The sequence below is a fragment of the Gordonia bronchialis DSM 43247 genome (assembly GCF_000024785.1).
Lineage (GTDB): Bacteria > Actinomycetota > Actinomycetes > Mycobacteriales > Mycobacteriaceae > Gordonia > Gordonia bronchialis.
Map to the genome: position 1 here is coordinate 515993 of NC_013441.1, position 56123 is coordinate 572115.

Here is a 56123-nt window from a genome sequence, read left to right on the forward strand (position 1 = left end):
ACCAATCCGACACCACCCATCCTCACCAAGACGATCGTGAACCACGTCGTGCCGATGCTCGAGACGTTGCTGCCGGGACTGCAGTTCCTGCTTGCCCGGTTCTGATCCGGTGCGGCGCAATGGGTGTCGAACCAAGCCCGAATGTGCTTGGGTGATCGGGTGAAGGTGAGAAGGATGGGTGCGCGGGGCATGCTGGCGCTCCTCGCGAGCGTGGCGGTGGCAATGCCGTCGGGGATGACGCAGGCGTCGGCCGATCCGGTGCCCGCCGCACCGGGTCTGGGCCCCGTCGGTACGTCGCTGATGCACGGGGATCTGTGGTCGAGCGACTCGACACCGTTCGCCGGCCCCGGCCGTGGTGGGCATGTGGTGGCGTCGTCGGTGCCGGGCGGGGCCTGCGCGGCGACCTTCATCGGCTCCGATGGTCTGCCGGTGTCGCTGTGCACCAGGTTCATCGGCACCGATCCGCCGGGATTCGCGGTGCCGTCGGTGACCCTCTTCGACCCGCGGACCGCCGCCCCGCTCGCCCACCTCGAACTCACCAAGGGCGGCCTGCTCGGCGGCGTCTACGGCTACCTCGACAACCGGGATCGGGTGGTGGTGGCCGACGGCTCCAATGCGATTCTGCGCGTGGCACATCGACGGACCAGTCGTGGCTGGACGGTCTTCGTGGACAACCGGATCGACGTGTCCGCGCATATCCCGGCCGGCGACGCGATCACCGGTCTCGCCCCGGATCCGGACGGCCGCATCTGGTTTGCCACCACCAACGGCGTCATCGGAACCGTGAACCGGGCCGGCCGGGTCGCCGCGATGCACTTGCCGCGCGGTGAGCAGCTCGGCAACGGGCTGTCCATCCGCCGCGGCGGTGCCTCGATCCTCACCACCCATGCGCTCTACGAGATGACGGCGGCCGCCGACGGCACGCCGCGGGTGATCTGGCGGCGTGCGTACGACCGCGGAAAGGCGCGGCGCCCAGGGCAACTCACCTGGGGATCGGGTACCACGCCGACCTACTTCGGCCCGGGTGGTGACGGGTGGGTGGCCATCGTCGACAACGCCGAGCGTCCCCGGCTCCTCGTCTACAACAGCGCATCCGGTGGATTGGTGTGCAGCACAACCGCATTCGGACGCTCCGGGCAGGGGACCGAGAACTCGCCGATGGCGTGGGGCAACTCGCTGGTCATCCCCAGCACCTACGGATATCAGTACCCGCCGATGGCCGTGACCGGCCCGAGTGTGCCGCCCGACGCACCCTTCATCGGAGGCGCCACCCGCATCGACGTCGGTCCGAACGGCTGTAATCGGGTGTGGGAGAACAACGATCGCATCGCGACCCTTCCTCGGCTCTCACGTGCCGACGGCCTCATCTACGGACTCGGGTACGGCCCGTACCGGCCTGGTCCGCAGCAACTCGGGCCGGTGTACTTCATCGCCACCGACTTCGCGACGGGACGGCGGGTGGCAACCCGCAAGGTCGGCGACGCTCCCGTCGACGAGCCCCTCGAGCTGACCGGCACCATCTCTCGCGACGGCGCGATGTGGCAGGCGAGCCTGGGACGGATGTTGAAGATTGCCGGGTAGACGGGGGAGGTCGGGGTTGATCCGCGTGGAACAATCGTCCTATGAGTGACGTGCCCGCCTCCGGCGCTCCAGAACCCGATCCCGAGCGTGTACCCAGTCAGGCGGAGCTCGACGCCGAGGATCTCGCCGCGCTGGCCAGGACGTCGAAGGATCGTGATCGCGCCAATCTGTACCCGTCGCGGCAGGATCAGCCCGGCCCGCCGCCGCGTGCGCTGGCCGTCCATGCCCGTGTCGCCTGGTGGGGTGCCGCGGTCTGTGGGCTGATCTGCGTGGTCTACGGCTTTCTCAATCTCGGGATGATCTCCGATCTGCTGCGCCAGCGGCTGCTGGACGGCGTCGCGTCCGACCGCGTCAACGCTGCCCCCGAGAATCAGGTGAACTCGCTCGCCGGCTTCTTTCCGCCGTTCATGCTGGTCATGATCATCGTGTTCCTGGCCATCGAGTATCCGCTACTGGTGGCCGCGGCGAGCCGGCACAGCCGCAACAGTCGCAACTTCTTCCTGACCACGGTGATCGTCCACATGCTGTGCGTCCCGATCGGCGTCGACCTGCTGTTCCGGTATCCGCAGGTGTGGTCGTCGATGGTAGTCATCTCCTGGCTGATGTTCGCGCTGCTGGCCGTCGCGGGTCTGTGCAGTCTGCGCCGCGTCGTCGACCGTTGGCTGCCGGAGTCGTCGCGGATGCGCCCGAGCCGGATGTTCCGCGGCCGCTGAGACCTACTACAACGCTGAGACCTACTACAACGCTGAGACCTACAACAACGCTGAGACCTACGACAACGCTGAGACCTACGACAACTCGGCCGGATGCCGGGCGAGGGTGGACTGAGTTTGGATAGCCTCCAGAAACTGGACATATTCCAGTTTAGGTTCTATAGTGGGGTCATGCTCGATCGTAAGGAACTCCATCGACAACTCCGGGAGGCCGGCCTGCGGGTCACCGCGCCCCGGGTTGCCGTGCTGGAGATCCTGGACGAGCATCCCCATTCGACCGCCGACTTCGTCGCGGCCGGTGTTCGCGAGAACCTCGGCGGCGTGTCCACGCAGACGGTGTACGACGTGCTGCGTTCGTGCACGGAGCGTGGGCTGCTCCGTCGGATCGAACCCGCGGGATCGGCCGTGCGGTACGAGACCCGCACCGACGACAATCATCACCATCTGATCTGTCGGACGTGTGGGGAGATCGTCGATATCGACTGCGTCGACGGCAGGTCGCCCTGCCTGACGCCCGATCGCGATCACGGGTATCGGGTCGACGAGGCCGAGGTGATCTTCTGGGGTGAATGCGCCGCATGTCAGCAGGTCTCGGCCGGCGGCGACCCGCGATGACATCGGATCGTATGACAGCGTTGTGGTTTCAGGTACAGCCCGCCTGGCAGCAGGACCGTGTCGGGTCGAGATGTCGAAAGATGTTTCCCCGCACGGCCTTTGCTGTTCACCCGCATGGCGCACACGGTCCGAATATATTCGGGTTCGGGGGAATTCGACGACCCTGACGGTCGTTGAACCGTAACGGTGTCCGAGCATCTCGACCCATCAGAGAGGAACCCACCACATGGCAATCGAACCGGCATACCGCATCTCATCCAAGGCATCGGGCGGAGGACGCGACGGAGAGGTCGTCTCCGAGACCGGACAGATCGACCTCGACCTGCAGCCGCCGAAGGAACTCGGTGGTAGTGGCGAGGGCAGCAATCCCGAGGAGTTGTTCTCTGCCGGCTATGCGGCGTGCTTCCTCGGTGCGCTGCGGGCGACCTCCAAGCAGGCCGGCTCGCCGGTGCCCGACGAATCGACCGTGAAGGTGACCATCGGTATCGGCAAGGACCCGGCCGACGGCGGGTTCGGATTGACCGCCGACATCGAGGTCTACATTCCCGGCGTCGACGAGGCCAAGGCCCAGGAACTCGCCGACGGGGCACACGCCTTCTGCCCGTACTCGAAGGCGACTCGCGGCAACATCGCGCAGACCGTCAGCGTCAGCGTCTGAGGTCGCCGCACAGCAGAACTCGACGAAAGGAAAGGTGACAACGATGAGCACCGCAACCCCCATCACCAGCACGCTGACCGATGAGCAGAAGACCATCACCGGTGGCGCTCTGCAGGACACGCTGGTCGATCTGATCGACCTGTCCCTGATCGCCAAACAGGCGCACTGGAACGTGGTCGGCCAGCAGTTCCGTTCGGTTCATCTCGAACTGGACGAACTCGTCACCGTCGCACGCGAATTCACCGACGCGGCAGCCGAGCGCGCCACCGCTATCGGCGTCAGCCCGGACGGCCGTGCCGAGACCGTGGCAAAAACGGCGCACACCAAGGGATTCGGTGAGGGATGGACCAAGGACACCGATGTGGTGACCGCCATCGTCGCCAACCTGAAGGCCGTCATCGCCGGCCTGCGTGAGCGTATCGAGGCCACCGAGGACGCCGACCCGGTGACCCAGGACCTGCTGATCAGCTTCGCATCGAAGCTCGAGCAGTTGCACTGGATGTGGCAGGCGCAGGTCGCCTGATCGCCTCTGGCCACAACTGAACAAAGCGGACCCCACCGAGTTGTCGGTGGGGTCCGCTTCGTCTGGCGGAACCAGTCCCGAGGTCAGGACTTGTCGGTCAGGACTTGTCGTGGGGCTTTGTCTCCGGGGCCGGCTCGTCGACGACGGGTTTCTCGACCGCGACCTCGTCGACCGGGCTCTCCTCGGTTGCGTAGGACTCACTGAACGAGACGCGTGGGGTGGTCGCGGTGTGGAACAGGGCGGTGCCCGCACAGGCGAGGGTGGCGAGCCCGAAGACGATCACGAGACCGATCGCCACGATGTAGAGGCAGGTCGCGACGACGCCGTCGAGCGGACCGATGGTGAGGGCGGCGGCACCGGCGAGGGCGGTCCCGAGGAGCGCCCATGCCGAACTGCGCACCCACGGCGCCACCACGGAGGCGTAGAAGAGGCGCTGATAGATGGTCTGCTCGAACTCGTCGACCGCGGCGAGGCGGACCTCGTCGCCGTCGGCGAGGGCGCGCAGCTCACGGGCCAGCGCGGTATTGCGTGTCAATGCCACGCTCTCACGCTCGCGATACCGGACGAAAGCGATGACCGCGATCGCGGCCGACAGGAGTCCCAACCCCACACCCCAAGTACTCATGGGCCACACCGTACCGGCCGCGTCGGCAATGGCGTGAAGCAGGTCACAACCCTTCGGGGTGGCAGGTGGGGTGTCGCAAGCTCGTGGGTGCGGGAAGGGCCGTCGCACCGCTGGTACGTTGACACGCAGTGACCGCAGGCGACGAGTGAAGAGGTGAAACGGGGTCTGATGACGCGTGCCCGGATGGCGTGGATTCTGGTTCTCGGCTTGGTCGTCGCGCTGCTGACCGCCGCCTCCGCGGCAGTGGTGCAGTCCGGGCCGGCGGTGATGCTCACGACTCAGGTTGCCGGGGTGTCGGTAATCGGTGGCTCCGAGCCGGCTGCGGTGCTGCTGAGCCGTCAGCTGTTCGGGTCGTCGGCGAGCGCGATCGTCGTCGGGTCCGACGCCGGCGACGCGGACTGGCAGCGGGCCACCGATGAGGCCATCCGCCGGCACGTACCGGTCTTCGGTGTCGGCGCCGACGGCGCGGACACCGTTTCCGCGGAACTTCGACGTCTCGGCGTCGGATCGCTGCACATCGTGGGGTCGGTCCCCGACGACGTGCGGGCGATCGCACCCAATCGGGATCTGGATTCGGTGAGCGGCAACGAGCCCGCCGACGGACCGGCACCGCTGGTGTACGTCACCACGACGGCCGGCCGGGATGCGGTGGCGACGGCCCGGGCGGCGTCGGCGCGCGTCGTGACGCTGCCGGTGGCCGATCCCCGGGCGACCGGGGAATCGGTTGCGGCGCTGAAGGACTCGGATGCGCCGGTGCTGGCCGTCGGAGATCAGTTCGGCGACGACGCCGAGTTCGCGCGCCGGGTGGCGGCGGCACGCTCCGTTGCCGAACTGCCCGGCGGTGGTCAGCTCATCTTCCCGATGCGCCGCATGGTCGCACTCTACGGGTCGCCGGATGCACCGGCGCTCGGTCCGCTTGGGAGACAAGACATCCCGTCGTCCATCGCCCGAGCGAAGCGGCTGGCCGCCGACTATCAGCGGGTGAGCCGCGTGCCGGTCATCCCGGCGTTCGAGATCATCGCGACCGTGGCGTCGGCCTCCCCCGGTGAGGGCAATACGTACACCAACATGATCGACCCGGCGGTGATCCGACCGTGGATTGCCGCGGCCCGTGCCGCCGGCGTATATGTCACCCTCGATCTGCAACCCGGACGCATGGACTTCCTCAGCCAGGCCAAGCGATACGCGGAGTTCCTGCGGCAACCGCACGTGGGTCTGGCCCTCGATCCGGAGTGGCGGCTCAAGCCCAATCAGGTGCATCTGACCCAGATCGGGTCGGTCGAGGCGGCCGAGGTCAATCGGACCTCCGACTGGCTGGCCACGCTGATCCGTGACAACCAGCTGCCCCAGAAGCTGTTCGTGCTGCACCAGTTCGACTCCGACATGCTGGCCAACCGCAAACAGATCATCACCTCGCATCCCGAACTCCAGGTGTTGCTGCACGCAGACGGTCACGGGGCGCCGCCGGTGAAGATGGACACGTGGCGTCGACTCATCACGGATTTGCCCGCCGGGGTGTGGATGGGATGGAAGAATTTCTACACCGAGGACAAACCCACGTTCACGCCGGCGCAGACGATGGCGGTCACACCGACACCGTGGTTCGTCTCGTATCAATAGCTGCGGCGACGAGTGCGGCGGCGTGATGAGAAGCTGGCCATCATGATGAGCGACTCTGCGGCAATCGATCTCGCGTCGTGTCCCGAACCGACGGAGCGCGCAGATCCGTTGTCGATCCTTTCCGCACAGGCGCGCAACCGCGTGGCCGAACTGGTTCCGGTGCGCAACGCACGAATGGCGGCGACGCCGTTCACCTTCTATCGGGGTGCTGCGGCGGTGATGTCGGCGGACCTGTCGCGCACCCCCGATTCCGGCGTGTACACCCAATTGTGCGGTGACGCCCACCTCAGCAACCTCGGTCTGTTCTTCAGTCCGGAGCGTCGGATGACGTTCGACCTCAACGACTTCGACGAAACCCATCCCGGGCCTTTCGAGTGGGACGTCAAACGCCTGGCGGCGAGCTTTGTGGTCGCCGGCCGGAACAACGTTTTCGACGACAAGACGAATCTCAAATGTGCACGCGCGGTGGCCAAGGCGTACCGCCGCTCCATCGCACACAGCGTCACCAAGTCCACTCTGGACTGCTGGTATGCCCGGATGGACGTCGACGAACTCGTCGCGCTGATCGGCGAGAAACTCGACACCTCCATCAACCAGCGAACACAGAAGGCGCTCAAGAAAGCTCGTCACCGCAACAGTGAGCAGGCGTTGTCCAAACTGTGCGTGATCGATGCCGACGGCAAGGCCCACATCCGCAGCGAACCGCCACTGCTGGTGCCCATCCACGAGCTCTACCCCGACGACGTCGCCGACACCGCCAACGAGCGCATCGACGAGCGGCTGCACGCCTATCGCGGCTGTCTGCAGGGGCATGTCCGCGCGTTGCTCGACCAGTTCACCATGGTCGACGTGGCTCGCAAGGTGGTGGGTGTGGGCAGCGTCGGGACACGAGCGTGGATCGCGCTGCTCGTCGGGCAGAACCTCGACGACCCGCTGTTCCTGCAGATCAAGGAGGCGCAGCGGTCGGTCCTGGCCGATTACGTCCCGGCCGCCGGTTACGCCAACGAGGGCCAGCGGGTGGTGGAGGGGCAGCGGCTGTTGCAGGCGGCCAGCGACATCTTCCTCGGCTGGACCGGTGGCGACGACGAGAACGGTGAGCGGCGCGACTTCTACGTCCGCCAGTTGCGTGACGGGAAGGGATCGATCGTCGTCGAGGCGCTCGAGCCCGAGGCGATGCAGCTCTACGCGCAGCTGTGCGGACGTACCCTCGCGCAGGCACACGCACGCACCGCGGGTCGCCGTGGGATCGCCGAATTCCTGGAGAACAACCGGGGCTTCGTCAAACAGATCGGTGCGTTCTCGATTGCCTACGCCGACCTCAACGACGGCGACCACGCTCGGATGATCGATGCGATCAAGTCCGGCGAACTCGAGGTCCATGATCTCGAAGGCCCTGGTCCCCAGGTCCGGGACGTAGCCGCCGCGCGGTGAATCGAACTGGGTCGAAGCCGGAATCGGCGGTGGTACCGGGGTAATCTCATTCGCGGAGCGGTGCCACAGTTGCCATGTCGGGGGCGAGAGCGGGGTGAGCCGAGTGGGCCCGGATGCGGATGTCTCGTCACCGGGTGCCGTCGCCGAGCGGCCGTCTTTCGATGAGTTCGCCCCGCCCGCACATGGTCGCATTGCCGACCTGCTCGTCGCCGCCACCACCCGCACCGGTGCCGGGCACGGTTCCGTGATCCTGGTCAGTGCGCCGTCGGGAACCGGGAAGACCGCTTACCTCGAGCAGTGGTCACGGGTGCTGGAGCGTCAGGCGTCGGTGGTCACCTGGGACCGAGGCGCCCCCAGTCGTGACTTCTGGACTCGCATGCCCGACGAGTGGTTCGTGTCCGACGATCCCGACGTGCCCGGCCCGTCACCCCGGCGGGTCCTGATCGTCGATGACGCGCACCAGATCTCGGGCCCCGACGATGTGTCGGCCGTCGTCGAGTTGCTCGATCGGATGCCCGCACACACTGCGATCGTCTTCTGCGCCCGGTACGACCCGCCGCTGCCCTGGCATCGGTACGCCCGAGATCACCGGTTCACCCGGATTGGCGAGACAGACCTTGCCCTGCGGGCCGACGAGATCGCCGACTCGCTGGGCGAATCCGCCGTCGTTCTGAATCACGTTCAGGCCGAACGGATTCGCGAGCTCACCAGCGGTTGGCTCATACTGGTGTCCGCAGTCGCCGACAGACTTGCCGGCCGGCGAGACGTCGATGACTGCATCGACGGGCTCGCGTCGTCGCCGCGTCCGCCGACAGATGATCTGATCGGTTCCCTCATCGCTGATCTCCCCGAACACCTACGTGCGCTGGCCTGCCGGACCGCCGTGGTCCAGTCGTTCGACCGCGACCTCGCCATCCACCTCGCCGGCACCGGGCACGACGTCACCGACATCGACACAGCGCTGTGGGACCTGGCCGCACAAAGATTTCCGGTCATCATCGCCGGGTATCGCGAATCCCGCACCTACTACACGTACCCGGGACTGGTCCGGGCGTACCTGCAGGCCGAACTCCGGCGCAGTGGGATCTCGCCGGACAACGTATTGCGTTCTGCGGCAATGTGGTCGATGCATCGGCGCAGAAGTGTGGACGCTCTCTCACTAGCCCTTCAGATGTCAGACCCGGAGGAATTGTCGACCGTACTGGTGACCAGCGGGATACGGATGGTGATCGCCGGCGACGTCGCCGGCTTCGAGGTGCTGCTCAACCGATGGTGCCGGGTGGCCCCGGGGTCGGCCGAGCCCACCATCATGCGAGCGCTGGTGGCGGCCGAACGTGGCGACCTGGCGGCGTCGAGCATGCACCTGAACGAGGTCGACCGGGCGGCGGTGTCCGGCGCCGATCTGACCTGCCTCCTCGGGGCGCTTCGGCTCGTCGCCGACGCCCGACACCGACCGGGCGGGAATGATCGCCCGATCGGATGGCTCGACCCGGTCGGGGTTCAGGACGAGGTGCGGGCGTTTGCACTCATGACCGCAGGCTCGGTGCACATCAGTCGTGGGGACCTGTCCTGGGCCAGAAGAGTCTGGGTCGCGCCGATGCCATCGCCACGGCGGCATCTCTCGACCTGTTGCGCGTCCGGATCGGCGCTCATCGCGCGGCCGCAGCAGGTCGGCGTGGGGACCTGGCGTGCATGCGCAGCCGGGCACGCACGGCCATCGAGAGCGCGCGTGCGTGCGGCCGGCAGGCGGACAACTACGTCGCGCAGTGTGCGGCGATGGAGGCGATGGGGCAGTACCTCGCCGGGGAACCGCCCGCTTCCGAACCGATGATCCGGCCGGCGTCGGAAACCACGGCGGTCACCGGTCCCCGTGCCCCGCTCCTCATGCTGATCGCCGGATTCGCGGGGGCCGAGGACCGATATGACACGGCGGTACATGCCTGTCGAGCACTGACCGAGATGATCCGGACGGAGGCCTATCCGTATCCCGCGGTGGTCCTTCTGCCGCGAGTGGCCTACATGTGCGCCGCGGTCGGCGGGACGGAAGGGATCACGGGACTCGTTGCCGCGACCGAGAGGTCATACGGCCCCGGGCCGGAGACGGCCATCGCGACCGCGGTGGCAATGGTTGCCAACTCGAGGTTCGATGCGGCACGCAAGACTGTCACGCCGATTCTCGACGCTGCCGACGCCGCTCATCCCTCCACCGCGATGTCGGCGTGGGCCATGTACGCCTACACCTCGGCGCAGCTGAGCGACTCATACGCAACCCACCGTGGCCTGCGCCGGGCGTTGGCGGCCGGTGCGCCGTCGGGAATGATCGCACCGCTTCTCGAAGGTGGCGAGGTGATCGCCGACGAACTGGCACGTCATGTGGGGACATTCGGGCACCTCGACGCGCTGGCCGCCAAGGCGATGCGGGCCATCCGCGCGCAAGCCCTTCCTGAGCAGTTCCACCTGACACCATCCGAACGCAGGGTGCTCGACTTCTTGCCGTCGGGGTACACGGCCGACCAGATCGCGGGCATGCTGTCGGTGTCGGTCAACACCGTCAAGACCCACAGCCGGAGTATCTACCGCAAACTCCAGGTGTCGACCCGCCGGGACGCCGTGATGGTGGCGCGTCGAGCCGGATTGCTGTGAGCTTCACGGTAATCGGCGGATCACGGAAATCTGCGGAAGGAGAGCAGGGTCAGGCCCAGCTGATCGAGACGGGCGATCACGCCACGGGCGGCGGCGGTGTCGGGAAGCTCGCCGGTCAGCTTTGTGGCGATCTGTTGCCGGTCGACCTCGGCTCGCAACTCCGGGAACGCGGCCAACGCACGCTCCGAGAGCTCACCGTCGACCGTGAACTCGTACTCGAACGGATCGCGCATGTGTAGCCGCCTCGACACCTCGGAACGTCGTTGCCCTCATGGTGCGTCGTCGGGGGCGTCTGTGGCACCACCCAGGCCGGGTGATTGCTGCGGCCGACGCCGTAGCAGCGCAGGCACTCCCAGCCCGATCACCGCTGCCACCGCCAGGCCGAACAATGTCTCGCCAATCCGTTCGTCGACGCGGCCGGCGGCCGAGTCCGTCGAGTAACTCAGCATCGTGATCACCAGGAACGTGGTGAAGGTCGGCAGGATGTACCAGCGGCTGCCACGGGTACCGGCGGCCGCGACGATGGCCAGGCCGATGGCGACGGCGAAGGCGGCGGGCGGTGCTCCGAGCTCCACCAGCAGTGCGGCGGCCACGGCTCCCACGCTGACCGACACGAAGCGGCCCAGGGTGCGCCACTTCTGCAGCCCGGCATCCGGACGCATGACGAGAAGCGCTGCGGCGCAAGCCCACCCGACATGATCGAAGTGCAGCGCAAAGCCAACCGATGAGGTGATCACCCCGATTACCCCGAGGAGGATTCCGTAGCCGAGGCCCGGCATCGCGGCCGATTGGCCGGTAGCGGGTGTCGTCTCGGCGATCCACGCCGGCGGAATGACGATCGCCACGACAAAGGTCGTCACCGATCCCGCGACGAACAGCAGGGCCAGGACGAGCCCGCTACCGAACCCGTCCTCGCTGAACCCGACGCCCACCAGGGCGGGGGCGATGACGACGAGAAGCATTGCCAGCCGCGGTCTGTCGATGCGACTCGCCAGCCAGGTGGCGCCGACCGGGAGCAGGAAGATCGTGGCGACCGCGGCCACCGGCCACGGTGCGACGGTGGCCCCGACGAGGATCGGCACCCCCAGCACCAGTCCGGCGATCAGGATGATGACCCGTCTGCGACGTTCCCGGGGGACTCCGGCGATCACGGCCGGGATGATCCCCACCGCCAGCGCGGCGCCCTTCTGGACATCGCCACCGGCCGCGACCACCACCGCCGGGATGACCGCGATCGCCGCGGTCAGGGCCGGCAACCAGCGCCAGGCGATCATCGGAGCCGTCGGAGAACTCATACCCCGAACCTTAGTGGTCTGCACCGAATCTCCGGAGCGGACGATGTGATGGCGCCCCTCCGCCGGCGGCAGCCTCTCGGTTCACTCCCTGCGGGTGATGTTCTCCCGCAGGAGCAATGGGACGCTCCGACATGGGTTTGCCCACCTCTCTAGGAGGACGAGTATGGCCACCGAATCTGACGCCGGCGACGAGCAGGCGCGTACGACTGCGATCGGGAAAAGGGCCGTACCGGCGACCAGCTACATCACCTGGACCGCGCTGGCCCTGATGACCGTGTCCTCGGTGGCGAGCCTACGGCCCGCGCCGACGATGGCAGTCTAGGGCCTGGCATGCGTGTTCCTCTACGTGTTACCGGCCATCGTGTTCCTCGTCCCGACCGCCCTGGTCTCCGCCGAGTTGGCATCCGGCTGGTCCGGCGGCGTGTATCGCTGGGTGACAGAAGGAATTTCGCCCAACATGGGCTTTGCCGCGGCCTGGCATCAGTTCGCGATGACCATCTTCTACTATCCGACGCTGCTGTCGTTTGTGGCGAGCACGCCGGCGTATGTGATAAATCCGGGGCTGGCCAGTAGTGTCGTCTTCACCGCGGTCGTGATCATCGTCGTCTATTGGTCCGGGGTGTTGCTCGCTCTGCGGGGTGGTATCGGTGTGATCGCCAAACTGGCGTCGAGTGGTGTTCTAGTGGGCACTCTCATCCCGGGGGCTTTGCTGGTTCTGCTGGGCGTCGTCTATCTGTTGCAGGGCAATCCGTCCGCGGCCCCGATGACCGGCGGTCACCTGCTGCCGGCCTGGACCGGCATCGCCAGCATCGTGCTGATCGTCAGCAACTTCGGCGCGTGCTCCGGTATGGAGATGAACGCGGTGCACGTGAACGAGTTGAAGGAACCAGGCAAGCAGTTCCCGCGCGCGATGTTCCTCGCGGTGATCCTGGTGCTGGTGATCCTGATCCTCCCGCCGCTGGCCATCTCTTGGGTGGTGCCGTCGGATCAGATCAGTCTGACCGCCGGCGTGATGCAGGCATTCGAGGTGGTCTTCGGCCACTTCGGATTGCAGTGGCTCGTGCCGATCGTCGGGCTGGCCATCGTGATCGCCTCGCTGGCCGGATTCATGACCTGGCTGTCGGGGCCGTCGAAGAGCTTGCTCCTGGTGGCTCAGGTCGGTGGGTACCTGCCCCCGTACTTCCAGAAGACCAACAAAGTCGGTGTGCAGCAGAACATCCTGGTGGTCCAGGGCTGGGTGACCACGGCGCTGGCCCTGCTGTTTGCGTTGGTGCCCGCGGTGTCCAACGCCTACTGGATCTTCATGACCATCACCACATCGGTGTACCTGTTGGTCTACCTGTGGCTGTTCGTCGCGGCCTACCGGTTGCGCAAGATCGCGCCCGACCATCCCCGCGGCTTACCGTGCGCCGGCGCTGCCGTTGTTGTGCGGCGTCGGACTCGTCGCCTCGATAGCGGCGATCGCGATCAGCTTTGTGCCGCCGTCACAATTCGGTGGGGGCAGTCCGTGGGTGTTCGTCGGGATCGTCGGCGGCGGGATCCTGTTACTCGGGCTCATCATTCCGGGACTGCTGATCTGGTTGCGAAAGCCGAGTTGGCAAACGGTCGTCGCGACCCCCGAGGAGAAGTCATGAGCCACAAGGCGATTTACTGGACCGTCGGCGCAGTGCTGGTAGTGCTGCTGGTGGTCATGCTGGTCAGCTACGACCACCATCGCGACAACGCCGAGGCCCGCGCCAAGGCCGATCAACTCATCAGCACGTTCCACGATCACGGGCTGGCCACCCCGATTCCGGCCGACCAGATCGCGCAACGTCTCGGCGACGACGGTGGGACGGTGTGTGCGGCGGCGGGCAGCGAGACTCAACTCGGATACCTCAAAACCCAGATCGGCGTCGGCGGCGAGTTCTACGTACGGCCGATCATATTGCCCGAGAACGTATTCGAGGGACTTCGTTTGTTCGTCGAGGTCTATTGTCCGGAGAATCTGCCGACAGTGGAAGACTTCATCGCTGACCAGCACTACGCGAAATGACCGGTACCGACGGGGAGGTGCCGTCGCGGCGACGATGGATATCGCTGGCCGCCACCTGCACCGCCGCCGGCCTCGTGTGGCTCGCCTTTGCCGACTTCGGGGTCGCCGCTTTGGCCCCCGGCGTGGGGGTGTTGATCGCCGGGCGCGGATTGATGGGGATCGGCGCCGCACTCATCCTGCCCGCGACACTTGCGCTGATCCCGGTCCAGTTCTCCGGGGCCGCACAGCTCACCGCCTTCGGGATCTGGCAGGCGGTCGCCTGGGGTGGCCAGGCGCTGGCACCCGCCATCGGCGGGGTGATCACCGACGGTCCGGGCTGGCGATGGCTGTTCTGGATCAATCTGCCGCTGGCAGTCGCCGCGGTGGCCGTGATCCGTTCCGTCACACCGGAAACCAGTGACGACACGGTCGATCGCCGTATCGACTGGCTGGGACTGGCGACCATCGGCCTCGCGATCTTCGCGCTGCTCTACGCACTCACCGATGGACCCACCGCGGGATGGGCAAGCCCATTGGTGCTCGGGTTGCTGGTGGCCGCCGTCGTCCTGGCGCTCGTCTGGGTCGTCGTCGAACGCAGGGTGAGCAGTCCGTTGGTGAATCTGTCGTTGTTCCGGCTGCGGCCCTACGACGGTGCGCTGATTGCGAACCTCACCATGAACCTCGTGTATGCGGGCCTCAGCTACCTGCTCGTGCTGTGGCTGCAGAATGCCCGCGGCTACAGCGCGGTCACGGCCGGACTGCTGATGCTGCCCGCGATCCTCGGCATCTTCGTGCTGATACCGATGGGTGGACGGCTCGAGAGCCGGGTCGGTGGCCGAATACCCGTCATCGTCGGCCTGGTGGTGCTCGGCGCTGGTCTGGCCGTCCTGACGCCCCTACAGTCAGACAGTTCGATGTGGCTGATCGTGGTGTCGCTCATCGTCATCGGCGCCGGACTGGGGCTGCTCTCCACACCGGTGTCCAACACCGCGGTCGGTGAGGTCCCGGCCGCGTTGTCGGGTACCGCGGCGGGCGTGTTCAAGATGTCGAGCATGGTGGGCGGTGCGCTGGGCGTCGCCATCCTCACCGCACTGACGCGTGGTCTCACCCTGGCCGATTCCGGCCACGCCGTGCAGCATTCGGGACTGACCGATGCCGAGGTGGATCAGGCGCACGCGGCCCTGGTCAACTCGTCCTCCTACGACGACGCGCTGTCGCGGTTGCCCGCCGAACTGCAGGACAAGGTGACCGCAGCAGTGGTCGACGCGTTCTCGCGCGGCCTCGGAGTGGCCATGCTCTCCGCGGCCGCGCTCACACTCGTTGCGGGCGCAATAGTGTGGGCGGTATGGCCGCATCGCGATCGGCAGCAGGCGCATGATGAGACGGTCGAATCCAGAACCGACGGCTGAGCCGTCGGACACGAATCCGAGAGATCCGGAGGGTGAGATGAGCGAAGAGACATTGCGGGAACGGGTGCGTGACCTGATGCCGCAGGCCCAGCAGGACTTGACGGAGATGGTCGGGTTCCGGTCGGTGCACGATGCCGAGCAGCAGCCGCCCGAGGAATGCGACAAGATGGTCGCCTGGCTCGAGGAGGCGTTCACCGAGGCCGGCCTCGCCGACGTGGCCGCCCACGAGACCGCCGACGGCAGCAAGGCGGTCACCGGGCACCTCGACGGCCCCGAGGATGCGCCGACGGTCCTGCTCTACTTCCATCACGACGTGCAACCACCCCTGGGCGATGACGAATGGGACTCGCCGGTCTGGCAGCTGACCGAACGTAAGGGACGCTGGTACGGACGCGGTGCGGCCGACTGCAAGGGCAACATTGCCACCCATCTCACCGCGCTGCGGGCGCTCGGCGGGGACGTGCCGGTCAACATCAAGATCATCGGTGAGGGCTCGGAGGAGCAGGGCACCGGTGGGCTTGAGGACTTTGTCCCCAAGAATCCCGAACTGATGCGGGCGGATACCATACTCGTCTGCGACTCAGGCAATTTCGCGGTCGGCAAACCGAGTCTCACCACCACGCTGCGCGGCATCGCCAACGTCGTCGTCACCGTCGAGACCCTGGGTTCGGCCATGCATTCCGGGATGTTCGGCGGTGCGGCGCCCGATGCCCTGGCGGCGCTCATCACCATGCTCGCCACGCTGCGCGACGTCGATGGGAACACCACGATCACCGGGCTGGACAACACCCAGTCGTGGGATGGCGTCGACTATCCGGCTGAGCAGTTCCGCACCGACGCAACGGTTCTCGACGGTGTCGATCTGGTGGGTTCGGGTTCGGTCTCGGAAATGGTCTGGGCGCAACCGGCTCTGACGGTCCTCGGCATCGACGCGCCGTCGGTGGTCGGATCGTCGGCGGCCGTGCAGGCCAAGGCGCGAGCACGGCTCAACCTGCGAGTGCCGCCGGGGATGGATGCGCAGGTCGCACAGGATGCGCTCGTCGACCACCTGACGGCGGCAGCCCCGTGGCACGCCCGGGTGAGTTTCGAACGGGAGGCCGTCGGATCACCGTTCGTCGGCTCCACCGGCGGGGTCGGCTACGACACGCTGGTCGATTCGATGCGCACCGCATATGGCACCGACGTCCTCGTCCAAGGTCAGGGTGGCTCCATCCCGCTGTGCAATGTCTTCGCCGAGACCTTCCCCGACGCCGAGATCATGCTGATGGGCGTCGAGGAACCGCAATGCCTGATCCACGCGCCCAACGAGAGCGTGGCGCCGTCGGAGATCGAGAACATGTCGGTGGTGGAGGCGCTGTTTCTCCGGGACTACGCCGAGCGCTTCCGGCGGGGCGGGTAGCCCACCTGCTGCTGGTCGGCTCGGCTCAGCCGGCAGAAGGAGCGGCCCAACCAGCAGAAGATTGGTTCAGCCGGTCGTCCGAGGATCGCTGAATCGCTGCAGCAGAGCACCTTTCAGCTGTGGTCGGCTTGCCGCGACGAGAATGAAGGCGCATTCTCGGAAGAGGCGTTCGGCGTCGGCTCCCTGCAGCAACGCCTTGCCGCCGTCCGCGGCGACCAGGGCGGCAGCGGCATCGAGTGCGAGTTGCGCAGCATCGGCCCGCGCGACGAGGAGGCCGTCGGCGTCGGCGAGTGACGCGTCGAGTGCATCGCGGACCGTGTCGGCCCGCCCACGGAGGTGTCTGGCCTCCGCGGTGTGTCCGCCTGCATCGAGCAGAGCCGTCGCGCGGCGCAGCAATCCGAACGGCAACGTGCCGTTGAGCCGGACCCCGATGTTCTGATTGGCGAAGAAGTCGTCGAGGGTGACACGGCTCACCACGGCGTCGTCGGCGACCGGCAGGCCGTCCACGGTGAGCGAGACGGTGCGGGTGGCGTCGGCGGCGGCGAGATGCAGTCGTCGGGGCACGACGGCATCCGGCAGGTCCGCGGTGCGCACGATGGCTGCGATGACGTCGTCGGTCTCACAGTCGCGGGCCGAGATCTGCAGGAGATCGATGACGCCCCAGCCGCTGACGAACGGTGCGTATCCGTCGAATCGCCAGCCGCCGTCGGTGCGGGTCGCCGTCATCCGCGGTGGCGTCGGGACCACGCCGGCGTAGGCGACTCCGGCGCGCAGCCGGCCGGCGGTCACGTCGTCGAAGAATTCTGACCGCAGGGTGCTGTTGGTGGTGCCGGCCAGTGACAGCACCACGCCGTGATGCTGGATCCAGGTGAACGCGGTCGACAGACATCCGCTACACAGGACTTCCAGTATCTCGGTGACCTGCCCGAAGTCGAGTCCCGGTCCGCCGACCGGTTCGGGTGCGGCGATGCCATAGAGGCCGGCGTCGGCGAGGGCCTGCCAGTGCGATGCCGGTATCTCGCCGGTCCGGTCGATCTCGGCGGCTGCCGGGAACAGCACCTCGTCGGCGACGCGATAGGCCGCGCTGCGCAGGGACGTGCGGCGAAGGTCTGGTTTGTCGGTGGGTATCGGGGGCTGCGGATGCGTGTCGCCCGGCATGTTGCCAGCCTATCCGGAGGGTGACAATCGGCAAGGATGCGACATCCGAGGCGCACGATTGTGCCAGGAACGTCGCGTTTGTGACGTTGCGTCGTGGTCGGCCGGGTACCGATTTGTGCCATGTCGAGTGAAAGATCGGACCGTGCCCGGCATTGTGTGGCGGTCACCGTGGGACGGGTGCTATGAAGAATGGTTGGCCACATTTCCCTTCCCGGGCGACTCAATCGTCGGCCGATCAGAGTGAAAATCTGCAAAAGTCTTGCAGCACAGTGCATGTGAGTGGCATAAACTGCGAACGTGGAGCGGGTCGCGGTGGGGCGATTGTCATCGTCGACGCCGGCGCAGACGGGCCCTGGCACAAGCTTGGACACCCGCCGTGACGCCTGGATAGCTTTGCGCACATGACACATGGTGGTGCAGGTTCGCGAGTGATCATCCGGAATGCGCGGGTATTCGACGGTCGGGGTGACTCGGCGACGGCGGGACAGGACATTCTGATCGAGGGAACTCGGATCGCTGCGGTGTCGGACTCGCCGATCGGGGATGCACCCGGACAGGACACGGTCGAGATCGACTGTGGCGGCCGCTTCTTGATGCCGGGGATGAGTGACGCGCACGTCCACCTGATGGGCAACGCGAACAGCTACCTCGACTTCGTCATGGGCGCGACCGGGCTCCTGTTCGCGAATACGATCTCCGAAGCACGACGCATGCTGCATCGCGGCTTCACCACCGTCCGCGACATGGGCGGTGACACCGCTCCGGTCAAGACGGTCATCGACCGGGGCGACTTCGAAGGGCCACGGATCTACCCGAGCCAGGCGATGATCTCGCAGACATCGGGGCACGGCGACTTCGCCTTCGTCTACGAGACCCCGCACGCCTTCGGCGGCGGCGAGAGCCGAACCGACTCCATCGGTTTCACGCGCACGGCCGACGGGGTGGAGCGGGTGCTGACCGCGGTGCGCGAGCAGCTCCGAAAAGGTGCCTCGCAGATCAAACTGACGATCGGCGGCGGTGCGGCGTCGATGTACGACCCGTTGTACACCCTCCAGTTCACGCCCGACGAGATGCGTGCGGCCGTCGACGCGGCAGCGGACTACGGAACCTACGTCGCCACCCACGTGTACACGGTGCCCGGCATCAAACGTGCCATCGAGGCGGGCGTGCGGTCCATCGAGCACGGACATCTCGCCGACGAGTCGACGATCGCGTTGATCGGCGAGAAAGAGATCTGGCTGTCCATGCAACCGTTCGCCGAGGACGACCACCACTATCCGGATCCGGATCGGGCCGAGAACAACAAGCAGATCTGTCACGGCACCGAAGACGTGTACAACTGGGCCAAGAAACACGGGGTCAAGGTGGCTTTCGGCACCGACCTGCTTCTCGAACCACAGTCTGCGGCAAGGCAATCGGTGATGGCATCGCGGATGGGTGAGTTCTACAGCAATGCCGAGGCGCTGCGGATGCTGACCTCGGGCAACGCGGAACTGTTCGAGATGTCCGGTGAGCAAAATCCGTACGGAGCGGCGAAACTCGGGGTCATCGCGCCGGATGCGTGGGCCGATCTTCTTGTCGTCGAGGGTGATCCGCTGCAGGACATGTCCGTGATCGCCGACCCGGACCAGAATCTCACCCTGATCATGAAAGACGGAAACGTCGTCAAGAACACGCTCTAGACGATCGCGCAGGCCCCGATGGTGTGCTGCTGATCAAGGCGATACGAGTTCAAGGAGTGCAAGTGGCGGTGTCAGGCGACGAGTCGGCCGACGACGTGACCGCGGAAATCCCACCCGTCGAGGATGAGGTGGCTCTGCTGGTCGCCGACGGGATCGGCGTGCGAGCGACATGGGGCCACATTTACGGTCCCACCGACTTTCGCATCCTGCCGGGTGGGTTGACCGTGCTCGCCGGCTCCGGCGGGCGCGGACGAACCGCCCTGTTGTTGACGTTGGCCGGGCGGATGAAGCCCAGCTCGGGTCACCTGTGGGCATTCGGGCGGGTCAACGACGCCCATCACCTCTTTCGGCAGGCGGCGATCGCCGACATCGACGAGGTCGACGGCATCGTGCAGGCAATCAAGGTACGAGACGTCATCACCGAGCAGATCCGTTGGAGCGCACCCTGGTACAAGTGGGTGCGCCAGGCGCGGCAGGCCGATCTCGAGCGTGTGTGTGCACCCGTGTTCGGTGATCTCGCGCTGCCGTCGATGGATGCCTTCGTGGAGGAACTGCCCGAGTTGACCGCGGCGTTGTTGCGCATCGCGGTGGCCAATGTTCGTCGACCGCCACTACTGGTGGTCGGCGGTGTGGACCGGTTGACGCGGATCGAATCGGCGCGAACCCTCACCAGCCGGCTGGTCGCGCTCGGTCGCGAGCAGACGGTGATCACTGCGGACGTCAACGGGGCATACCCGGGACTTGGTGTGCGCGAGGTGATCTCGGTGGACAACCTCACCGATGACGAGTTCGTGATGCTGGAACAACAAGAACGGATCTCCTGACATGCTTGCTGCGTTCTCGCCGGGCAGCGATTTCAAACGCTACTATCGCGGCCGCATGCCGCGGCTGGCATTGATCGTGATCATCCTGATGCCGCTGATGTACGGCGCCCTGTACCTGTGGGCGTTCTGGAACCCGTTCGACGCGGTCAACAAGATTCCGGTGGCACTGGTCAACGTCGACCGCGGAGCAACGGTACAGGGCACACCTCTCAATGCGGGGAAGCAGGTTGCCGACGGGCTGATCGCATCCGATCAACTCGATCTGCACGTCGTCTCCGAGCAAGAGGCCAAAGACGGTGTGGAGCATGGCAAGTACTACTTCTCGATCACGCTGCCCGAGGACTTCAGTGCCGATATCGCCTCGCCGGCCGGCGGAGACGCGCGCTCGGCACAACTGATCTTCACCTACAACGACGCCAACAACTATCTGTCCACGGTGATGGGGCAGGACGCCGCCCAACAGGTGGTGAACAAGGTGGGCGCCCAGGTCGGTGCCACCACCTTCGACATCGTCATCAACGACGTCACCGGATTGATGCCCAAACTTCAAGAGGCACAACAAGGCGTCAACAAGCTGAACACCGGCATGCAGCAGGCCAACACCGGCGCCGGTGAACTCGCGACGAATCTGGTGACGGCGAAGAACGGTGCGGCGGAGCTGTCCGGCGGACTCGGTCAACTCGACTCGGCAGTGGTGCGAGCGACGGACCCGGTTCTGAACGCATTGAACGGCGCGAACACCGGGGGGCTGTCAGCGGTCGAACTCAACGCGCTCGTCTAACGCCTCGGTTCGGGTACCACGACGGTGTCGGATCAGCTTTCCGCAGTGGCAAATTCGCAGTCGCAGGCCAGTCGGACGGTCGATGGCGTCGTCGCAGCGCTGCGGGCGAGTCCAGACCCCAACATGCGTCGACTGGCGGATCTGCTGGCGCCGGTGCAATCGGTGCTGACCACCCAGGGCCTGGGCCCGGATGCCACCAATCAGCTCGCCCAACTCCGCAGCGATTCACAAGTTCTGTCCACACAACTGGGCAACCCCGGCAGTCCACTTCGAATGGGGTTGGGGCTCTTGCAGAGTGGCACTCTGCGGTCCGATGTCCTGGCTGTACGAGGTGCGGCAGGAGAGCTCAGTTCGGGTGCCTCGCAGTTGAGCAACGGTCTCGTCGAGCTGAGCAACGGGGCCGATCAACTGTCGTCGGGGACCAAGCAACTCGCCGCGGGAACATCGGAACTGGCCGGCCAGGTGGATGCAGGAGTGAAAGCGGTACCGCACTGGTCGCAAGAGCAGCGCACCGCGCTGGCCAACACCCTCTCCCAGCCGGTGGCCCTGCAGGAGAACACCCTCAACGAGGCCAAGACCTTCGGGACGGGATTCACCCCGTTCTTCTTCGGCCTGGCGCTGTTCGTGGGCAGCATCATCGCGTGGATGCTGTTCACCCCGTTGCAATCCCGGCCGATCGCACAAGGCCTCGGGTCACTGCGGGCCGTCCTCGCGTCCTTTGCCCCGACGTTCTTCGTCGGGTTCCTGCAGGCGACGATCCTGTACCTGGTCGTCGTGTTCGCGGTAGGCCTGCGGCCGACGCATCCCATTGGCACCTTTGCGTTCATGCTGCTCATGGTCGCGGTGTTCCTGGCGATGATCCAGATGTTCAACGCGGTGTTCGGGCCGGCCGTCGGCCGGGTGGTCACCCTGGCGTTCCTGATGGTGATGCTGACGTCGGCCGGCGGCATCTATCCGGTGCCGACGACCACCAAACCATTCCAGTACATCCACTGGGTCGACCCGATGACGTACACGGTCAACGGGCTTCGGCAGCTGACCGTGGGCGGTGTCGATCACCGGCTCTGGATAGCGGTCGGTGTCCTGACGGCGCTGACGGCGGTCTTCCTGGCAATCTCGACGTGGGCGGCACACCGCAACCGGCAGTACAACATGGACCGCCTCTATCCGCCGGTCGAGGTCTGAGATGACCATGGACCGGTAGACAATTGAGCTCGACCCGACCCCCCGACGTGAACCAACCGCACTGCCCTCCGAAGGAGACCAACGATCATGGCCAACCACACCAACGCCCGTACCACAACCAATATCGGTGACACGCTGTCGCTCAACCCCGTGTTCGTCCGCCCCGGGGAGGCGAGCTCCCCAAGTTCACCATCCCGGACGGCATGAGCCTGCCTGAGACGGCGTATCAGATCGTGCACGACGAGGCCATGCTCGACGGCAACGCGCGACTCAACCTGGCCACATTCGTCTCCACCTGGATGGACGCGGAGGCGAACAAGCTGTACGCCGAGACCTACGACAAGAACATGATCGACAAGGACGAGTACCCGCAGACCGCGGCGATCGAGGACCGCTGCTGGAAGATCATCGCCGATCTGTGGAACGCGCCGGACGTGGACAACGCCATCGGTACGTCCACCATCGGCTCGTCGGAGGCCGCGATGCTGGGTGGCCTGGCACTGAAGCGTCACTGGCAGGCCCGGCGTCGCGCGGAGGGGAAGTCGACCGAGAAGCCGAACCTCGTCCTGTCGACGGCGGTCCAGGTCTGCTGGGAGAAGTTCCTCAACTACTTCGAGGTCGAGCCACGCTGGGTGCCGGTCTCCGAGGAGCACTTCGTCTTCGACGGTCACGATCTCGAGAATTACGTCGACGAGAACACCATCGGCGTCGTGGCCATCATGGGCGTCACCTACAACGGTCTCTACGAGCCGGTGAAGGAGATCTCCGCCAAGCTCGACGAGATCCAGGAGAAGACCGGACTCGACGTCAAGATCCACGTCGACGGTGCGTCGGGGGCCATGATCGCTCCGTTCTGCCAGCCCGACCTCGAATGGGATTTCCGGGTGCCGCGGGTGGTGTCGATCAACACCTCGGGACACAAGTACGGCCTCGTCTATCCGGGCCTGGGCTGGATCATCTGGCGCGACACCGACGCACTGCCGGAGAGCATGGTGTTCCACTGCAGCTATCTCGGTGGCGACATGCCCACACTCGCACTGAACTTCTCGCGGCCGGGCGCACAGGTTCTGCTCCAGTACTATCAGTTCCTCCGGCTCGGCCGGGAGGGCTATCGACAGGTCCAGCAGGGCTCTCTCGACGTCGCGCAGTACCTGTCCGCCGCGATCGCCGAAATCGGGCCGTTCGAACTCGTCAGCCAGGGTGACACCACCCCGGTCTTCGCGTGGCGGCTCAAGGCGGGCCACACCGACAAGTGGACGCTGTTCGATCTGTCCGACCGGCTTCGCATGAAGGGGTGGCTGGTACCCGCGTACCCGATGGCCGACGGTCTCGCCGACATGACGTTGCAGCGCATCGTCGTCCGGGCGGGTCTGAGCCGCGACCTCGCCGACGCGCTGCTGCGGGATATCGAGGGCGAAGTCGACTTCCTGGACCAGCTGTCGGGACCGCTGCCGCGGGAACTCGAAGGATCGCATTTCCACCACTGATCACGGTGCCGTTGCGATGACGACATTCTCGAGGATGCATTCCTCGTCACCCGGACAGGTGGTACTCGGATGACCGAAGAGGCGCTCCCCGCCGGGGCGGCGTCGGGGCCGTTCTTCGACCTGCCGCCCGGTGTGGACAGGCGGCTGCTGACACCCACCCTGACCAAGCAGTGCGTGGGCTTCATGATCGGTTCGTCCCTGTTCGCGCTGGGTTCCGCGCCCGGGTTCGGGCATGTGGTCGGCGCATCGGTGGTCAACCTGTGCTTCTTCGTGGGCGCGTGGTTCTTCACCGGCGCCGCACTCATCCAGCTCCTGCGCAGCGGCCGGGTCACGGTTCCCGTCTCCTACCCGCCCGGAACGATGGTGCGTGCGGAATGGCTCGCGGCCGCGACCCAGTTCTTCGGAACTCTGCTGTTCAACGTCAGCACGGGCGCCGCGCTGCAGGCCCATACGATCGCGGCGCAGAAGCACCTGGTGTGGACGCCGAATGCGGAGGGCTCAGTCGCCTTCCTCATCAGCGGATTCTTTGCCCTGGTCGCCTATTCCCACACCGGCGGCGGCTGGGCACCCCGACGTGCGGACTGGTGGTCGGGACAGGTGAACATGCTGGGCTGCGTCGCCTTCGGCGTGTCCGCGGTCGGGGCCTACATCACCCCGAACGGGGTGACGGTGGATGCCGTACTTGCCAACGTGGGTACATTCGTCGGCGCTGTGTGCTTCTTCATCTCGTCATTGTTGGTATTGCCGGCATTGTCTCGAAACCCTGGAAACGGGACCGGATTTCAAGCGACAATGGCGTGCGAACCCGACGAATAGGTAAGCAAAGTCCTTTGCGGGTGGCGAAACAGGGTGTGACATGATCACACCAGAATGGGGGCGCCGAAGCAGAGGAGCAGGCGTGAACCAGTCTCGTCCCGGTCTTTCCCCCGACGTCCTCGAGTACTGGCGGCGCGCCATCGGTGTCGACCATCCGCTGGGGTCGAATCCGTCTCGGCAGATCCGGTTTCGCGGGGCAGATGCCCTCGACGGGCACATTGCTTTGCTCCACATCGAGCCCGAGGACCCGGAGGGTTTCGAGCAGATTGCCTATTGGGTGCCGCTGACACACATCCAGGCGTGCTGCATCTTGCAGACCCCCACCCGCACGCGACGAACCCCGGACCTCATCCGGGAGTTTCCGTCGAATGATCTGATCATCGCGGTACATTCCATGGGAAGTGTCACCGGACGCGTCAACGGCTTCGAGTATGCCTGCCGGCCCGGCCAATTGACGGTCACCGACAATCGGTTGCCCTACGACGTGACCGGTCACGGGGTGACCGACCCGACCGGGATCTGGGTTCCCGCGGCACTCTTGGGCGCAGATATCGCGGCGGGTGCCACGGTGCCACCGATACCCCGCGATACGCCCCTCACCCGAGCGTGTGCGGCGCTCGTGGTGGGACTGGCGAAGGACGTGGCCGCGCGTGGCGACGAGATCGACGACGACACCGAGTTGGCCGCGGTCGAGGTAGGCAGCGGGCGGCAGACAGCGGCGAGCCCGCGGCCTCGCTCAACCCATGAACGGCGTCGCCGTGCTCGGCAGCGGTCGTTGCGTCATGACCGGTACGTCACACGGTGCACAGCGGCGAATAGTCGCTGCGCCCACCGGTTGTCGGTGAGATGAGGAAGGTGCAGGAGTTGTAGCCGACGCGTTCGATCTCACCGCGCAGACGGCGCAACTCGGATGTCGGGACCACCTTGTCGCGGGACAGGAGGAAGCCCGACGATCGCGTCGGATCACCGACGATCGCGTAGCGGTAGGGGGCCGTGGGTGTCCTGCCCTCCTGTAGCCAGGCGACGATGTAGTTCGGCCGGCCGCCCGGATCAATACTGTTGGGGGTGAACGGGAATCGGACACTCAGCTGCGCGTTGGTCGTGGTGTCGACGACGGTGGCCTTGCCCTTCACCCCGTCGATCTGGCCGAAGGGTGAGGTGCACTTGTTGTTCACTCCGATCGTCGTCTTGTTGATGAGCGTGTAGGTGGCGTTGGTGTCGCGTGCACAACGAATCCCGAAGAACGACGGTACGGTCGCGAGTTGCCACCAGGTGCCCAGGTAGCGCTGCACATCCAGAGAGGGCACGGGTTTCAGCGGAGCGGCGTTGGCGGCCGAGGTGCCGGCCAGGAGACCGAGTCCGGTCAGGACCGCGACGAACGCGGCGATGATCGATCGGGTGAGGGGCGCTCGCAACATGTGATTCCTTCGCGGTCGGATCGTGCGCTGGATGGGTCCGGTCAGCGATTCGATGCGAGGGGATCAGCGGATGGGTGAGCCGCCACAACAGCGGGCGGGACACGGTCCTGCCGTGCCCCGCCCGCCGTCTGGTTCGTCGGCTCAGCCGTTGTAGACGTCGTTGGGCTTCCAGGTCGCGACCGCCCAGATGACGATCAGATCGAGCACGATGATCAGGATCGCCCACGCCGGGTAGTACGGCAGCCACAGCAACTGCGCGATGATCGACAACGACGCGATGATGATCGCCGAGACCCGTGCCCAGTCGGCGCCGACCGCGAGTCCACCCGCGATGAGGATCGCGATGATGCCGAGGATGAGGTGGACCCAGCCCCAGGTGGTCAGGTCGAACTCGAACACATAGTTGGGGGTCCGCACGAACACCTCGTCATTCGCGAGCGCGGAAATGCCCTGGAACACGGCCACCAGACCTGCGACGAACAGCAGGGCGGCCGCGACGATGGAAATACCGAAGGCGAAACCGCTCTTGGCGGACGAATTCGCTTACTGATCAGTGTTGCTCATGAGATGACGACCTCCAGACTCGGCAACTGCAGGGTTTGACCACATGATCGTGCCGGATGGTCCCCCGCGAATCACCCGAAACGGATGATCCGGGAGCGGTTGCGGTCACCGTGACGGCAAAGCATCCGTCTGGAGCAACGGTCTGACCTGCCGATTTAGTTGTCCGCAGGTCTCGGGGGTAAGCTATCGCAGGTTGCACACGGGGTGTGGCGCAGCTTGGTAGCGCGCTTCGTTCGGGACGAAGAGGTCGTGGGTTCGAATCCCGCCACCCCGACGCTAGGTTGAGATAGCAGAAGAGGCCCTGACCAGTTCCTTTGGTCAGGGCCTCCTCGTTTCTGAGCTCGGCTGCGCGGTTCGTCGTCGGCGAATCCGCCGATCGGACACCATGACTGTGTGACCATGGCCACATGGCAACTCTTCTGACGTCAGACGAGCTCGACATCTCCATCCTCTTCACTGAACCCCTCACCGAGGTCCTGCCGTTCGTTCGGGCGGTAATCATCAAACGCGAACCCCTCGATCTGCTGACCGGTGGCGACAGCATCGCCCACGTCATCAACCTGGCGAACCTCACACAGTTCCAGCTGGCCGAGACCGAGGCCGACGAGCTGGACCCGGAGCGTCGGACCGTGGTCCTGTCGCTCGCGGAGGTGCGGGCCGAGGAGGTCGCCGACGGTGGGGACGAGTAGTCACGACCGTCCCGTCACGGTCCGCACCGACGGGCCGGTCACCATCGTCGGGATCAATCGGCCCGAGGTGCGCAACGCCGTCGACCGCGTCACCGCCGAGGCGCTGGCCGACGCGTTCGGCTCCTTCGACGCCGACCACGCGCAATCGGTCGCCGTCCTCTACGGCGAGGGCGGAACCTTTTGTGCCGGGGCAGATCTGAAGGCGATCGCATCAGGGGGCGGCAATCGGGTTGCCGTCGATGGTGATGCGCCGATGGGGGTCTCGCGGATGCGGATGTCCAAACCGGTGATCGCGGCGATCGCCGGGCATGCGGTGGCCGGGGGGCTCGAACTCGCGTTGTGGGCCGATCTTCGGGTCGCCGAGGAGGACGCGGTGTTCGGCGTGTTCTGCCGACGCTGGGGTGTGCCGCTGATCGACGGCGGCACCGTTCGGCTGCCGCGGCTCATCGGGCGCAGTCGCGCGATGGACCTGATCCTCACCGGACGGCCGGTGTCCGCGGCCGAGGCACTCGACATCGGGCTCGCGAACCGGGTTGTGCCGCACGGTGAATCGTTGGACCGCGCGGTCGAGCTCGCCCGCGAGTTGAGTGAGTTCCCGCAGACGTGTCTGCGGCACGACCGGCTGTCGTTGCTGGAGCAGGGCGGCTTCGACGAGGCCGACGCCATGCGTAACGAGTTCGCGCACGGGATGGAATCGCTTGCCGCGGATGCGGTATCAGGTGCGGCGAGATTCGCCGACGGTGCGGGGCGGCACGGCGATCGGGCGTGAAAATTCAGCCGGTGCGGCGCCGTCGGCCACTGGAAGTGGGGAAGAAACTTCCTCCTCCTGCAATTGGTTCTTCCGCCGACTGCAAACGGAGGAGGAGCAGAATGCAGGAGGATGAATCGTGTTGTGGTGCTGGCCCTTCGTGGCTCGTCGCTAACGCTCCTCGCACCTCAGGGGGCGTGGGGCCTCACACACCCAGTTGCGCAGCCAGATCCAGGAGATCGGTGGCGTGCAGGTCGTTGTCGGCCGAGCCCGCGTCGTCCTTGGGAGCGCCGCCCCATTCGTCGGGACGCTCGACGAAGGCGCTGCGCAGACCGTAGGAGCGGGCGGCGTCGAGGTCGGTCTGGTGGGTGGCCACCATCATCACCTCGTGCGGCTCTGCCTCCATGAGTTCGGCAAGCCCGCAGTAGGTTTCGCGGGCTGGTTTGTAGTGGTGCCAGAGGTCGGAGCCGCCGATGAAGTCCCACGCGAAGTCGTTGTGCTTGGCCATCTCGGTGAGCAGGGCGACGCTGCCGTTGCTCAGCGCGCACACGGTGAATCCGGTTGCGAGGCGGCGTAACCCGGGCGCCGCGTCGGGCCATCCGGGGATGATGCGCCAGGCGCGCACGAGGCGGCGGGCGGTGTCGTCGTCGACGGTGACCCCGAACTCCGACGCCACGTCGGCGAGCGTCTCGGTCTGCAGGTCGTCAAGACCGCGCCACCCGAGATCGCCGGCTTCGACGCGGGCGAGGATGGGGCCGTACCGGCGCCGCCACTCGCGAGTGAACTCGGCCGCGTCGACGGCCGGCAGTTCAGCCCCGACCGCGCCGGAGATGCCGGTGAACCAATCGGTGACGGTGCCGAAGGTGTCGAAGGCGAGGACGCGGACGCCGGTGGTCGCGCTCAACTGGTTTCGGTGGCCAGCTGCGGCAGCGAGTGGTCGGCGTCGAACTCCGCATCCCCGTGCGACACCGGGGTCAGGGTCAGCAGGCTCGCCTCGGGGCGGCAGCAGAACCGGGCCGGGGCATACGGTGAGGTGCCCAGACCGGCGCTGACGTGCAGCTTCATCGTCGACCCCCAGTTCGACGGGCCCTTGACCCGCGACCGGTCGATGTGGCAATTGGTGACGATGGCGCCGAAGAACGGCAGGCACAGCTGGCCGCCGTGAGTGTGCCCGGCCATCACCAGGTCGTAGCCGTCGGCGGCGAATCGGTCGAGGACCCGCGGCTCGGGGGAGTGCGTCAGGCCCAGCCGGAGGTGGGCGAGCGGGTTGGGACGGCCCTCGACGGTCTCGTAGCGGTCGCGTTCGATGTGCGGGTCGTCGACACCGGCGGCCACCACCCGGACACCGCCGACCTCGAGTTCGCGGACGGTGTGCGTGGCGTCGAGCCAACCGCGCTCGGTGAACGCGGCACGCAGATCCTGCCAGGGCAGCGGGTCGCCGTGGCTGCGCTGGTGGTCGGTCTTGAAGTACTTGAAGGGGTTCTTCGGCCGCGGCCCGAAGTAGTCGTTGGAGCCGAAGACGAACAGGCCGGGTCGCGACAGCAGCCCACCGAGCGACTGGATCACCGCCGGCACCGCCTGCGGGTGGGCCAGGTTGTCGCCGGTGTTCACCACGAGGTCGGGTTCGAGTGCCTCGAGCTCGGACACCCACGCCTGCTTGAGCCGCTGGTTGGGCATCATGTGCAGGTCGCTGATGTGCAGCACCCGCAGCGGGGTGGCCCCGGGTTCGAGCACCGAGAGCGTCGTGTGGCGCAGCGCGAAAGCGTTGCGTTCGATGACCGTCGAATAGAGCAGGCCCGCGGTTGCGAGACCGGCGGCGCCGGCCAGCACACGGAGGGGGGCCTCGCGGTTGGCGAGTTGGACCATCCGTTCAGGATACGCGGGCCAGGCTCACCCGGGCAGCTGGATGACCACCGGTCCCACGCCGGGCACCTGCACGGTGGTTTCGGTCGGGCCGTTGCTGTCCCCGGCGGCACGGCGGCCGTTGCTGACGTAGATGGTGATCACGCTGCCGGGCATCGCCGAGTCCGACGGCGCGGTGAACACCACCGTGCCCTGCGGGCGGGCGCTGTCCACGTCGAGCTGGCTGACCTTGAACCCGGCGGCCTGCAGTCGTGCGGTCGCCGCACTCGCGGTCAGCCCGGTGACCCCGGGAATCCGGCCGCGACTGCTGCCACTCAGGTACTCGGGATCATTCGGTGGGAGACGGACCGGACCGAATTTGGTGGCCACCGGCAGCATCCCCTGATACCAGGTGCGCGCCGGCTCCATACCGCCGTAGAGGTTGCCGTCGTAGCAGGACCGCAGCGGGCTGCTGCACACACCCTGCGGGTTGGGGCCGTCGCTGTAGACGTAGGCGGCGCCCGCCAAGCGGTTGGTGAAGCCGACGAAGGCCGAGCTGCGGTGGGCCTCGGTGGTGCCGGTCTTGCCGGAGCTCGGCAGCGTCCAGCCGATGGACCCGGCGGCGCCGGCCGAGGTGCCGCCGCCCTTGTCGTCCTGGCTCATCGCGTTGGCCAGCGTGTTGGCCAGCCCCTCCTCGACGACCTGCTCGCAGGCGGGCCCGTTGAACGGCACGGACGTCAGCGCGGGACGCCCCGACGGATCCATCACCGGGTTGCCGTAGGCGTCGCGCTTGATGCGGCTGATCGACTTGATCGGGTTGGGCGGGCACCAGGTGCCGCCGGAGGCCAGCGTCGCCGCGACGTTGGACAGTTCCAGCGCGTTCAGCGGCAGCGGTCCCAGCGTGAACGACCCGAAGTTCCCGTCCTTGACGTACTGGGCCATGCTCTTCTCGCCGTAGCCCGACGACCCGGGCACCGTGTACGAGCGCAGCCCCAGCCGGACGGCCATGTCCACGGCCGGTTTCACACCCGTCTGCTGCAGGAGCTTGACGAAGGCGGTGTTGGGCGACTGGGCCAGCGCCTGCGTCACCGACATCGACGCCGGATACCGGCCGTCGTTCTTGACGCAGTACGCGTTGGCCGGGCAGCCATTGGCGCCGGCGCTGTTACCCATGCCCTCCACGGCGACGAAACCGGGGACGGGGATGTTGGTGTTGATGCCGAGGCCCTTCTCCATCGCCGCGGCGACGGTGAAGATCTTGAACACCGAGCCGGCGCCGTCGCCGACCATCGAGAAGGGCTGCGGCTGCATCGTCTGGCCGACGCGCAGGTTGAGCCCGTAGTCGCGGCTCGACGCCATCGACACCACGTCGTGGGACTGTTTGCCGGGCCGGATGAAACTCATCACGTCGGCGACGCCGTCGGCGTCGGGGCTGGCCTGGGTCTTGACCGCGCGGACCGTCGAGCGCTGGACCTCGGGATCCAGCGTGGTCTGGATGATGTACCCGCCGCGCAGCACGGAGTCACGCGACATCCCGTTCTCGGCGAGGAACTGCATCGCGTAGTCGCAGAAGAAGCCGTTGTTGCCGGCCGCGATGCACCCCTGTTGCGGCGTGACCGGACGTCGCAGTACACCGAGCGGCGCGGTCTTGGCCGCGGTCAGTTCGGCGCTGCGTTCGGGGAAGTTCTGGATCATCGTGTCCAGCACGGTGTTCCGGCGGGCCGTCGCCGCCTCGGGATTGGTGTAGGGGTTCAGTGCCGAACTCGACTGCACCATGCCGGCGAGCAGTGCGGCCTGCGCGACGTTGAGGTCTTTGGCCGGGATGCCGAAGTAGGTCTGTGCGGCGGCCTCGATGCCGTAGGCGTTGTTGCCGAACGGTACGACGTTGAGGTAGCGGGTGACGATCTGCTTCTTGGCCTCCTGCTTGGCCGCGGCGTCGTCGAGTCCCTTGTCGCGTTTGGCCGCATCGATCAGGGACTGCTCCATCGTCAGGGCCATCCGCACCTCGCGGAGCTTGCGCGCCGGCGTGGTCTCGATCGCGGCCTGACGTTCGGCCTCGGTGCGGGCGAGCACCAGCAGCTGGAAGTTCTTGATGTACTGCTGATCCAGCGTCGACGCACCCTGCTGCACCTCGCCGGACGAGGAGTTCTTGAGTGCGGCGCGGATGGTGCCCTTCCAGTCGACGCCGTCGTGCTCGAGGAAGCGGCGGTCCTCGATGGAGATGATCGCGCGGATCATGTCCGGCGCGATGTCGTTGTACCCGACCTGATAGCGGTACTGATCGAAGAGCAAGGCGATGGGTGTGCCGCTCGCGTCGGTCATCGTCGTCACCTCGGGCAGTGTCCCGTTCAGCAACTCCGACGACACGTTCTCCACTGCGGCCGCGGCGCGGTTGGAGACGACCCCGAGACCGCTGGCCACCGGGTAGAGAAGTCCGGCGACGAGCACACCGGACAGCAGGCACGCCCACGCGAGTGGCCACAGCTTCTTCGAGATCACACACGACAGGATACGTGTGATGCCAGAAACATTGCCGCACCTCGCCCGCGGAGGTTCGCCGGCCCCCCGCCGCCCGGGCTGAACTGCGCAAACAGCGGCGGGTTGCACGCATGTGCCATTTTCTTGGCCCCAGGGCTTGCATCCCCATGCACAGATCCCTAGATTGAGTGCAGAATGTGACTCACCTAACAATCACTTGAGATAGTGGTCTGAACAGCCCAAACGAGTTGGGACTTCAGCTCGCTCGGGCACGAGACATTCACGGTGTTCTGGGACAACGACAGACAGGGGTCGGCGGATGGCGAAAGCGGCAGTTTCCACCGGAGAAGAACGCTTGACCTGGGTGGCGCAAGCCCGGTGCCGAGGGGGAGACCCCGATGAACTCTTCGTTCGAGGAGCCGCGCAACGCAAGGCCGCAACCATCTGCCGGCACTGCCCGGTGCAGCTGGAGTGCGGCGCCGATGCGCTCGACAACCGGGTGGAGTTCGGGGTCTGGGGTGGCATGACGGAACGTCAGCGGCGGGCGCTGCTGCGTCAGCATCCCGAGGTCACGTCGTGGTCGGCGTTCTTCGCCGCGCAGCGACGGCGACAGCAGGCCGACGCGGTCTGACACACGATCACGACAAACATCGCCGGCCGGGTGCAGAACCCGGCCGGCGATGTCTGTTTCTGCCGAAGAAGGTCAGCCGCGGCCGGTGATCTGTTCGGCCACCGCGCGCAACGCCACGGCGTCGGCGACCTCGAACGGCAACGACGGCACTCCGACGATCGGCACCCGCGGGTGCGACGCAGTGAACCGCTGCAGCAGGTGGAGTTCGCGTTTGCCGGTCGCCGCGCGGTCGGCGTGGATGGCCAGCACCCCGCGGGTGAGTTCGTCGGTCGCCGATTCCATCGCCACCCGCGCCGACTCCTCGGACAGTGAGGTCAGATTCGGGTGGGTGCGGTTGAGGATCAGGCCCGCGAGCGGCATCGTCTCCTCGGAGAGCCGGTCGACGAAGAACGCGGCCTCACGCAACGCATCCGCCTCGGCCGCGGCGACCACCGCGAACTGGGTGCCCGGCTGCTTGAGCAGGGCGTAGGTCTTGGCCGCGCGATCCTGAAAGCCGCCGAACATCGAGTCGAGCGACTGCACGAAGGTCGCGACATCACGCAGCATGTCGCCACCGATGATGGTGGACACACCGCGCATCGCCAGGCTCATCGCGCCGGTCACCACGCGGCCCACGCCACGTCCGCCGCCGACGAGCATCTTCATCAGTCGGCCGGACAGGAACGAGGTCATCCGCTGCGGGGCGTCGAGGAAGTCCAGCGCGTTGCGCGACGGCGGGGTGTCGACGACGATCAGGTCCCACCGATCCTGCTCGATCAGTTTCCCGAGCTTCTCCATCGCCATGTACTCCTGCGTGCCGGAGAACGACGACGCCATCGTCTGATAGAAGGAGTTCTCCATGATGGCCGCGGCGCGCTCGGGGGTGGAGTACTCCAGCACCATGTCGTCGAAGGTGCGGCGCATGTCGAGCATCATCGCGTCGAGCGAGCCGGTTCCGGTGACCGGCGTGATCTGGACCGGTTGCGGGTCGTTGGTCAGCTCCGACATGCCCAGCGACTGGGCGAGTCGGCGGGCCGGGTCGATGGTCAGCACGGCGACCGTGCGACCGTGCTCGGCGGCGTACATCGCCATCGCCGCGGCCGTGGTGGTCTTGCCGACTCCACCTGCGCCGCAGCAGATCACGACCCGGGTCTCCGGGTCGGTCAGGATGGAACCCATCTTGAGGTCGAGGGGCATCACGCACCCGCTTTCTGCAGAAGGTTGGCGAGCTCGTAGATGGAGCCGAGGTCGACGCCGCGGTCGCCGAGACTGGGCAGTTCCAGCGTCGGCAACTCCACCTCGTCGAGCTGCGCCTTGGCGATCTGCTGTGCCTGCAGTCGGGTGGCGTGTTCGATGGTCTCGGTCAGCAGACCGGCGAAATCCTGGTCCTCCAGCGAGATCCCGGCGTCGGCCAGACCGGCGCGGATTCGCTCGGCGTCGATCTGTCCCTCGGCGATGGCGTCGACCTCCGAGCTGGGCAGATGCGCCTGGCTGACCCGGTTGATGATCAGGCCGCCGATGTTGAGGTTCTTCGCGCGTAGCTCGGCGACCGCCTCGATGGTCTCCTGGATCGGCATCGCCTCGAGCAGTGTCACGAGGTGGACGATCGTCTCCTCCGAATGCAGCAACCGGACGACGCCGTCGCTCTGATTGCGGATGGGGCCGGTCTTGGCGAGGTCGGCCATCGCCTTGGTGACGTCGAGGAAGTTGCCGATGCGACCGGTCGGCGGGGCGTCGACCACCACGGCGTCGTAGACGCGGTTGCCCTGCTTGTCGGTGTGGATGATCCGCTCTTTGATCTTCCCGGTGAGCAGGACGTCGCGCAGCCCGGGGGCGACGGTGGTGACGAAGTCGATGGCGCCGATGCGCTTCATCGCGCGGCCGGCGAAGCCGAGGTTGTAGAACATGTCGAGGTATTCGAGCAGGGCGTGCTCGATGTCGATCGCGAGCGCCGACACCTCTCCGCCACCCTCGGCGGTCGCGATGCGCGTGTCGGTCGGCGGCAGCGGCGGGATGTCGAAGAGCTGCGCGATGCCCTGACGCCCTTCGCATTCCACGAGCAACACCCGTTTGCCGTCGGCGGCCAGCGCGAGGGCGAGTGCCGCGGCGACCGTCGTCTTGCCGGTACCGCCCTTCCCCGACACGAAATGCAGGCGGGCTCGGGAGGCCGCATCCGGCCACGTATTGCCGGCGAATTCGGCGGGATCGACCGAGATCTCTTCATTGGCCACGGTCAACACCTTAACCACACCTATGGAGCGGTTAGGGTGGGTCCATGAGTGAAGTCACCGCCTGGGAATACGCGACCGTACCGCTGCTCACCCACGCGACCAAGCAGATCCTGGACACCTGGGGCGCCGACGGCTGGGAATTGGTGTCGGTGCTGCCCGGCCCGACCGGCGAGCAGCATGTCGCCTACCTGAAGCGGCCGAAGGGCTGATGAGTCCCATGACCTGGACGGACAAACTCGCCGAACTCGGTATCTCCCTGCCTGCGGTGGTGCCGCCGGTGGCGAGCTACACGCCCGCGGTGCGCACCGGTGATCTCGTCTACACCTCCGGTCAGCTCCCGATGGTCGACGGTGAACTCGTCGCCCGCGGCAAGGTGTGCGACGGCGCGGAGGGGATCGTCGATCCCGAGCAGGCGCGGGCAGCCGCCCGGATCTGCGCGCTCAACGCACTGGCCGCGGTCGACGCACTGGTCGGCATCGACTCGGTCGTCCGAGTGGTGAAGGTCGTCGGGTTCGTGGCGTCGGCAGCCGGTTTCTCCGGGCAGCCGCAGGTGGTCAACGGGGCGTCGGATGTACTCGGTGAGATCTTCGGCGAGGCGGGCGTCCACGCGCGGTCGGCGGTCGGGGTGGCCGAGCTGCCCCTCGGGGCGTCGGTCGAGGTGGAGCTGATCGTCGAGGTCGCGCCTACCCGGACGTGACCCGGAAGCTGCTTCGATAAGCGCTGGGGGACAACGACATTCGGGACCGGAACTGTACCCGCAGACTTTCCGTGCCCAGTCCGACGGCGGCGGCGACCTGCTCCACCGGGAGGTCGGTACGTTCGAGGAGTTGCGCGGCCACCCGGATGCGCTGGCCGGTCAGCCACCGGCCGGGACTCATTCCATAGGTGTCCCGGAAACGACGGTTGAAGGTGCGCAACGACATTCCGGCGTGATCGGCGAGGTCGGCGACGCCGATCGGGTCGGCCAGGTTGGCCACCGCCCATCCGGTGGTGGCGGCCATGCGGTCGTCGGACTCTTGCGCGGAAATCATTGCCTGGTGGTTGATTTCGGCCACCGCCTGATCGTGCAGACTCACCTGGGGTGAGCGCGGTGCGGCGCCCGGCGGCATGAACTGGGCCTGACCACCCGGCCGGTGGAAGGCGACGACGGTGCGCCGCGCGTAGTCCCGGGCGACGTCGGCGCCGTAGTCGCGTTCGACGAGATGTAAGCACAGGTCGATGCCGGCGGCCAGGCCCGCGCTGGTCAGCACGTCGCCGTCGTCGACGTAGAGCACCGACGGGTCGACCTCGACCGCCGGATAGCGCGCCGCGAGCGCCGCGGCGTCGAGCCAGTGGGTGGTGGCCCGGCGGCCGTCGAGCAATCCGGACTCGGCGAGGGTGAAGGCGCCGACACAGATCGAGGCGATCCGAGCGCCCCGGCGATGTGCCTGACGCAGCGCCGCGGTCACCGTGCGCGAGGGTGTGCGGCGTGCCGCGTCGTGGTAGCCGGGGATGACGATGGTGTCGGCGTCGGCGAGGGCTTCGAGGCCGTGCTCGGTGTGTACCGAGACGCCCGCGCAGGTCGGTACCGGTCCGGGATACTCGGTGCATGTGCTCAACGCATACCGGGGCGCGCCGACGTGACCGAACAATTGGACCGGTGCGGCCATGTCCATCAGGACCAGGCCCTCGGTGAGCAGGACGACGACGCGATGCGGGTTGTCCGCGCTCGACGAGGATGGCATACAGTCTGGTGGCACGAATAAAGGGTATACCGACATGAATGCCACTGTTGCGGACCGCATCGACCCCCGATGCTGAGTGGGTGACCGAGAGAGCCGTGACCGAACCCCAAGCCGCCCCCGAGCAGGACCGCGCCGCCGTCGCTCGACGTACCGTCGTATTGCTTTGCGCCGCACAGATACTCGGCGGACTGTCGATGGGTGCCTCGCTGGCGCTTGGGGCGATTCTCGGCGAGCAGCTGTCCGGGTCGGAATCACTGGCCGGGCTGCCGACGACGGTGCTCACGCTCGGTGCGGCCGCGGCGGGGCTCCCGCTGGCCGCCCTGGCGGGACGACGCGGCCGTCGCCCCGCGCTGTCGTTGGGGCTGGTGATCGCGGCCGTCGGTGCGACCGTGGTCGCCCTCGCGGTGGATCTCGGCTGGTTCGGGTTGCTGCTGGTTGGCATGGCCTGCGTCGGCACCGGGACCGCGGTGAGCCTGCAGGCGCGGTTCGCCGCGACGGACCTGTCGTCGGCGGCCACCCGCGGACGCGACCTGTCGCTGGTGGTCTGGATGACGATGGTCGGGGCGGTCGCTGGGCCGGCGCTGGTGCCGGCCGGGGCACGGGTGGCCGGCTGGCTGGGTCTGGCCGATCTCGCCGGACCGTTCGTGCTGGGCGCGGTGGGAAGCGCGGCCGCCGCGGTCGTGCTCTGGGCCGGGTTGCGTCCCGACCCCCTACGTCTCGCCGGCGGCATTCCCGGCGGCACACGTCGGGGATCGCTGGTCGCGGGCTTCGCGGTGATCCGGCGAACCCCGTCGGCGCGGGCCGCGGTGGGAGCCGTGGTGGCGGCGCACGCGGTGATGGTCGCGGTGATGGCGTTGACGCCTGTCCACATGCATCACGGCGGCGCGAGCCTGACCGTCGTCGGACTCTCCATCAGTGCGCATGTGGCGGGGATGTACGTGCTGGCGCCGGTGATGGGTGTGCTGGCCGATCGCGTCGGCCGGGTCCCGACGATCCTGCTGGGACAGGCCCTGCTGCTGACCAGCTGTGTCCTCGGGTTCCTGCTGGCGGACTCGCAGACCGGGCTCGTGGTGGCGCTGGTGATCCTCGGGCTCGGGTGGTCGGCGTCGACGGTGGCGGCGTCGACCCTGCTCACCGAGAGCGTCGACGTCTCGCTGCGACCACCCGCCCAGGGCGTGGCCGACACCTCGATGAGCCTGGCCGGAGCCGTCGCCGGGGCGTTGGCCGGCGTGATCGTCGGCGCCTTCGGATACTCGACGCTGGTGCTCGGCGCCGGGGTGATCGCGGTGATCACCGCGATCTATGTGGTCGCCGACCGATAGGGTCGTCTCAACCGGACGATGCGGAGGGGACGCGACGATGACGTCGGAACTGATCGGCCGCACCGGGGTGGTGACACTGGGTATCGGCGGTGGCGAGTCGCTCGGTGAGGTGGAACTGGCGATGGCTCTCGGTACCGAACGGTTTCTGGCCCGCTGCGCCACGCCGGTGGCCACCGACGAGACGGTACTCGTCGTCGGGGTGTCGCCCGGCCGGATCGTCGACGTCGAGCCGTGGGTCGCGATGCCGACCTGACCTGCGGGAGTGCAGCGACCGAATGAGTGCGGGCCCGCGGTGCAATAGGGTGGCCATAACCGGCCGATCCAGGGCCGTCGAGGCGAGGGGGATGACATGCTCGGCTACAACGTTCCAGAACCCGATGAGGCGATGCTCATCTCGGGCAAGAAGGCGCATGAAGGCGGCGCGCCATTCGATGTGGTTGTGGGACATGGTAAATGGGTGATGCCCTTCTTCCGCAAGGTGCGGTACCTGTCGATGGCCGTGCACGAGGCGCAGATTCGCGAGGTCTGCGTGACCACGCAAGGTATCCAGCTCGACGTGCGTGCGGTGATCGCACACAAGGTCGGCGGCGACGAGGTGTCCATCGTCAACGCCGGGCAGCGCTTCATCTCCGAGCAGTCCAATGAGATGAATCAGCTGACCGGACAGATCTTCTCGGGCCACCTGCGCTCCATCGTCGGGTCGATGACGGTCGAACAGATCATCCGGGAACGGGACACTCTTGCCCGGCAGGTGCTCGAGGCGTCGAAGCGGGAGATGGGTTCCATCGGCCTGGTGGTGGACTCGTTCCAGATCCAGTCCATCGACGACATGGTTTCCGGTTACATCAACGCGCTCGCTGCGCCGAACATCGCCAAGGTGCAGCGGGAGGCGGCTGTCGAACGCGCCCTCGCCGACCAGCAGGCCTCGAAGGCGCAGCAGGAGTCGCTGCGCAATCAGGCCGACTACGAGCGGGAGACCGCCATCAAGCGCGCCTCGATCAAGTCCGAGACCGACAAGGCCAATGCCGAAGCGGCGCAGGCCGGTCCGCTCGCGGAGGCGCGGGTGAGCCAGGAGATCGTTCGGGAGAAGTCGTTGCTGGCGCAGGCGCAAGCGGAACTGCGTGAGCAGGAACTGATCTCCGAGGTCGTCAAACCCGCCGAGGCGGAGGCGCGTCGTACCCAGATCATCGCCGAGGCCGATGCGAAGGCGGTCGAGATCTCGTCGGAGGCGGCCGCCAAGAACAACCGCATCGCCCTCGACCAGCAGCTCATCGAGCAGTTGCCCGCGCTGGTGGGTGAGGTCGCCAAGGGACTCGGGTCGGCCAACCTGACCGTGTTCAACGGTGCCGAGGGCGTCAACGAGATCATGACCGGCGTGATCACCCAGGGTGCGGCACTGTTGAAGTCGCTGCAGAACGATCTGTCGGGAACCGTGGTCGACGGACAGGCCGACACGCGGTAGCCGATAGGCTGCGGACATGACACCGCAACACCCGGCGTACGGCGAACTGCGTGAGATCACCCCGTTCGCGTCGGTGATCCTGTGCGACAACCCCGGGATGATGGAGCTCGACGGGACCAACACCTATGTGCTGCGGGCGCCGGGCAGCGACGAATGCGTCGTCGTCGACCCGGGCCCGCCCAAGCACAAGAAGCACGCCCGGCAGCTGGCCGAGTTGCCCGGGGTGGCGCTGATTCTCATCACGCACCGTCACTTCGATCACACCGGCGGGATCTCGCGGCTGCACAAGCGGACCGGCGCGCCCACGCGGGCCCGGCTGGCGAAGCACTGTCGCGGTGCGGCGCCGCTCCGCGACCGCGAGGTCATCGAGGTCGCCGGCCTGCGGATCACCGTGCTGTTCACCCCCGGCCACAGCGGTGACTCGGTGAGCTTCCTCGTCGAGCACGATGGCGAGCGCGCCATGCTCACCGGCGACACCATTCTGGGCAGCGGCACCACCGTCCTCGATCCCAGCGACGGTGGGCTGCGTGACTACCTGAACTCGCTCAACCGCCTCATCGTCGAAGGCGAGAACACCAAGCTGCTCCCGGCACACGGGCCCGACCATCCCGAGCTCATCCCGGTCGCCCGCTTCTACAAGACGCATCGCGAGGAGCGGATCGACCAGATCGTGGCCGCCCTCGACGAGATGGGCGTCACCGCGCACGAGGCGAAGCCGATGAAGGTGGTCCGCAAGGTCTACCGCGACGTCGACAAGAAGCTGTGGCCGGCTGCGCGGATGTCGGTCAAGGCGCAGCTGGAGTATCTGCGGGAGGCGTGAGGGCGTTGATCGGGCGCGTGAGGACAACGTACGTCGCAAGTGACGTACGTCGTCGGTAACGTAAGTACTGGTGAACGGCGAAAGCAGAGATCCCCGCAGCTGTTGATGCCGCGGGGATCTCTGCTTGATCGGGTGAGCGTCAGCGCGCGCGACGCGCCAGCCGCTCCGAGTCGGCGATCAGCACGCTCTTGCCCTCCAGGCGCAGCCAGCCGCGCTGGGCGAAGTCGGCGAGCGCCTTGTTGACGGTTTCGCGGGAGGCGCCGACGAGCTGGGCGATCTCTTCCTGCGTCAGGTCGTGGGTGACGCGCAGCGCGCCGCCCTCCTGGGTGCCGAACCGCTGAGCGAGCTGCAGCAGCTGCTTGGCGACGCGACCGGGCACGTCGGTGAAGATGAGGTCGGCCAGGTTGTTGTTGGTGCGGCGCAGGCGGCGGGCCAACACGCGCAGCAGCTGCTCGGCGATCTCCGGGCGGTCCTTGATCCAGGCGCGCAGGGCGTCGCGGTCCATCGACACCGCACGCACCTCGGTCACCGTCGTCGCCGACGAGGTCCGGGGCCCGGGGTCGAAGATGGACAGCTCGCCGAACATGTCCGACGGTCCCATGATCGTCAGCAGGTTCTCGCGTCCGTCCGCGGAGCGTCGGCCGACCTTCACCTTGCCGGACAAGATGATGTACAGACGATCGCCGGGCTCGCCCTCATGGAAGATCACGTGTCCGCGAGGAAAATCGACAGGCTGAAGCTGTTTGGTCAGCGCCGCGACGGCAGAAGGCTCAACGCCCTGGAAAATGCCTGCCCGCGCCAATACTTCTTCCACCTAGGGAGCCTTTCTCATCAGTCTGGAGATCTCGTGCGGGGTCATGTACTGAGCACGCACATCGAGCAACGCTACTCGCGTCCCCAGCATAAGTGTTGAATGGGTCACTTGTCGGGGGCCGCGGTGGGTGTGTCCACGCGGGACACTAGCTGGCTCGCTGGGGCGAACGGTGGTGTTCGTCGAATTCCGGTTCGTCCGATTCGGTCCGGCCGGTCGCTGACTCGTGCCGGGTGACGCGGCGGCTGCGCAGTTCGTCGAGGGCGGCGGGCATGCCCTCACGGGCGAGGGTGTCGACGTTCTCGGCGTCGGCGGACTCCAGGAAGTCTTCGACGTGCTCGCGGGAGACGGTCAGACGGTCGAGCCGGGCCTGGACCTTGTCCATCGCCATGGCGAAGAGCATCAGGACGGCCGGGAACAACAGCGCGGCGAGACCTTGCATGGGGACCAGTAAACACAATGAGACCCGCAGGTCCGGCATCGCAGAGGCGGACGTCACTGAGTTGTTACCAAGCGTGCAGCCGCGCGACGCCGCCCGGACGGCGCTGATCGACGCCGTGCCGGACGGGTGTTGTCGCCGGTCGGGCTAACCTGAATCACGTGAGCGCACGCACGAGCAAACCCGAGACCCACCTGGGACTGGTGCGGCGTGCGCGGCGGATGAACCGGACCCTGCAGGTCGCCTTCCCGCACGTCTACTGCGAACTCGACTTCACCACTCCGCTGGAACTGTCGGTGGCGACCATCCTCTCGGCCCAGTGCACCGACGTCCGCGTCAATCAGGTCACCCCGGCCCTGTTCGCCCGATACCGGACCGCGCAGGACTACGCGGGAGCGGATCGCACCGAACTCGAGGAGATGATCCGCACCACCGGCTTCTACCGGAACAAGGCGAACTCCATCATCGGGCTCGGGCAGGCACTGATCGAGCGGTTCGACGGCGAGGTGCCGCACACGCTGAATGAACTCGTGTCGCTGCCGGGCTTCGGTCGCAAGACCGCCAACGTGGTGCTCGGGAACGCCTTCGGGGTGCCGGGCATCACCGTCGACACGCACTTCGGCCGACTCGTCCGGCGCTGGGAGTGGACCACCGAGACCGATCCGGTGAAGGTGGAGCACGCCGTCGGCGAACTCATCGAACGCAAGGAATGGACCGACCTGTCGCATCGCGTGATCTTCCACGGCCGCCGTGTCTGCCACGCGCGCAAACCCGCCTGCGGGGTGTGCATCCTGGCCAAGGACTGCCCGTCGGTGGGCACCGGGCCGATGGACAAGGCGCAGGCCGCCGCGCTGGTGAAGGGCCCGGAGACCGATCATCTCCTCGAGCTGGCGGGGATTTCGGCGTAGTGAAGGACATCTCGACGACGTCGGGTCCAACGCCCCCGAGTCCCGAATCCCAGGTTTCTGACCCGCAACCTCGTACGTCCCGCTTCCCACCCGCGGCGCGCTGGACGCTGGTGTTCGTCGTGGTCATGGTGGCGCTCATCGTGGCGATCTGGCCCCGCGGCGACGACCCGGCACCGTCGCAGTCGGGGTCCCCGGTGGCGTCGGGACCGCGGGCCACCGACGCGCCCGTCAGCGACGACGAACTCGCCGCCGCCCGCCGGGATGCGGCGATCAACCCCTGCCCGGCGACCGGTGGCGTGCCTGGTCCCGACGCCGTGCTGGCCGGGATCACGGTGCCGTGTCTGGCGACCGGCGCCCCGATCGACGTCGGCGCGGCAACCGCCGGCCGGCCGCTGGTCATCAACATCTGGGCGACGTGGTGTCTGCCCTGCCGCAAGGAACTGCCCTACTTCGAGGAGTTCGCGCAGCGCGCGGGAGACCGCGTCACCGTCCTCGGTGTGCATGCCGCCGAAGGCGCGAGCAGCCCGGTCCTCGTCCTGAAGTTCCTCGCCGAGAACGGAATTCACCTGCCCAGCGTGCTCGACACCAAGGGTGCGGTGTCGGCGGCGCTGGGTGCGCCGCCGGTCTTCCCGAGCACGATCCTGGTGCGACCCGACGGCACCGTGGCCAAGGTGCTGCCGATCCTGTTCCACAGCCCGGATCAGATCGCGGCGGCGGTTGCGGAGAACCTCGGGGTGACGGTGTGAGTAGCGAACCGACGGTCGGGCCACTGGTTGACGCGGCGCAGATCCCGCCGTGGCTGCGCGGCCTCACCGGCAACGTCGACGCGGTGGCGCAGAGCGTGCTCAATCGTGGCGGCGACCGCGCCCGCTGGGCCACCATGTTCAACCGCAACCGCCGTGCGGCCGCGGTACTCGTGTTGTTCGCCGGCTCCTGGGACGCCGACCCGCAGCGGCCGGGTGGACTGCCCAGCGACGCCGAGGTGCTGCTGACCGAGCGCGCCCCGACCCTGCGCCAACACAGCGGGCAGGTTGCCTTTCCCGGCGGCGGCGCCGACCCGGGTGACGACTACCCGGTCGGCACGGCACTGCGCGAGGCGACCGAGGAGACCGGACTCGACGCCGCGGGCGTGCACGTCGTCGCGAATCTGCCCAGCTTCCCGGTTCCGGTGTCGAGCTTCGACGTGACGCCCGTGCTGGGCTACTGGCGCGAACCGAGCGAGGTGCGGGTGGTCGACGAAGGCGAGACGGCGCGGGTGGCCCGGGTCAACGTTCGCGAGATGCTCGCACCCGAGAACCGCTTCCAGGTCCGTCGGTCGGTCCTCGGCGGCCGGGTCTATCAGGGACCCGCGTTCTTTGTCGACGGCCTGCTCGTCTGGGGCTTCACCGGCGGGCTGATCGCCGCGATCAGCGAGGTCGCCGGGTGGGACGTGCCGTGGGACACCGACGACGTCCGTCCGCTCGACGAGACGATCGAGCGAGCGGGTAGCCGCCAGCAGTCCGGTTTTTCCGCGGTCCATCCGCCCGGGCCTGCGGTGTCGGACCCCGCGGTGTCGGACCCAGCGGTGCCGGATTCGTTGCCGTCGGATTCGTCGGCCGACGCCGGTGGTGGCCGATGAGTGGGTCGGCCTGGGTCGACCTCATCCTGATCGTCGTCGCACTGCTCGCCGCCGCGAGTGGCTACCGGCACGGGGCGGTCGCGTCGGCGCTGGCGTTCATCGGGGTGGCCCTCGGGGCCGTCGCCGGGCTGCTGCTCGCGCCGCACCTGATGTCGAAGTTCGACGACGTGCAGGCCCGGCTGCTGGTCGGGGTGGCCGTGCTGATCGTGCTGGTGGTCATCGGTGAGATCGCCGGCATGGTGCTCGGCCGGGCCGCGCGCAGCGGTATCCGCTCGCCGGGTCTGCGGGCCGTCGACAGCGGCGTCGGATCGGTTCTGCAGGTGGTCGCGGTGCTCGTCGCGGCCGGTCTGCTGGCCATCCCGCTGCGGGAGTCCGCCGAACCCGCGGTCGCCGACGCCGTCGGTGACTCCAAGGTGCTCGGCGGGGTCGAGGTGCTCTCCCCGCAGTGGGTCAAGGATCTGCCCAGCGACTTCAAGGCGCTCGTGGAGAGCTCTGGGCTGCCCAAGATCCCGTACTTCAACACCACCAACGTCGACCCGCCCGATCCGGCGCTGCTCGCGCTGCCCGCGGTAGCGCAGGCCCGCCAGAGCGTCGTGAAGATCGAGGGTCTCGCGCCGAGTTGCCGGCAGGCGCTCGAGGGCAGCGGCTTTGTGGTGTCCCCGGAGCGGGTCATGACCAACGCGCACGTCGTCGCCGGCACCCAGCGCCTCGAGGTGGAGGTGGAATCCGGCGAGAAGCTGACGGCCAGGGTGGTCCTGTTCGACCCGCTGACCGACATCGCTGTCCTCGACGTCCCCGGATTGAGTGCTCCGGCACTGAAATTCGCCGAACGGCCGGCGAAACCCGGTGACGACGCGGTGGCTCTCGGTTTCCCGGAGGCCGGACCGTTCAACGTGAGCCCGCTACGGGTGCGGACGCTGTTCATGCATACCGGCACCACCATCTATCAGACCGGTGACGTCACCCGCGAGGTCTACGCGGTGCGCGGCCTGATCCGTCAGGGCAATTCCGGTGGGCCGCTGCTGAATTCGGATGGCCAGGTGCTCGGGGTCATCTTCGGTGCCGCCGAGGATCCCGCGGAGGAGACCGGCTTCGCGCTCACCGCGGCCCAAGTTCAGCCCGACTTCACCCGCTCCGAACGCAGCAACCAGCGGGTCAGCACGCAGTCGTGTGTGCACCTCGAGCAGGGTGGGTGAAGCGATGCTCTCGTGAGTCGTCAGTACCACCAGGTCCGAGACTCACACCGTGACATGTAGCAGCTTGCCGAGCTGTTCGGTCACCGCATCGGGCTGTTCCTGATGGGCGAAGTGGGCGCTGCCCTCGATCTGCCTGTACTTGAGATGTGCGGCCCAACGCTCACTGGCGGCCATCACGCCGTCGAGGATGAACGGGTCGTCGGCTCCGCGGAGCGCCAGCACGGGGATGTGCAGCCGCTGATTCATCAGCTCCATGAACCGGAAGCCGTCGGGCCGGAACTGTGATCGGAACGCCCATCGCCGGTACTCCAGGCTGCAGTGGGCGACGTAGGGGATCTGTACCGCCGAGCGGTTGCGGGCCAGCGTCTCGGTGTAGTCGTCGGTGGCCTGCCAGGCCGCCGACGAGCGGGTTGCGAAGTAGTCGGCGATGAAAGCGCCGTCGTTGCGGGTCAATTCGCGTTCGCCGAGCCGCGGGAGCTGATTGCGCAGGAAGCCGCCGAGGAACTCCGATCGCTGCTCGGATTCCCGCACGACGCTGTGCCGCAACGCCCGCGGGTGGGGTGAGGCGATCACCGCGATGCGGTTGACCACCCGCGGATGCAGGGTGGCGGTGGCCCAGCAGACCAGCCCGCCGTCGGCGTGCCCGACGAGCGTCGCGTCGGTGTGTCCGAGCGCGCGGACCAGACCATTGGTGTCACCGGCCAGGGTCCAGCCGTCGTAGCCGCGGGGCGGTTTGTCGGAGTCGCCGTACCCACGCAGATCGACGGCGACGGCCCGGTAGCCGGCGTCGGTCAGTGAGACGAGCTGATGCCGCCAGCTCCACCAGAACTCGCCGAAGCCGTGCAGCAGCAGGATCAGCGGACGGTCGGTGAGACCCCGTCGGTCGAGCTCGACGGCATGGAAGCGCACGCCGTTGGCGCGCACATCGAAGTGGTGCCAGTCACCGGATATCCGCACGCTCGACGGATCGGGAGCCACGGAGGCTCAGCCCTCGCGCGCGGCCGGGATCTGCGGGTGAACCTTGCCGTCGGCGCCGGAGTCACTCGAACCGCGGTGCGGCAGCACCGTCGGCACCTCCTTGACTGTCTCGATCGTCTTGGTGGGCCCGCGCACCTTCTTGAACAGCACGTAGCCGACAACGGCGACGACGATCGTGATCACCAGCAGCAGGATCAGCACGATCAGATAGGCCAGCCATTGCGGCAGCCACACGTCGAGCAGCACCGCGAGGAAGATGAAGAAGAAGAAGCTCATGTAGAGCGCCATCAGGCCGGCGACGGCCAGCGCGGCGGTACCGGCGCCCGCCTTCTTGGCCTCCCCGACCAGCTCCGCCTTGGCCAGCGCCACCTCGGAGCGGAACAGGGTCGACACGCTGGCACTGGCATCCTTCACCAGGTTGCCGATGGTGGGTTCCCCGTTGCGGCCGAGGCTCGCGTCGGAGAGCGGGATCGATGGGACCGAACCGTGGGGGTCACGGGCGGGTTCGGGCAGGCCGGGCTCGTTGCGGCTCACAGCATCCTCCGTTGATCGGGTGATGGCCCATATGTTGCCATGCAGACCATCGTGGGGTCTCGCGCCACCCATGCAACCGCGCGCCGCCGGATGTGGGCATCCGACGGCGCGCGGTTCGGGGGCACTCGCCACGCGGACGCGAGATCAGGCCTTTCGGGCGCGGATGGCCTCGAAGACGGACGGGTCGACCAGTGTCGAGGTGTCGCCGAGTTCGCGGCCCTCGGCGACGTCTTTGAGCAGCCGTCGCATGATCTTGCCCGAGCGGGTCTTGGGCAGCTCGGGGACGACGTTGATCTCGCGGGGTTTGGCGATCGGGGAGATCTCCACCGACACCTGCTGGCGCAGTTCGGCGATGAGCTGGTCGCCGGTGTTCTCCACGCCTTCGCGCAGGATGACGAAGGCGACGATGCCCTGACCGGTGGTCTCGTCGGCGGCACCGATGACCGCGGCCTCGGCGACACCGGAGTGTCCGACGAGGGCGGACTCGACTTCCGCGGTGGAGATGCGGTGCCCGGAGATGTTCATGACGTCGTCGACTCGCCCGAGCACCCAGAGGGCGTGGTCGTCGTCGTAGCGCGCGCCGTCACCGGCGAAGTACCAGCCCTGTTCGGCGAAGCGCGACCAGTAGGTCTCGCGGAAGCGCTCGTCGTCGCCCCAGATGCCGCGCAGCATCGACGGCCACGGCTGATCGAGCACGAGGTAGCCCTGTTCACCGGCGCCGACGGGGTTGCCCTGGTCGTCGACGATGTTGGCCGAGATGCCGGGCAGCGGCTTCATCGCCGATCCCGGCTTGGTCGCGGTCACGCCGGGCAGCGGGGAGATCATGATGGCGCCGGTCTCGGTCTGCCACCAGGTGTCCACGATGGGGGCCTTGTCGCCGCCGATGACCTCGCGGTACCACTTCCACGCCTCGGGGTTGATCGGCTCGCCCACCGAGCCGAGCAGCCGCACGCTGGACAGGTCGTGGGCGTCGGGGATCTCCCGGCCCCACTTCATGAAGGTGCGGATCAGCGTCGGCGCGATGTAATAGATTGTGACACCGTACTTTTCGATGATCTCGAAGTGGCGGTGCTCGTTGGGGGAGTTGGGCGTGCCCTCGTAGACCACCTCGGTGGCGCCGTTGGAGAGCGGGCCGTAGACGAGGTAGGAGTGTCCGGTCACCCAGCCGATGTCGGCGCCGCACCAGAAGACGTCACGGCCTTCCTTGTGGTCGAACACGTTGTGGAAGGTGTACGACGTCTGGGTGAGATAGCCGCCCGAGGAATGCACGATGCCCTTGGGCTTGCCGGTCGTGCCGGAGGTGTAGAGCAGGAACAGGGGGTGCTCGGAGTCGAAGGCCTCCGGGGTGTGCTCGGTGGACTGCTCGTCGACGGTGTCGGCCCACCACACGTCGCGGCCCTCGACCCAGTTCATCTCGGGATCGTGGTTGGTGCGGCGCACCACGAGGACCTTCTCGACGGATTTCGCCGCGTCGTCGCCGGTGCCCAGCGCCTCGTCGACCTGAGTCTTCAGCGGCGCCGGCTTACCGCGCCGGTACTGGCCGTCGGTGGTGATGACGAGTTTGGCCTCGGCGTCGTCGACGCGGGAGCGCAGGGCACCCGAGGAGAACCCGGCGAAAACCACCGAGTGAGTCAGGCCGAGGCGGGCGCAGGCGAGCATCGAGATGAGGGCTTCGGGGACCATCGGCATGTAGATGGCCACCCGGTCGCCGGCTTCGAGGCCGATCGAGGAGAAGTAGTTGGCCGCCTTGGACACCTCGTCCTTGAGCTGGGCGTAGGTCAGGTCGCGGTGATCGCCGGGCTCGCCGACCCAGTGGATCGCGACCCGGTCACCCTTGCCCGCATCGACATGGCGATCCACACAGTTGTAGGCGACGTTGAGTTTGCCGCCGACGAACCACTTGGCGAACGGGGCATCCGACCAGTCGAGAACCTGATCGAAATCGGTGTCCCAGTCGAGGCGGCGGGCCTGCTCGGCCCAGAACTCGAGCCGGTCGGCGTCGGCGCGATCGTAGAGTTCGGCGGGCGCGTTGGCTTGCGCGGCGAACTCGTCGGACGGCGGGTAGGCCTTGGTGGGGGTTGGCTGTGTGGCGGAAGACATGGGACTGGCGTGTGCCTTTCACTCTCGACGACAGTGGGAGATTCCTGTGACGGGGACCCATTGTGAGGGTAGTCACGTTGGGAAGTCGTTGCAGGTGCCGGTCCGTTCGGCAGCCCGGTATTCGCGGTGAGCGGTGTCGGCACGACGACGAACGGCAACTATCGTCGAGAGTCGTGACTACTGATCCGCTCGCGCCGCTGTTGGATCTGCCCGGCGTGCGCGATGCCGCCGACCGCGCGCGCGACGCACTGTCCGCGGTCCATCGTCACCCCGCCAACCTGCGCGGATGGGACAAAACGGCCACCGAGGCGTCGTGGCGTGCCGGTCGTTCGTCGGCGGCCATCGACGGCGGCAGTGTCGAACTCCGGCGGGACGGCGACTTCGACGACCCGATCCTGGCGGGGGCGATCCGGGTGGCGCAGGCTCTCGACGGTGATTCGCTGGACGGTTTGACGACCGTGTTCCGCCGGGCCCCGGCGCAGGCATTCGCGCGGCTGCACATGCTGGCCGCCGCGGGCCTGGTCGACGACGCCGACGATCTCGGTCGCCCCCGGGCGGGTGATGACGTCCCCGGTCGCCTCGACCTGCTCGGTCAACTGATCACGGGCGCGACGTCGGCGCCGGCGCCTGTGCTGGCTGCCGTTGTGCACGGCGAGTTACTCGGGCTGGCGGCCTTCCCCACCGCGAACGGGATCGTCGCGCGCGCCGCGTCGAGGCTGGTCAGTACGGCCACCGGCCTGGATCCGCACAATCTGGGCGTCCCGGAGGTGACCTGGCTCAAACGGGTGGCCGAGTACCGGACGTTGTCGCGGGCCTTCGCCTCCGGCACGCCGGCCGGGGTGGGGGAGTGGATCGTGTTCTGCTGCGAGGCGCTCGAAGCCGGTGCGGGCGAGGCGCGTTCGATCGCCGAAGCCGCGCGGGCGGGATAGGTCGGCCCGGGGCGAAATCTGTACGTGGGGGGTCGGCGGGGTGCACTATCCGATTGGGGCACCGCACAGGTTCAGATCTCGTCCTACCCCGGACAGCACCGCGGGCGGCCTCCCTGCCGGTTGTACCGGCCAGGTTGCCGCCCGCGTAAGCACGGACCCAAGTTACCAAGCGTGCAAGGTGGGTTGTGTTTGTCGCCTCGGCGAGGGATTACGAGCCAGGTCCCGGTGTCGGTCACCGATGCTGCCGTGTCGAATGGCCTCGAAGGGCCTCTGGGGTTTCTCCGCTGGGCTGGTTCCGGGGAACTCGCTCCGCCAGTGGATATCCCATGGGCGCTACCTGGTGATCGACTGTTCTCTGACCGCAATGTCGCAGGCGCACAACGCTTTTGCCTCTATGCGGCGCGCTCCGCGTGGGTACTTGCCGCCCGTGCTGGGAAGTGCTCGGCGTGGGGGTTCGATCCTTCTCTTCCGGGTCGAACTTTGCCTTCCGAGATTCCGTAACCCCCTTTCTACACCGTGACCACGGTCACATCAAGGGTCTGATGGGCCAATGTTGGGTGGCGTCGTCGCAGGGTCGGCTCTCTTACCGGACTAGGTTCCAGATTGCAAGCGGCGCAAGGTAACTGACCCGATCGCCGCGGCTGAGGCGACGACGAGCGCACCCGCGACGAGCGCCGGCCCACGTCCGGTGAACCGTGCGTGGGCGGGTTCGGGATGGGCAAAGCTCAGCACGCCCCAGCCGTGCTCGAGGGCGTGGCGTCGAAGTCGTTTGTCGGGATTGACGGCCACCGGATGGCCCACCGCGGCCAGCATCGGGAGGTCGGTGACCGAGTCGGAGTAGGCATAGCAATCGGCCAGACAGTATCCGTGGGTGGCCGCCATCGCGGTGACCGCGACCGCCTTTTCCTCTCCGTAGCAATAGAACTCGAGCTCACCCGAGTAGTGACCGTCGACGACGCGCATCTCGCTCGCGCGGATGTGGTCGGCGCCCAGCAGCTTCCCGATCGGCTCCACCAGTTCGCGGCCCGACGCCGAGACCAGGACGACGTCGTGTCCGCGCCGATGATGGTCGGCGATCAGTTCGGCCGCTTCGGCGAAGACGAGCGGGGCCACCACGTCCTGGAGGGTCTCGCGGACGATCGTCGCGACCTGATCGACGTCCCAGCCGCGGCACATGTCGGTGATGTGTTTGCGCAGTTGCTCCACCTGGTCGTGGTCGGCAGAGGACAGCAGGAATACCAATTGCGCGTACCCGGACTTGAGGACGGCACGGCGATTGAGCAGTCCGCCGGCGTAGAAGGGGCGGGAGAAGGCCAGCACGCTGGACTTGGCGATGACCGTCTTGTCGAGGTCGAAGAAGGCGGCGATCCGACGGCCGGGCGGCGGGCCGTTCGACGTGGTGTCGGTCACGTTCGCAAGCGTACGGCCCACGGCCGACAGCGTCGGACACTTCGGTCCCACCAGCCCTTACCTTAACTTACGGTACGGTAATAAAACTGCAGGTCCGATATGAAATCGTGACCTGGCAAAGTTCCTTTGTTGTAGTTGCAATGAATCGAACGGCGTGTGTATAGTCGGGGCTACCCGATCGATTCACTTCGATCGGCGCCTTTCAGCCCGACCCCCCGGGGCTGAAACGCGACGACCCCGGCCTCCTCCCCCCCTGGCCGGGGTTGTCCTCTTTCTGGGGGCCGTTTCTTCGGCCCCGACAGTTGCGGCGTAAGCCTCGGTTGTGCGGCCCCGATGTGTCAGTCCACGGCGTCCGGGTCGACATCACGTTCGCGGCGTCGTCGTTCCTGTTCCCGCGCGGTTCGTCGCTGCTCCTCGGCGCGGTCACGAAGCTGCTGGAGGAACTCGCGGTCGGCGTCGGGGTCGGTGGGCACGTAGCGACCCGGACTGTCGTATTCGGGAAACTCCGACGCCGCGCCCCGCGGACGCCGAGGCAGATCGTCGGCGGTGGGCCGGCCCACCGCCAGCCAGACCAGTGCACCCACCAACGGGAGGATGACCACCAGGATCACCCAGGCCATCTTCGGCAGGCCGCGCACCCGCGACTCGTCGGTGTTGATGATGTCGATCAATGCGATCACCAAGATGACGAGATAGATCAACCCCAGATATGGCAACGCGCCTCCCCTGCGTGATGTGAATTCCGGGTTGACTATAGACAATCTGGTGTCATTCGGTCGATCGTCCAGCTCGATAGTCACGGGCCGGGTCGGCGTCTTCCACAGGTCGTGCACCGACGGGCGGGTTGTCCCCAGAAGACGTTCCCCGGTGCGGCACCGGCGATTCGAGCCGGTTGGAGGTACGACGATTGGCTTCATGACCGATGACCTGCTCGCCCTGGTGGGCCCGGACCTGCTCGACGATGCGGCACGGTGCGCGGCCGCCGCGGGCTACCGGATGATCGTCGCCGATGCCGCCGACTGCCGGCGCGCGTGGCTCACATCGCGTGCGGTGCTGGTGGATCCGGCCGCCCTCGATCTGCTCACCGCGGCCCGCCCGCCCCGCCGCGACGGCGTCATCCTGGTCACCGGCGGTGAACCACCACCCCGGAGCTGGCGGCTCGCCCTCGACCTCGGGGCCGCGGATGTACTCACCCTGCCGGGCGACGACGGCCGACTCGTGCGGCTACTCAGCGAACTGCGCGCGCCGCGTCGCAGCCCGGCCGGCGCAGTCGCGTTGATGTCTGCGCACGGTGGAGCTGGGGCTTCCGTGCTCGCCGTGGCCGTGGGACTCACCGCGGCACGCGCGGCGACGCGGACCCTGCTGCTCGACCTCGACGATCTCGGCCCGGGCGCCGACCTTCTGCTCGGCATCGAGGACCGATCCGGTCTGCGATGGGGAGACCTGTCTCTCGAGGGTGGCGTCGTCGTCGGCGGGGCACTGCACCACGCGCTGCCGAAGGCCGAGGAGATGTTGTCGGTGCTGGCCTCGCGCGGCGACGATCCCCGCCCGCCGCGCGCCGACGCGGTGACCGCGGTGATCGATGCCGGCCGCGGCAACGGGGACCTCGTGGTCATCGATCTGCCCCGCACCGAGGGGGCGGTGACGCGGGCGGCGATCGAATCGGTCGACCTCGTCGTCCTGGTCACCACCCCGACGGTGCTGGGCTGCGCGGCCGCACGTCGCACCGTCGGGCGGCTGCTCGACGGTGTCCGCGTCGAACTGTGCATTCGCGGTCCGTCGCCCGGCGGGTTGCGCGCCGGTCAGGTCGCCGACGCGGTGGGACTGCCGCTGCTGGCGTCCTACCGGCCCGATCCCCGGATGGCCGCCCGGCTGGAATCCGGTCGGCCGCGGGTGACCCCGCGTAATCCGCTGGGTCGCGCGGCCGAGGTGATCTACCGGCGGGCCGCGCCCACCGAACGGGCCGTCGCATGAGCGCACACACCGACGAGGAACTCCTCGACCGGGTACGCGCGCGGCTGGCCTCCGACGCCGCCGAGCCGACCGCCGAGGTGATCGCCGCCGCAATCCGCGCCGAATCCGGCGGGGTGCTCGGTGACACCGATCTGCTTGCCGCACTCCGGTTTCTGCAGACCGAGCTGACCGGGGCCGGCAAACTCGAGCAGCTCCTCGCCGAACCCGACATCGCCGACATCCTGGTCGCCGGGCCCGACGACGTCTGGGTGGATCGCGGACAGGGACTACGACGCGCGCCGATCACCTTCGCCGACGAATCATCGGTCCGCCGACTGGCCGGACGGCTCGCGCTCGGTGCCGGCCGTCGCCTCGACGACGCGCAGCCCTGGGTCGACGGACAACTCGCCAACATCGGCCGTCGCGGCTACACGGTGCGCCTGCACGCGATCATCCCGCCGCTCGCCGCCGACGGTACCTGCATCTCCCTGCGGGTTCTGCGCTCGGCCACCAAGAATTTCGACAACCTCATCTCGTCCGGCGCCATCCCCGACGAGGTGGTCGGCGTGCTGCGCGAGATGCTGCGGGCGCGACTCGCCTTCCTGATCGTCGGCGGCACCGGGTCCGGAAAGACGACGCTGCTCAATGCCCTTGTGGGCGAGATGAATCCGGCGCAGCGCGTGCTGTGCGTGGAGGATGCGTCGGAGCTCGCGCCGCAACATCCGCAGGTGGTGCGGCTGGTGGCGCGCGCACCGAATGTGGAGGGTGTCGGCGAGGTTCCCGTCCGCGCGCTGGTCCGGCAGGCGCTGCGCATGCGGCCCGACCGCATCATCGTCGGCGAGGTCCGCGGCGCCGAGGTCATCGACCTGCTCACCGCACTCAACACCGGACACGACGGCAGTGCGGGCACCGTCCACGCCAACTCCACCGCTGAGGTGCCGGCCCGCATGGAGGCTCTCGCCGCGCTCGGCGGGATGAACCGCGACGCCCTGCACAGTCAGCTGGCGGCGGCGTTGCAGGTGGTGCTCGGCGTGGCGCGCACCGCAGACGGCGACCGCGGTCTCGTCGAGATCGGTCTGGTGTCCCGAGGCGACGACGGACTGGTCCGGGTAGCCCCGATGTGGTTGCGTCACAGCGGTTTCACCTCGGCCAAAGCCGTCTTCGACGAGCTGGTGGCCACCCGATGACGGGAGGGTCGGGGTGGGTGCCGTTGCTCATCGCCGGCGCGCTGACCTGCCTGTGGTGGCCGGCAACGCACGGCGAACATCGGTTGCGTGTCCACCGGAGGATGCGGCGCCCCACCGACCTGCGGCCGATGCTGCTGGGTGTGGTTCCGTTGGCTGCCGTGCTCTTCGGCGGGGTCGCGGCCGCGGTGGCTGCCGCGGTGGTGGTGGCCGTCGTCGCCTGGCGGCAGCGGCGTCGACGTTCCGAACGAGACGCCGACCGTCGGATCGACGACATGACGCGTGCGTTGTCGATGATGATCTCGGAACTGTCGGTGGGTACCCCACCGAATCGTGCGGCGCAGGTCGCCGTCGTCGAATTGCGCAGACGCGGAGGCGATTGCCAGGTCGCCGATGGGCTGGAGGGAATGGCGTGCCGGGCCGAACTCGGTGGGGCGGTCATCGACGCCGCCGAGAAGTGGGACGCGACGTGGGGGCCCGTGTCGTGGCAGCGGATCGGGGTGGCGTGGCAGACCGCGGAACGGCACGGCCTGCCGATGGCGGACCTGCTCGGTGCACTGCGCTCGGATCTGTTGGCACGCAGGGCATTCGTCGATCGGACCCGCGCCGGATTGGCCGGCCCACGGGCGACCGCGCTGGTACTCGCCGGGCTACCGGTGCTCGGTATCGCACTCGGCCAGGCCACCGGCGCTCGACCGTTGGGTGTCTTGCTCGGCGGTGGGATCGGTGGACTGCTGCTCGTGATCGGGACCTCGCTCGCGGCGACCGGACTCGTCTGGACCGAACGTCTCACCGCGCGGGTGCTGACCCCGTGACGGTGTCGATCGCGCTGATGGTGGCGGGCGCGGCGGCCGTGCTCTGGCCGGCACCACGATGGCTGCTGTACCGGGTCGTCGACCCGCCGCCGGCACCCACGCGGGAGCCGCGATGGCTCGGCGTCCGGTCGGACTCCGACGACCCCTTCGCGGTGGCGGCCGCCTTCGACCTGTTCGCGGTCTGTCTACGCGCCGGACTCCCGGTGGGGACCGCCGCGGCCACCGTCGCCGCCTCGGCGCCGGCCTCGCTGGCCGGCCCGCTCACCGAGGTGGCCGATCTACTCGGCCTCGGTGCCGACCCGGACACCGCGTGGTCGGTGCTCACCGCGTCGGACACGCCCGTCGTCGGTGCGCAGCCGCACCTCGACGCGCTGGCATCGATGGCCCGACGCAGTGCCCGGGCCGGGTCGTCGTTGGCGGCCGGTCTCGCCGAACTCGCCGACGAGACCCGACGTCAGGCGCACGACACCGCCACCGCCGCCGCGGAACGCGCCGGTGTGGCCATCAGCGGGCCGCTCGGGCTGTGCTTCTTGCCGGCCTTCGTCTGCCTGGGCATCGTGCCGGTCGTCATCGGGTTGGCGTCGACGGTGCTGGGCGGGATGTGAGCCGGCAGCGTCGTCGCGCCGGCCTGTGCCGGCGAAACCGGTACCAGGTGAGCCCACGAGATGGATAGTCCACACCGTCTCGTCGGTGAGTACAGATAACATCCCCGCGAAACGCAGAACCCCGGCATCCTGATGGATGCCGGGGTTCTGGTGAAGATCGTGTCGTCAGATGACGGAGACGTTGGTGGCCTGGAGCCCCTTGGCTCCCTGCTCGACGTCGAACTCGACCCGCTGTGCCTCTTCAAGGTTGCGGAAGCCGCTGCCCTGAATCGCAGA

General features: G+C 67.4%; 55 protein-coding genes, 1 tRNA gene and 3 pseudogenes (2 of these 59 running past the window's edge). 39 read left to right on the forward strand and 20 right to left on the reverse strand.

All coding sequences use genetic code 11. The features are described 5' to 3' along the window. The 6 genes and pseudogenes from GBRO_RS02285 to GBRO_RS02310 all read left to right on the forward strand — a co-directional run. Positions 1-105, forward strand: a pseudogene (locus GBRO_RS02285) (lipase family protein) (it extends 1167 nt beyond the left edge of the window). 69 nt (positions 106-174) lie between these two features. Beyond that, complete coding sequence (locus GBRO_RS02290) at positions 175-1581, forward strand: hypothetical protein (protein ID WP_012832388.1); 1407 nt, start codon at positions 175-177, stop codon at positions 1579-1581. 41 nt (positions 1582-1622) lie between these two features. After that, positions 1623-2294, forward strand: a complete 672-nt coding sequence (locus GBRO_RS02295; protein WP_012832389.1) for a hypothetical protein — start codon at positions 1623-1625, stop codon at positions 2292-2294. A gap of 171 nt (positions 2295-2465) precedes the next feature. Next, positions 2466-2909 carry a Fur family transcriptional regulator gene (locus GBRO_RS02300; protein WP_041919680.1) on the forward strand — a complete coding sequence of 148 codons (444 nt, stop codon included), beginning with the start codon at positions 2466-2468 and terminating at the stop codon, positions 2907-2909. A gap of 226 nt (positions 2910-3135) precedes the next feature. Next, positions 3136-3567 carry an organic hydroperoxide resistance protein gene (locus tag GBRO_RS02305; RefSeq protein WP_012832391.1) on the forward strand — a complete coding sequence of 144 codons (432 nt, stop codon included), beginning with the start codon at positions 3136-3138 and terminating at the stop codon, positions 3565-3567. A gap of 43 nt (positions 3568-3610) precedes the next feature. After that, complete coding sequence (locus GBRO_RS02310) at positions 3611-4090, forward strand: Dps family protein (protein WP_012832392.1); 480 nt, start codon at positions 3611-3613, stop codon at positions 4088-4090. A gap of 97 nt (positions 4091-4187) precedes the next feature. On the opposite strand, the gene GBRO_RS02315 is transcribed toward GBRO_RS02310, so the two are convergent. Then, the gene (locus GBRO_RS02315) at positions 4188-4715 is read right to left on the reverse strand and encodes a hypothetical protein (protein WP_012832393.1); all 528 of its coding nucleotides are present in this window, start codon (positions 4713-4715) and stop codon (positions 4188-4190) included. A 168-nt stretch (positions 4716-4883) separates the two neighbouring features. Here GBRO_RS02315 and GBRO_RS02320 point away from each other — a divergent pair, with 168 nt between their 5' ends. From GBRO_RS02320 to GBRO_RS02335, 4 genes are all read left to right on the forward strand, one after another. Further along, positions 4884-6335, forward strand: coding sequence for a hypothetical protein (locus tag GBRO_RS02320; protein ID WP_012832394.1), 1452 nt, complete (start codon positions 4884-4886; stop codon positions 6333-6335). A 42-nt stretch (positions 6336-6377) separates the two neighbouring features. Continuing rightward, positions 6378-7766, forward strand: a complete 1389-nt coding sequence (locus tag GBRO_RS02325) for a DUF2252 domain-containing protein (protein WP_012832395.1) — start codon at positions 6378-6380, stop codon at positions 7764-7766. A 94-nt stretch (positions 7767-7860) separates the two neighbouring features. Beyond that, positions 7861-9597: a MalT transcriptional regulator family protein gene (locus GBRO_RS26195; protein WP_012832396.1), complete on the forward strand. Its 1737-nt coding sequence runs from the start codon at positions 7861-7863 to the stop codon at positions 9595-9597. Next, entirely contained in the window at positions 9552-10409 is an 858-nt protein-coding gene (locus GBRO_RS02335; protein ID WP_169309855.1) for a helix-turn-helix transcriptional regulator, read from the forward strand. Before GBRO_RS26195 ends, GBRO_RS02335 begins: the two co-directional genes overlap by 46 nt. A 20-nt stretch (positions 10410-10429) precedes the next feature. Here GBRO_RS02335 and GBRO_RS02340 read toward each other — a convergent pair whose 3' ends face one another. Together GBRO_RS02340 and GBRO_RS02345 are read right to left on the reverse strand one after the other, a co-directional pair. Further along, positions 10430-10642 carry a hypothetical protein gene (locus GBRO_RS02340; protein ID WP_012832398.1) on the reverse strand — a complete coding sequence of 71 codons (213 nt, stop codon included), beginning with the start codon at positions 10640-10642 and terminating at the stop codon, positions 10430-10432. A gap of 36 nt (positions 10643-10678) precedes the next feature. Further along, positions 10679-11704 (reverse strand): FUSC family protein, encoded by a 1026-nt coding sequence (locus GBRO_RS02345; protein WP_012832399.1) that lies wholly within the window; start codon positions 11702-11704, stop codon positions 10679-10681. A gap of 163 nt (positions 11705-11867) precedes the next feature. Here GBRO_RS02345 and GBRO_RS27450 point away from each other — a divergent pair, with 163 nt between their 5' ends. The 4 genes from GBRO_RS27450 to GBRO_RS02365 are packed head-to-tail and all read left to right on the forward strand — an operon-like array spanning position 11868 to position 16526. Next, on the forward strand, positions 11868-12026 hold the full coding sequence (locus GBRO_RS27450) for a hypothetical protein (RefSeq protein ID WP_321573973.1): 159 nt from the start codon (positions 11868-11870) through the stop codon (positions 12024-12026). 12 nt (positions 12027-12038) lie between these two features. Continuing rightward, entirely contained in the window at positions 12039-13739 is a 1701-nt protein-coding gene (locus GBRO_RS02350) for an APC family permease (RefSeq protein ID WP_321573974.1), read from the forward strand. Beyond that, a complete protein-coding gene (locus tag GBRO_RS02360; protein WP_012832400.1) occupies positions 13736-15127 on the forward strand; it encodes an MFS transporter in 1392 nt (463 codons plus the stop codon). The genes GBRO_RS02350 and GBRO_RS02360 overlap by 4 nt, the downstream gene beginning before the upstream one ends. 37 nt (positions 15128-15164) lie before the next feature. Continuing rightward, positions 15165-16526 carry a dipeptidase gene (locus GBRO_RS02365; protein ID WP_012832401.1) on the forward strand — a complete coding sequence of 454 codons (1362 nt, stop codon included), beginning with the start codon at positions 15165-15167 and terminating at the stop codon, positions 16524-16526. Positions 16527-16592: 66 nt separating this feature from the next. Here GBRO_RS02365 and GBRO_RS02370 read toward each other — a convergent pair whose 3' ends face one another. Beyond that, the gene (locus tag GBRO_RS02370) at positions 16593-17684 is read right to left on the reverse strand and encodes an acyl-CoA dehydrogenase family protein (protein WP_012832402.1); all 1092 of its coding nucleotides are present in this window, start codon (positions 17682-17684) and stop codon (positions 16593-16595) included. 401 nt (positions 17685-18085) lie between these two features. Here GBRO_RS02370 and GBRO_RS02375 point away from each other — a divergent pair, with 401 nt between their 5' ends. The 6 genes and pseudogenes from GBRO_RS02375 to GBRO_RS02400 all read left to right on the forward strand — a co-directional run bounded on the left by GBRO_RS02375 (position 18086) and on the right by GBRO_RS02400 (position 25309). After that, entirely contained in the window at positions 18086-19366 is a 1281-nt protein-coding gene (locus tag GBRO_RS02375) for a metal-dependent hydrolase family protein (protein ID WP_012832403.1), read from the forward strand. Between the two features lie 95 nt (positions 19367-19461). Next, positions 19462-20190, forward strand: a complete 729-nt coding sequence (locus GBRO_RS02380; protein WP_052298351.1) for an ATP-binding cassette domain-containing protein — start codon at positions 19462-19464, stop codon at positions 20188-20190. A gap of 1 nt (position 20191) precedes the next feature. Then, positions 20192-22156: pseudogene (locus tag GBRO_RS02385) on the forward strand (YhgE/Pip family protein). An 87-nt stretch (positions 22157-22243) separates the two neighbouring features. Then, positions 22244-23643: pseudogene (locus tag GBRO_RS02390) on the forward strand (glutamate decarboxylase). Between the two features lie 69 nt (positions 23644-23712). Beyond that, positions 23713-24459: a hypothetical protein gene (locus tag GBRO_RS02395; RefSeq protein ID WP_012832405.1), complete on the forward strand. Its 747-nt coding sequence runs from the start codon at positions 23713-23715 to the stop codon at positions 24457-24459. Positions 24460-24541: 82 nt separating this feature from the next. Then, the gene (locus GBRO_RS02400; RefSeq protein ID WP_012832406.1) at positions 24542-25309 is read left to right on the forward strand and encodes an AraC-like ligand-binding domain-containing protein; all 768 of its coding nucleotides are present in this window, start codon (positions 24542-24544) and stop codon (positions 25307-25309) included. Here GBRO_RS02400 and GBRO_RS02405 read toward each other — a convergent pair. Both GBRO_RS02405 and GBRO_RS02410 read right to left on the reverse strand, forming a co-directional pair. Next, positions 25254-25877 (reverse strand): lipocalin family protein, encoded by a 624-nt coding sequence (locus tag GBRO_RS02405; RefSeq protein WP_012832407.1) that lies wholly within the window; start codon positions 25875-25877, stop codon positions 25254-25256. The two genes, GBRO_RS02400 and GBRO_RS02405, sit on opposite strands and share 56 nt — an antisense overlap. A 141-nt stretch (positions 25878-26018) precedes the next feature. Beyond that, positions 26019-26384: a DUF7144 family membrane protein gene (locus GBRO_RS02410; RefSeq protein WP_052298209.1), complete on the reverse strand. Its 366-nt coding sequence runs from the start codon at positions 26382-26384 to the stop codon at positions 26019-26021. A 257-nt stretch (positions 26385-26641) separates the two neighbouring features. On the opposite strand from GBRO_RS02410, the gene GBRO_RS02415 reads away from it, so the two are divergent. The 3 genes from GBRO_RS02415 (at position 26642) to GBRO_RS02425 (ending at position 27899) form a co-directional block, all read left to right on the forward strand. Next, positions 26642-26715 (forward strand) — tRNA-Pro (locus GBRO_RS02415). A 133-nt stretch (positions 26716-26848) separates the two neighbouring features. Then, the gene (locus GBRO_RS02420) at positions 26849-27130 is read left to right on the forward strand and encodes a hypothetical protein (protein ID WP_012832409.1); all 282 of its coding nucleotides are present in this window, start codon (positions 26849-26851) and stop codon (positions 27128-27130) included. Continuing rightward, the gene (locus GBRO_RS02425; RefSeq protein ID WP_012832410.1) at positions 27117-27899 is read left to right on the forward strand and encodes a crotonase/enoyl-CoA hydratase family protein; all 783 of its coding nucleotides are present in this window, start codon (positions 27117-27119) and stop codon (positions 27897-27899) included. Before GBRO_RS02420 ends, GBRO_RS02425 begins: the two co-directional genes overlap by 14 nt. A gap of 184 nt (positions 27900-28083) precedes the next feature. Here the strand turns inward: GBRO_RS02425 and GBRO_RS02430 are convergent, their stop codons facing one another. Genes GBRO_RS02430 through GBRO_RS02440 form a run of 3 tightly spaced genes read right to left on the reverse strand, consistent with a single transcriptional unit; the run spans position 28084 to position 32216 of the window. Further along, positions 28084-28782 carry a haloacid dehalogenase type II gene (locus tag GBRO_RS02430; RefSeq protein WP_012832411.1) on the reverse strand — a complete coding sequence of 233 codons (699 nt, stop codon included), beginning with the start codon at positions 28780-28782 and terminating at the stop codon, positions 28084-28086. After that, positions 28779-29744, reverse strand: a complete 966-nt coding sequence (locus GBRO_RS02435) for a metallophosphoesterase (RefSeq protein ID WP_012832412.1) — start codon at positions 29742-29744, stop codon at positions 28779-28781. Before GBRO_RS02435 ends, GBRO_RS02430 begins: the two co-directional genes overlap by 4 nt. Before the next feature lie 24 nt (positions 29745-29768). Beyond that, positions 29769-32216 carry a penicillin-binding protein gene (locus GBRO_RS02440; protein ID WP_041920159.1) on the reverse strand — a complete coding sequence of 816 codons (2448 nt, stop codon included), beginning with the start codon at positions 32214-32216 and terminating at the stop codon, positions 29769-29771. Between the two features lie 301 nt (positions 32217-32517). Here GBRO_RS02440 and GBRO_RS02445 point away from each other — a divergent pair, with 301 nt between their 5' ends. Continuing rightward, complete coding sequence (locus GBRO_RS02445) at positions 32518-32829, forward strand: WhiB family transcriptional regulator (protein ID WP_012832414.1); 312 nt, start codon at positions 32518-32520, stop codon at positions 32827-32829. A gap of 72 nt (positions 32830-32901) precedes the next feature. Here GBRO_RS02445 and GBRO_RS02450 read toward each other — a convergent pair whose 3' ends face one another. Then, entirely contained in the window at positions 32902-34005 is a 1104-nt protein-coding gene (locus GBRO_RS02450) for an ArsA family ATPase (protein ID WP_012832415.1), read from the reverse strand. After that, positions 34005-35048 (reverse strand): ArsA family ATPase, encoded by a 1044-nt coding sequence (locus GBRO_RS02455; RefSeq protein WP_012832416.1) that lies wholly within the window; start codon positions 35046-35048, stop codon positions 34005-34007. The genes GBRO_RS02450 and GBRO_RS02455 overlap by 1 nt, the downstream gene beginning before the upstream one ends. A gap of 35 nt (positions 35049-35083) precedes the next feature. Here GBRO_RS02455 and GBRO_RS25710 point away from each other — a divergent pair, with 35 nt between their 5' ends. After that, complete coding sequence (locus tag GBRO_RS25710; RefSeq protein WP_005171569.1) at positions 35084-35248, forward strand: DUF4177 domain-containing protein; 165 nt, start codon at positions 35084-35086, stop codon at positions 35246-35248. After that, positions 35248-35736: a RidA family protein gene (locus tag GBRO_RS02460; protein ID WP_012832417.1), complete on the forward strand. Its 489-nt coding sequence runs from the start codon at positions 35248-35250 to the stop codon at positions 35734-35736. The genes GBRO_RS25710 and GBRO_RS02460 overlap by 1 nt, the downstream gene beginning before the upstream one ends. On the opposite strand, the gene GBRO_RS02465 is transcribed toward GBRO_RS02460, so the two are convergent. Next, a complete protein-coding gene (locus GBRO_RS02465; RefSeq protein ID WP_052298352.1) occupies positions 35723-36778 on the reverse strand; it encodes a GlxA family transcriptional regulator in 1056 nt (351 codons plus the stop codon). The genes GBRO_RS02460 and GBRO_RS02465 overlap by 14 nt on opposite strands. Before the next feature lie 23 nt (positions 36779-36801). Between GBRO_RS02465 and GBRO_RS02470 the strand changes: the two genes are divergently transcribed. The 4 genes from GBRO_RS02470 (at position 36802) to GBRO_RS02485 (ending at position 40367) form a co-directional block, all read left to right on the forward strand. Beyond that, positions 36802-38085: an MFS transporter gene (locus GBRO_RS02470; RefSeq protein ID WP_012832419.1), complete on the forward strand. Its 1284-nt coding sequence runs from the start codon at positions 36802-36804 to the stop codon at positions 38083-38085. A 37-nt stretch (positions 38086-38122) separates the two neighbouring features. Further along, entirely contained in the window at positions 38123-38338 is a 216-nt protein-coding gene (locus GBRO_RS02475; RefSeq protein ID WP_012832420.1) for a hypothetical protein, read from the forward strand. Positions 38339-38434: 96 nt separating this feature from the next. Continuing rightward, positions 38435-39547: an SPFH domain-containing protein gene (locus GBRO_RS02480; protein WP_012832421.1), complete on the forward strand. Its 1113-nt coding sequence runs from the start codon at positions 38435-38437 to the stop codon at positions 39545-39547. A gap of 16 nt (positions 39548-39563) precedes the next feature. After that, complete coding sequence (locus tag GBRO_RS02485; RefSeq protein ID WP_012832422.1) at positions 39564-40367, forward strand: MBL fold metallo-hydrolase; 804 nt, start codon at positions 39564-39566, stop codon at positions 40365-40367. A 139-nt stretch (positions 40368-40506) separates the two neighbouring features. On the opposite strand, the gene GBRO_RS02490 is transcribed toward GBRO_RS02485, so the two are convergent. Together GBRO_RS02490 and GBRO_RS02495 are read right to left on the reverse strand one after the other, a co-directional pair. Beyond that, a complete protein-coding gene (locus tag GBRO_RS02490; protein WP_012832423.1) occupies positions 40507-41181 on the reverse strand; it encodes a Crp/Fnr family transcriptional regulator in 675 nt (224 codons plus the stop codon). Between the two features lie 145 nt (positions 41182-41326). Beyond that, the gene (locus GBRO_RS02495) at positions 41327-41620 is read right to left on the reverse strand and encodes a hypothetical protein (protein ID WP_052298210.1); all 294 of its coding nucleotides are present in this window, start codon (positions 41618-41620) and stop codon (positions 41327-41329) included. 218 nt (positions 41621-41838) lie between these two features. Between GBRO_RS02495 and nth the strand changes: the two genes are divergently transcribed. From nth to GBRO_RS02515, 4 genes are all read left to right on the forward strand, one after another. Further along, positions 41839-42525: an endonuclease III gene (gene nth / locus GBRO_RS02500; RefSeq protein ID WP_227892918.1), complete on the forward strand. Its 687-nt coding sequence runs from the start codon at positions 41839-41841 to the stop codon at positions 42523-42525. Between the two features lie 125 nt (positions 42526-42650). Beyond that, entirely contained in the window at positions 42651-43271 is a 621-nt protein-coding gene (locus GBRO_RS02505) for a TlpA disulfide reductase family protein (RefSeq protein ID WP_012832426.1), read from the forward strand. Further along, the gene (locus tag GBRO_RS02510) at positions 43268-44143 is read left to right on the forward strand and encodes an NUDIX hydrolase (RefSeq protein ID WP_012832427.1); all 876 of its coding nucleotides are present in this window, start codon (positions 43268-43270) and stop codon (positions 44141-44143) included. The genes GBRO_RS02505 and GBRO_RS02510 overlap by 4 nt, the downstream gene beginning before the upstream one ends. After that, positions 44140-45339: a MarP family serine protease gene (locus tag GBRO_RS02515; protein WP_012832428.1), complete on the forward strand. Its 1200-nt coding sequence runs from the start codon at positions 44140-44142 to the stop codon at positions 45337-45339. Before GBRO_RS02510 ends, GBRO_RS02515 begins: the two co-directional genes overlap by 4 nt. A gap of 42 nt (positions 45340-45381) precedes the next feature. Here GBRO_RS02515 and GBRO_RS02520 read toward each other — a convergent pair whose 3' ends face one another. The 3 genes from GBRO_RS02520 to acs all read right to left on the reverse strand — a co-directional run bounded on the left by GBRO_RS02520 (position 45382) and on the right by acs (position 48951). Beyond that, the gene (locus tag GBRO_RS02520) at positions 45382-46317 is read right to left on the reverse strand and encodes an alpha/beta fold hydrolase (protein ID WP_012832429.1); all 936 of its coding nucleotides are present in this window, start codon (positions 46315-46317) and stop codon (positions 45382-45384) included. Positions 46318-46323: 6 nt separating this feature from the next. Next, on the reverse strand, positions 46324-46851 hold the full coding sequence (locus tag GBRO_RS02525) for a phage holin family protein (protein WP_012832430.1): 528 nt from the start codon (positions 46849-46851) through the stop codon (positions 46324-46326). 144 nt (positions 46852-46995) lie between these two features. After that, a complete protein-coding gene (acs, locus tag GBRO_RS02530) occupies positions 46996-48951 on the reverse strand; it encodes an acetate--CoA ligase (protein WP_012832431.1) in 1956 nt (651 codons plus the stop codon). A 173-nt stretch (positions 48952-49124) separates the two neighbouring features. On the opposite strand from acs, the gene GBRO_RS02535 reads away from it, so the two are divergent. Next, positions 49125-49880: a hypothetical protein gene (locus GBRO_RS02535; protein ID WP_012832432.1), complete on the forward strand. Its 756-nt coding sequence runs from the start codon at positions 49125-49127 to the stop codon at positions 49878-49880. A 591-nt stretch (positions 49881-50471) separates the two neighbouring features. Here GBRO_RS02535 and GBRO_RS02540 read toward each other — a convergent pair. Both GBRO_RS02540 and GBRO_RS02545 read right to left on the reverse strand, forming a co-directional pair. Next, the gene (locus GBRO_RS02540) at positions 50472-51290 is read right to left on the reverse strand and encodes an HAD family hydrolase (protein WP_041919686.1); all 819 of its coding nucleotides are present in this window, start codon (positions 51288-51290) and stop codon (positions 50472-50474) included. 338 nt (positions 51291-51628) lie between these two features. Next, positions 51629-52006 carry a PLD nuclease N-terminal domain-containing protein gene (locus tag GBRO_RS02545; RefSeq protein ID WP_012832434.1) on the reverse strand — a complete coding sequence of 126 codons (378 nt, stop codon included), beginning with the start codon at positions 52004-52006 and terminating at the stop codon, positions 51629-51631. Positions 52007-52205: 199 nt separating this feature from the next. On the opposite strand from GBRO_RS02545, the gene ssd reads away from it, so the two are divergent. The 4 genes from ssd to GBRO_RS02565 are packed head-to-tail and all read left to right on the forward strand — an operon-like array spanning position 52206 to position 55847. Then, positions 52206-53264, forward strand: a complete 1059-nt coding sequence (ssd, locus tag GBRO_RS02550) for a septum site-determining protein Ssd (RefSeq protein WP_012832435.1) — start codon at positions 52206-52208, stop codon at positions 53262-53264. Then, positions 53261-54430 (forward strand): TadA family conjugal transfer-associated ATPase, encoded by a 1170-nt coding sequence (locus tag GBRO_RS02555; RefSeq protein ID WP_012832436.1) that lies wholly within the window; start codon positions 53261-53263, stop codon positions 54428-54430. Before ssd ends, GBRO_RS02555 begins: the two co-directional genes overlap by 4 nt. Beyond that, positions 54427-55242, forward strand: a complete 816-nt coding sequence (locus GBRO_RS02560) for a type II secretion system F family protein (protein ID WP_041919687.1) — start codon at positions 54427-54429, stop codon at positions 55240-55242. The genes GBRO_RS02555 and GBRO_RS02560 overlap by 4 nt, the downstream gene beginning before the upstream one ends. Before the next feature lie 17 nt (positions 55243-55259). Beyond that, on the forward strand, positions 55260-55847 hold the full coding sequence (locus GBRO_RS02565; protein ID WP_041920162.1) for a type II secretion system F family protein: 588 nt from the start codon (positions 55260-55262) through the stop codon (positions 55845-55847). A gap of 165 nt (positions 55848-56012) precedes the next feature. Here the strand turns inward: GBRO_RS02565 and GBRO_RS02570 are convergent, their stop codons facing one another. Beyond that, a protein-coding gene (locus GBRO_RS02570; RefSeq protein ID WP_041919688.1) for a cold-shock protein crosses the window boundary here: on the reverse strand, positions 56013-56123 show its 3' portion. Its footprint extends 93 nt past the window's final position; the window shows 111 of its 204 coding nt (coding positions 94-204); the start codon falls outside the window, past its right edge — the gene reads right to left on this strand; it ends in the stop codon at positions 56013-56015.

Bases quoted from the DNA above. Each gene is read 5' to 3' on its own strand.
- GBRO_RS02420 (WP_012832409.1), top strand. From the start codon at position 26,849: ATGGCAACTCTTCTGACGTCAGACGAGCTCGACATCTCCATCCTCTTC.
- GBRO_RS02335 (WP_169309855.1), top strand. From the start codon at position 9,552: ATGGGGCAGTACCTCGCCGGGGAACCGCCCGCTTCCGAACCGATGATC.
- GBRO_RS02450 (WP_012832415.1), bottom strand. From the start codon at position 34,005: ATGCCCCTCGACCTCAAGATGGGTTCCATCCTGACCGACCCGGAGACC.
- GBRO_RS02470 (WP_012832419.1), top strand. From the start codon at position 36,802: ATGCCACTGTTGCGGACCGCATCGACCCCCGATGCTGAGTGGGTGACC.
- GBRO_RS02360 (WP_012832400.1), top strand. From the start codon at position 13,736: ATGACCGGTACCGACGGGGAGGTGCCGTCGCGGCGACGATGGATATCG.
- GBRO_RS02460 (WP_012832417.1), top strand. From the start codon at position 35,248: ATGAGTCCCATGACCTGGACGGACAAACTCGCCGAACTCGGTATCTCC.
- GBRO_RS02495 (WP_052298210.1), bottom strand. From the start codon at position 41,620: ATGCAAGGTCTCGCCGCGCTGTTGTTCCCGGCCGTCCTGATGCTCTTC.
- GBRO_RS02365 (WP_012832401.1), top strand. From the start codon at position 15,165: ATGAGCGAAGAGACATTGCGGGAACGGGTGCGTGACCTGATGCCGCAG.
- GBRO_RS27450 (WP_321573973.1), top strand. From the start codon at position 11,868: ATGGCCACCGAATCTGACGCCGGCGACGAGCAGGCGCGTACGACTGCG.
- GBRO_RS02370 (WP_012832402.1), bottom strand. From the start codon at position 17,684: ATGCCGGGCGACACGCATCCGCAGCCCCCGATACCCACCGACAAACCA.
- GBRO_RS02435 (WP_012832412.1), bottom strand. From the start codon at position 29,744: ATGGTCCAACTCGCCAACCGCGAGGCCCCCCTCCGTGTGCTGGCCGGC.
- GBRO_RS02515 (WP_012832428.1), top strand. From the start codon at position 44,140: ATGAGTGGGTCGGCCTGGGTCGACCTCATCCTGATCGTCGTCGCACTG.
- GBRO_RS02560 (WP_041919687.1), top strand. From the start codon at position 54,427: ATGACGGGAGGGTCGGGGTGGGTGCCGTTGCTCATCGCCGGCGCGCTG.
- GBRO_RS02345 (WP_012832399.1), bottom strand. From the start codon at position 11,704: ATGAGTTCTCCGACGGCTCCGATGATCGCCTGGCGCTGGTTGCCGGCC.
- GBRO_RS02375 (WP_012832403.1), top strand. From the start codon at position 18,086: ATGACACATGGTGGTGCAGGTTCGCGAGTGATCATCCGGAATGCGCGG.
- GBRO_RS02340 (WP_012832398.1), bottom strand. From the start codon at position 10,642: ATGCGCGATCCGTTCGAGTACGAGTTCACGGTCGACGGTGAGCTCTCG.
- GBRO_RS25710 (WP_005171569.1), top strand. From the start codon at position 35,084: ATGAGTGAAGTCACCGCCTGGGAATACGCGACCGTACCGCTGCTCACC.
- GBRO_RS02300 (WP_041919680.1), top strand. From the start codon at position 2,466: ATGCTCGATCGTAAGGAACTCCATCGACAACTCCGGGAGGCCGGCCTG.
- ssd (WP_012832435.1), top strand. From the start codon at position 52,206: ATGACCGATGACCTGCTCGCCCTGGTGGGCCCGGACCTGCTCGACGAT.
- GBRO_RS02445 (WP_012832414.1), top strand. From the start codon at position 32,518: ATGGCGAAAGCGGCAGTTTCCACCGGAGAAGAACGCTTGACCTGGGTG.
- GBRO_RS02505 (WP_012832426.1), top strand. From the start codon at position 42,651: ATGGTGGCGCTCATCGTGGCGATCTGGCCCCGCGGCGACGACCCGGCA.
- GBRO_RS02405 (WP_012832407.1), bottom strand. From the start codon at position 25,877: ATGTTGCGAGCGCCCCTCACCCGATCGATCATCGCCGCGTTCGTCGCG.
- GBRO_RS02480 (WP_012832421.1), top strand. From the start codon at position 38,435: ATGCTCGGCTACAACGTTCCAGAACCCGATGAGGCGATGCTCATCTCG.
- GBRO_RS02555 (WP_012832436.1), top strand. From the start codon at position 53,261: ATGAGCGCACACACCGACGAGGAACTCCTCGACCGGGTACGCGCGCGG.
- GBRO_RS02320 (WP_012832394.1), top strand. From the start codon at position 4,884: ATGACGCGTGCCCGGATGGCGTGGATTCTGGTTCTCGGCTTGGTCGTC.
- GBRO_RS02315 (WP_012832393.1), bottom strand. From the start codon at position 4,715: ATGAGTACTTGGGGTGTGGGGTTGGGACTCCTGTCGGCCGCGATCGCG.
- acs (WP_012832431.1), bottom strand. From the start codon at position 48,951: ATGTCTTCCGCCACACAGCCAACCCCCACCAAGGCCTACCCGCCGTCC.
- GBRO_RS02325 (WP_012832395.1), top strand. From the start codon at position 6,378: ATGATGAGCGACTCTGCGGCAATCGATCTCGCGTCGTGTCCCGAACCG.
- GBRO_RS02475 (WP_012832420.1), top strand. From the start codon at position 38,123: ATGACGTCGGAACTGATCGGCCGCACCGGGGTGGTGACACTGGGTATC.
- GBRO_RS02310 (WP_012832392.1), top strand. From the start codon at position 3,611: ATGAGCACCGCAACCCCCATCACCAGCACGCTGACCGATGAGCAGAAG.
- GBRO_RS02395 (WP_012832405.1), top strand. From the start codon at position 23,713: ATGACCGAAGAGGCGCTCCCCGCCGGGGCGGCGTCGGGGCCGTTCTTC.
- nth (WP_227892918.1), top strand. From the start codon at position 41,839: ATGAACCGGACCCTGCAGGTCGCCTTCCCGCACGTCTACTGCGAACTC.
- GBRO_RS02565 (WP_041920162.1), top strand. From the start codon at position 55,260: ATGGTGGCGGGCGCGGCGGCCGTGCTCTGGCCGGCACCACGATGGCTG.
- GBRO_RS02305 (WP_012832391.1), top strand. From the start codon at position 3,136: ATGGCAATCGAACCGGCATACCGCATCTCATCCAAGGCATCGGGCGGA.
- GBRO_RS02295 (WP_012832389.1), top strand. From the start codon at position 1,623: ATGAGTGACGTGCCCGCCTCCGGCGCTCCAGAACCCGATCCCGAGCGT.
- GBRO_RS02290 (WP_012832388.1), top strand. From the start codon at position 175: ATGGGTGCGCGGGGCATGCTGGCGCTCCTCGCGAGCGTGGCGGTGGCA.
- GBRO_RS02485 (WP_012832422.1), top strand. From the start codon at position 39,564: ATGACACCGCAACACCCGGCGTACGGCGAACTGCGTGAGATCACCCCG.